The 55,085-nt window shown below is 73.1% G+C and carries 52 protein-coding genes, 1 rRNA gene and 1 riboswitch (1 of these 54 running past the window's edge); of the genes, 26 read left to right on the top strand and 27 right to left on the bottom strand.

Annotation, left to right across the window (positions count from 1 at the left end):
- The 3 genes from ACFY0X_RS31370 to ACFY0X_RS31360 form a co-directional block, all read left to right on the top strand.
- A protein-coding gene (locus tag ACFY0X_RS31370) for an LUD domain-containing protein (protein WP_387759655.1) crosses the window boundary here: on the top strand, positions 1-776 show its 3' portion. It extends 343 nt beyond the left edge of the window; only the last 776 of its 1,119 coding nucleotides appear in the window; its start codon lies beyond the left edge, outside the window; it ends in the stop codon at positions 774-776.
- A 75-nt stretch (positions 777-851) separates the two neighbouring features.
- Positions 852-968 (top strand): 5S ribosomal RNA (gene rrf, locus ACFY0X_RS31365).
- A 235-nt stretch (positions 969-1,203) separates the two neighbouring features.
- Positions 1,204-1,917, top strand: coding sequence for an IclR family transcriptional regulator (locus tag ACFY0X_RS31360; RefSeq protein WP_030246527.1), 714 nt, complete (start codon positions 1,204-1,206; stop codon positions 1,915-1,917).
- 150 nt (positions 1,918-2,067) lie between these two features.
- Here ACFY0X_RS31360 and aspS read toward each other — a convergent pair whose 3' ends face one another.
- Positions 2,068-3,375, bottom strand: coding sequence for an aspartate--tRNA(Asn) ligase (gene aspS / locus ACFY0X_RS31355; protein ID WP_387759653.1), 1,308 nt, complete (start codon positions 3,373-3,375; stop codon positions 2,068-2,070).
- 186 nt (positions 3,376-3,561) lie between these two features.
- Between aspS and ACFY0X_RS31350 the strand changes: the two genes are divergently transcribed.
- Positions 3,562-3,690, top strand: coding sequence for a hypothetical protein (locus tag ACFY0X_RS31350; RefSeq protein WP_387759652.1), 129 nt, complete (start codon positions 3,562-3,564; stop codon positions 3,688-3,690).
- Positions 3,691-3,956: 266 nt separating this feature from the next.
- Positions 3,957-6,155, top strand: a complete 2,199-nt coding sequence (locus tag ACFY0X_RS31345; RefSeq protein WP_387759650.1) for a transglycosylase domain-containing protein — start codon at positions 3,957-3,959, stop codon at positions 6,153-6,155.
- A 66-nt stretch (positions 6,156-6,221) separates the two neighbouring features.
- Here the strand turns inward: ACFY0X_RS31345 and ACFY0X_RS31340 are convergent, their stop codons facing one another.
- The gene (locus ACFY0X_RS31340) at positions 6,222-7,982 is read right to left on the bottom strand and encodes an RICIN domain-containing protein (RefSeq protein ID WP_387759648.1); all 1,761 of its coding nucleotides are present in this window, start codon (positions 7,980-7,982) and stop codon (positions 6,222-6,224) included.
- Between the two features lie 423 nt (positions 7,983-8,405).
- Entirely contained in the window at positions 8,406-8,885 is a 480-nt protein-coding gene (locus ACFY0X_RS31335) for a ricin-type beta-trefoil lectin domain protein (RefSeq protein ID WP_387759646.1), read from the bottom strand.
- Positions 8,886-9,340: 455 nt separating this feature from the next.
- On the opposite strand from ACFY0X_RS31335, the gene ACFY0X_RS31330 reads away from it, so the two are divergent.
- Entirely contained in the window at positions 9,341-9,775 is a 435-nt protein-coding gene (locus tag ACFY0X_RS31330) for a VOC family protein (protein ID WP_387759645.1), read from the top strand.
- Positions 9,776-9,926: 151 nt separating this feature from the next.
- Here ACFY0X_RS31330 and ACFY0X_RS31325 read toward each other — a convergent pair whose 3' ends face one another.
- The 5 genes from ACFY0X_RS31325 to hisC form a co-directional block, all read right to left on the bottom strand.
- A complete protein-coding gene (locus tag ACFY0X_RS31325; RefSeq protein ID WP_387759643.1) occupies positions 9,927-10,571 on the bottom strand; it encodes a hypothetical protein in 645 nt (214 codons plus the stop codon).
- 12 nt (positions 10,572-10,583) lie between these two features.
- Positions 10,584-11,795 carry an ABC transporter permease gene (locus ACFY0X_RS31320; RefSeq protein ID WP_387759642.1) on the bottom strand — a complete coding sequence of 404 codons (1,212 nt, stop codon included), beginning with the start codon at positions 11,793-11,795 and terminating at the stop codon, positions 10,584-10,586.
- Positions 11,792-12,595 carry an ABC transporter ATP-binding protein gene (locus ACFY0X_RS31315; RefSeq protein ID WP_387759640.1) on the bottom strand — a complete coding sequence of 268 codons (804 nt, stop codon included), beginning with the start codon at positions 12,593-12,595 and terminating at the stop codon, positions 11,792-11,794. Before ACFY0X_RS31315 ends, ACFY0X_RS31320 begins: the two co-directional genes overlap by 4 nt.
- Before the next feature lie 8 nt (positions 12,596-12,603).
- Positions 12,604-14,007: an efflux RND transporter periplasmic adaptor subunit gene (locus ACFY0X_RS31310; protein WP_387759638.1), complete on the bottom strand. Its 1,404-nt coding sequence runs from the start codon at positions 14,005-14,007 to the stop codon at positions 12,604-12,606.
- 302 nt (positions 14,008-14,309) lie between these two features.
- Positions 14,310-15,389, bottom strand: a complete 1,080-nt coding sequence (gene hisC, locus ACFY0X_RS31305) for a histidinol-phosphate transaminase (RefSeq protein WP_387759637.1) — start codon at positions 15,387-15,389, stop codon at positions 14,310-14,312.
- 342 nt (positions 15,390-15,731) lie between these two features.
- Here hisC and ACFY0X_RS31300 point away from each other — a divergent pair, with 342 nt between their 5' ends.
- From ACFY0X_RS31300 to ACFY0X_RS31285, 4 genes are all read left to right on the top strand, one after another.
- Complete coding sequence (locus ACFY0X_RS31300) at positions 15,732-16,889, top strand: LacI family DNA-binding transcriptional regulator (protein ID WP_387759635.1); 1,158 nt, start codon at positions 15,732-15,734, stop codon at positions 16,887-16,889.
- A 207-nt stretch (positions 16,890-17,096) separates the two neighbouring features.
- Positions 17,097-18,512 carry a metallophosphoesterase gene (locus ACFY0X_RS31295; RefSeq protein ID WP_387759633.1) on the top strand — a complete coding sequence of 472 codons (1,416 nt, stop codon included), beginning with the start codon at positions 17,097-17,099 and terminating at the stop codon, positions 18,510-18,512.
- A 260-nt stretch (positions 18,513-18,772) separates the two neighbouring features.
- The gene (locus tag ACFY0X_RS31290; RefSeq protein WP_387759631.1) at positions 18,773-19,633 is read left to right on the top strand and encodes a hypothetical protein; all 861 of its coding nucleotides are present in this window, start codon (positions 18,773-18,775) and stop codon (positions 19,631-19,633) included.
- A gap of 186 nt (positions 19,634-19,819) precedes the next feature.
- Entirely contained in the window at positions 19,820-20,431 is a 612-nt protein-coding gene (locus tag ACFY0X_RS31285) for a hypothetical protein (RefSeq protein WP_387759630.1), read from the top strand.
- A gap of 30 nt (positions 20,432-20,461) precedes the next feature.
- Here ACFY0X_RS31285 and ACFY0X_RS31280 read toward each other — a convergent pair whose 3' ends face one another.
- Positions 20,462-20,947 carry a hypothetical protein gene (locus ACFY0X_RS31280; protein ID WP_387759628.1) on the bottom strand — a complete coding sequence of 162 codons (486 nt, stop codon included), beginning with the start codon at positions 20,945-20,947 and terminating at the stop codon, positions 20,462-20,464.
- A 275-nt stretch (positions 20,948-21,222) separates the two neighbouring features.
- On the opposite strand from ACFY0X_RS31280, the gene ACFY0X_RS31275 reads away from it, so the two are divergent.
- Positions 21,223-21,786 (top strand): hypothetical protein, encoded by a 564-nt coding sequence (locus ACFY0X_RS31275; protein ID WP_387759626.1) that lies wholly within the window; start codon positions 21,223-21,225, stop codon positions 21,784-21,786.
- Between the two features lie 71 nt (positions 21,787-21,857).
- On the opposite strand, the gene ACFY0X_RS31270 is transcribed toward ACFY0X_RS31275, so the two are convergent.
- Positions 21,858-22,826, bottom strand: a complete 969-nt coding sequence (locus tag ACFY0X_RS31270; RefSeq protein WP_387759624.1) for an aldo/keto reductase — start codon at positions 22,824-22,826, stop codon at positions 21,858-21,860.
- A 62-nt stretch (positions 22,827-22,888) separates the two neighbouring features.
- Positions 22,889-23,485, bottom strand: a complete 597-nt coding sequence (locus ACFY0X_RS31265) for an NADPH-dependent FMN reductase (protein ID WP_387759623.1) — start codon at positions 23,483-23,485, stop codon at positions 22,889-22,891.
- 101 nt (positions 23,486-23,586) lie between these two features.
- On the opposite strand from ACFY0X_RS31265, the gene ACFY0X_RS31260 reads away from it, so the two are divergent.
- Positions 23,587-24,423, top strand: a complete 837-nt coding sequence (locus tag ACFY0X_RS31260) for a helix-turn-helix domain-containing protein (protein ID WP_387759622.1) — start codon at positions 23,587-23,589, stop codon at positions 24,421-24,423.
- A 143-nt stretch (positions 24,424-24,566) separates the two neighbouring features.
- Here the strand turns inward: ACFY0X_RS31260 and ACFY0X_RS31255 are convergent, their stop codons facing one another.
- The gene (locus ACFY0X_RS31255; RefSeq protein WP_387759620.1) at positions 24,567-25,496 is read right to left on the bottom strand and encodes a LysR family transcriptional regulator; all 930 of its coding nucleotides are present in this window, start codon (positions 25,494-25,496) and stop codon (positions 24,567-24,569) included.
- Positions 25,497-25,650: 154 nt separating this feature from the next.
- On the opposite strand from ACFY0X_RS31255, the gene ACFY0X_RS31250 reads away from it, so the two are divergent.
- Positions 25,651-26,196 (top strand): dihydrofolate reductase family protein, encoded by a 546-nt coding sequence (locus ACFY0X_RS31250; RefSeq protein WP_387759619.1) that lies wholly within the window; start codon positions 25,651-25,653, stop codon positions 26,194-26,196.
- Between the two features lie 63 nt (positions 26,197-26,259).
- The gene (locus ACFY0X_RS31245; protein ID WP_387759618.1) at positions 26,260-26,646 is read left to right on the top strand and encodes a VOC family protein; all 387 of its coding nucleotides are present in this window, start codon (positions 26,260-26,262) and stop codon (positions 26,644-26,646) included.
- A gap of 119 nt (positions 26,647-26,765) precedes the next feature.
- Here ACFY0X_RS31245 and ACFY0X_RS31240 read toward each other — a convergent pair whose 3' ends face one another.
- From ACFY0X_RS31240 to ACFY0X_RS31220, 5 genes are all read right to left on the bottom strand, one after another.
- Positions 26,766-26,918 (bottom strand): thiamine biosynthesis protein ThiC, encoded by a 153-nt coding sequence (locus tag ACFY0X_RS31240; RefSeq protein ID WP_387759617.1) that lies wholly within the window; start codon positions 26,916-26,918, stop codon positions 26,766-26,768.
- A 45-nt stretch (positions 26,919-26,963) separates the two neighbouring features.
- The gene (locus ACFY0X_RS31235; protein WP_387759615.1) at positions 26,964-27,371 is read right to left on the bottom strand and encodes a type II toxin-antitoxin system VapC family toxin; all 408 of its coding nucleotides are present in this window, start codon (positions 27,369-27,371) and stop codon (positions 26,964-26,966) included.
- Positions 27,368-27,598: an antitoxin gene (locus ACFY0X_RS31230; protein ID WP_387759614.1), complete on the bottom strand. Its 231-nt coding sequence runs from the start codon at positions 27,596-27,598 to the stop codon at positions 27,368-27,370. Before ACFY0X_RS31230 ends, ACFY0X_RS31235 begins: the two co-directional genes overlap by 4 nt.
- Positions 27,599-27,740: 142 nt before the next feature.
- Entirely contained in the window at positions 27,741-29,555 is a 1,815-nt protein-coding gene (gene thiC / locus ACFY0X_RS31225; RefSeq protein WP_387759612.1) for a phosphomethylpyrimidine synthase ThiC, read from the bottom strand.
- A riboswitch (TPP riboswitch) is annotated at positions 29,550-29,684 on the bottom strand. (Overlaps the previous gene by 6 nt.)
- Positions 29,685-29,866: 182 nt before the next feature.
- The gene (locus ACFY0X_RS31220) at positions 29,867-30,067 is read right to left on the bottom strand and encodes a DUF5326 family protein (protein WP_387759609.1); all 201 of its coding nucleotides are present in this window, start codon (positions 30,065-30,067) and stop codon (positions 29,867-29,869) included.
- Positions 30,068-30,345: 278 nt separating this feature from the next.
- Here ACFY0X_RS31220 and ACFY0X_RS31215 point away from each other — a divergent pair, with 278 nt between their 5' ends.
- Positions 30,346-31,632: a hypothetical protein gene (locus ACFY0X_RS31215; RefSeq protein WP_387759608.1), complete on the top strand. Its 1,287-nt coding sequence runs from the start codon at positions 30,346-30,348 to the stop codon at positions 31,630-31,632.
- Positions 31,633-31,733: 101 nt separating this feature from the next.
- Here the strand turns inward: ACFY0X_RS31215 and tenA are convergent, their stop codons facing one another.
- Both tenA and ACFY0X_RS31205 read right to left on the bottom strand, forming a co-directional pair.
- Positions 31,734-32,405 carry a thiaminase II gene (gene tenA, locus ACFY0X_RS31210; RefSeq protein WP_387759606.1) on the bottom strand — a complete coding sequence of 224 codons (672 nt, stop codon included), beginning with the start codon at positions 32,403-32,405 and terminating at the stop codon, positions 31,734-31,736.
- A gap of 49 nt (positions 32,406-32,454) precedes the next feature.
- On the bottom strand, positions 32,455-32,772 hold the full coding sequence (locus ACFY0X_RS31205) for a cupin domain-containing protein (protein ID WP_387759604.1): 318 nt from the start codon (positions 32,770-32,772) through the stop codon (positions 32,455-32,457).
- Between the two features lie 120 nt (positions 32,773-32,892).
- Here ACFY0X_RS31205 and ACFY0X_RS31200 point away from each other — a divergent pair, with 120 nt between their 5' ends.
- Positions 32,893-33,273, top strand: coding sequence for a phage holin family protein (locus tag ACFY0X_RS31200; protein ID WP_387759603.1), 381 nt, complete (start codon positions 32,893-32,895; stop codon positions 33,271-33,273).
- Between the two features lie 93 nt (positions 33,274-33,366).
- Here ACFY0X_RS31200 and ACFY0X_RS31195 read toward each other — a convergent pair whose 3' ends face one another.
- The gene (locus tag ACFY0X_RS31195) at positions 33,367-33,792 is read right to left on the bottom strand and encodes an SsgA family sporulation/cell division regulator (protein WP_387759601.1); all 426 of its coding nucleotides are present in this window, start codon (positions 33,790-33,792) and stop codon (positions 33,367-33,369) included.
- A 552-nt stretch (positions 33,793-34,344) separates the two neighbouring features.
- Here ACFY0X_RS31195 and ACFY0X_RS31190 point away from each other — a divergent pair.
- A complete protein-coding gene (locus tag ACFY0X_RS31190; RefSeq protein WP_387759600.1) occupies positions 34,345-34,887 on the top strand; it encodes an NUDIX domain-containing protein in 543 nt (180 codons plus the stop codon).
- On the opposite strand, the gene ACFY0X_RS31185 is transcribed toward ACFY0X_RS31190, so the two are convergent.
- From ACFY0X_RS31185 to pdhA, 4 genes are all read right to left on the bottom strand, one after another.
- Positions 34,888-36,396, bottom strand: coding sequence for a globin domain-containing protein (locus tag ACFY0X_RS31185; RefSeq protein WP_387759599.1), 1,509 nt, complete (start codon positions 36,394-36,396; stop codon positions 34,888-34,890).
- Between the two features lie 414 nt (positions 36,397-36,810).
- The gene (locus ACFY0X_RS31180; protein ID WP_387759716.1) at positions 36,811-38,154 is read right to left on the bottom strand and encodes a dihydrolipoamide acetyltransferase family protein; all 1,344 of its coding nucleotides are present in this window, start codon (positions 38,152-38,154) and stop codon (positions 36,811-36,813) included.
- On the bottom strand, positions 38,154-39,155 hold the full coding sequence (locus tag ACFY0X_RS31175) for an alpha-ketoacid dehydrogenase subunit beta (RefSeq protein ID WP_387759597.1): 1,002 nt from the start codon (positions 39,153-39,155) through the stop codon (positions 38,154-38,156). Before ACFY0X_RS31175 ends, ACFY0X_RS31180 begins: the two co-directional genes overlap by 1 nt.
- On the bottom strand, positions 39,155-40,294 hold the full coding sequence (gene pdhA, locus ACFY0X_RS31170; protein ID WP_387759596.1) for a pyruvate dehydrogenase (acetyl-transferring) E1 component subunit alpha: 1,140 nt from the start codon (positions 40,292-40,294) through the stop codon (positions 39,155-39,157). The genes ACFY0X_RS31175 and pdhA overlap by 1 nt, the downstream gene beginning before the upstream one ends.
- A 149-nt stretch (positions 40,295-40,443) precedes the next feature.
- Between pdhA and ACFY0X_RS31165 the strand changes: the two genes are divergently transcribed.
- Positions 40,444-40,905: an Lrp/AsnC family transcriptional regulator gene (locus ACFY0X_RS31165; protein ID WP_387759595.1), complete on the top strand. Its 462-nt coding sequence runs from the start codon at positions 40,444-40,446 to the stop codon at positions 40,903-40,905.
- A 50-nt stretch (positions 40,906-40,955) separates the two neighbouring features.
- Here ACFY0X_RS31165 and ACFY0X_RS31160 read toward each other — a convergent pair whose 3' ends face one another.
- A complete protein-coding gene (locus ACFY0X_RS31160) occupies positions 40,956-41,540 on the bottom strand; it encodes a TetR/AcrR family transcriptional regulator (protein WP_360258767.1) in 585 nt (194 codons plus the stop codon).
- 129 nt (positions 41,541-41,669) lie between these two features.
- Here ACFY0X_RS31160 and ACFY0X_RS31155 point away from each other — a divergent pair, with 129 nt between their 5' ends.
- The 3 genes from ACFY0X_RS31155 (at position 41,670) to ACFY0X_RS31145 (ending at position 46,450) form a co-directional block, all read left to right on the top strand.
- On the top strand, positions 41,670-42,938 hold the full coding sequence (locus ACFY0X_RS31155; protein WP_387759593.1) for a hypothetical protein: 1,269 nt from the start codon (positions 41,670-41,672) through the stop codon (positions 42,936-42,938).
- 162 nt (positions 42,939-43,100) lie between these two features.
- A complete protein-coding gene (gene paaN / locus ACFY0X_RS31150; protein WP_387759591.1) occupies positions 43,101-44,801 on the top strand; it encodes a phenylacetic acid degradation protein PaaN in 1,701 nt (566 codons plus the stop codon).
- A 158-nt stretch (positions 44,802-44,959) separates the two neighbouring features.
- Positions 44,960-46,450, top strand: coding sequence for an FAD-dependent oxidoreductase (locus ACFY0X_RS31145; RefSeq protein WP_387759590.1), 1,491 nt, complete (start codon positions 44,960-44,962; stop codon positions 46,448-46,450).
- Positions 46,451-46,587: 137 nt separating this feature from the next.
- Here the strand turns inward: ACFY0X_RS31145 and ACFY0X_RS31140 are convergent, their stop codons facing one another.
- Positions 46,588-47,154, bottom strand: coding sequence for a CGNR zinc finger domain-containing protein (locus tag ACFY0X_RS31140; protein ID WP_387759588.1), 567 nt, complete (start codon positions 47,152-47,154; stop codon positions 46,588-46,590).
- Between the two features lie 257 nt (positions 47,155-47,411).
- On the opposite strand from ACFY0X_RS31140, the gene ACFY0X_RS31135 reads away from it, so the two are divergent.
- From ACFY0X_RS31135 to ACFY0X_RS31115, 5 genes are all read left to right on the top strand, one after another.
- Complete coding sequence (locus tag ACFY0X_RS31135) at positions 47,412-49,568, top strand: protease pro-enzyme activation domain-containing protein (protein WP_387759586.1); 2,157 nt, start codon at positions 47,412-47,414, stop codon at positions 49,566-49,568.
- 301 nt (positions 49,569-49,869) lie between these two features.
- Positions 49,870-50,886 (top strand): XRE family transcriptional regulator, encoded by a 1,017-nt coding sequence (locus tag ACFY0X_RS31130; RefSeq protein ID WP_387759584.1) that lies wholly within the window; start codon positions 49,870-49,872, stop codon positions 50,884-50,886.
- Between the two features lie 182 nt (positions 50,887-51,068).
- Positions 51,069-51,536, top strand: a complete 468-nt coding sequence (locus ACFY0X_RS31125) for a VOC family protein (protein WP_387759582.1) — start codon at positions 51,069-51,071, stop codon at positions 51,534-51,536.
- A gap of 21 nt (positions 51,537-51,557) precedes the next feature.
- The gene (locus tag ACFY0X_RS31120; protein ID WP_387759580.1) at positions 51,558-52,469 is read left to right on the top strand and encodes a pyridoxamine 5'-phosphate oxidase family protein; all 912 of its coding nucleotides are present in this window, start codon (positions 51,558-51,560) and stop codon (positions 52,467-52,469) included.
- 197 nt (positions 52,470-52,666) lie between these two features.
- Positions 52,667-54,016, top strand: coding sequence for a peptidoglycan-binding protein (locus ACFY0X_RS31115; protein ID WP_387759578.1), 1,350 nt, complete (start codon positions 52,667-52,669; stop codon positions 54,014-54,016).
- A 40-nt stretch (positions 54,017-54,056) separates the two neighbouring features.
- Here the strand turns inward: ACFY0X_RS31115 and ACFY0X_RS31110 are convergent, their stop codons facing one another.
- Entirely contained in the window at positions 54,057-54,806 is a 750-nt protein-coding gene (locus ACFY0X_RS31110; protein ID WP_387759577.1) for a TrmH family RNA methyltransferase, read from the bottom strand.
- Positions 54,807-55,085: the final 279 nt, after the last annotated feature.

The raw sequence follows: 55,085 nt of genomic DNA, 5'->3' as shown, positions 1-55,085 counted from the left end.
ACCGGCGCACGGCGGACGGCTGGCGGTTCACCGAGCGGGTCTACGAGACCCGGTACCTGGACACCAGCCCGCTGACCGGCTCGGCTCCGCGCGCCGGCGGGGCCGGGCCGGGCGCGAGCGGCTGGGGGCAGGGCCCCGGCGGCTGGGAGCGGGGCGCGACCGGGTCGGCCCCGTACTCGGACCCGGCGCCCGCCGACCGGCTGGAACGGGCGGCCGCCGCACTGGCGGCGAACGGCTTCACCGTCGAGCTCCTGGACGACACCGCCGCCGCGCGCGCCCGGGTCGCGGAGCTGGTCCCGGCCGGCGCCACCGTCCTCACCGGGGCCAGCGAGACCCTCCGGCTCTCCGGAATCGAGGAGGACGTCAACACCGGCGACCGCTACCGGGCCGTGAAACCCCGGGCGCTGGGCATGGACCGGGTCGCCGAGGCCGACGAGCTGCGCCGGATGGTCGCCACCCCGGACGTGGTGCTCGGCAGCGTCGCCGCCGTCACCGAGACCGGTTCGCTGGTCGTCGCCTCGGCCACCGGCAGCCAGCTGCCCGGGTACGTCGGCGGCGCCGGCCGGGCGATCTGGATCGTCGGCGCCCAGAAGGTCGTACCGGACCTCCCGGCCGCCCTGCGGCGCGTCGAGACCCACGTCCTCCCGCTGGAGTCCGAGCGCGCCCGGGCCGCGTACGGGCGGCCGAGCGCCGTGAACCAGCTCCTGGTGCTCAACGCCCCGGCCCGGCTCTCCCGGGGGACCGTCCTGCTGCTGCGCGAGGCCGTCGGCTTCTGATCGGCCCGGGGGCGACTGCTATGATTCGCGACGAGGCGAAGGCAATGCTTTCGAGCAATTGCCCGGCCCGATCATTTCGGTGGTCATAGCGAGAGGGAAACGCCCGGCTCCATTCCGAACCCGGAAGCTAAGCCTTTCAGCGCCGATGGTACTGCAGGGGGGACCCTGTGGGAGAGTAGGACGCCGCCGAATTCTTCTCAACGGCCCCTGCCGTGTCCGACAGTGACACGGCAGGGGCTTTTTGCATTCCGCCCGCCGCTTCGCCCGCCATTTCACCTCCCGGCAGCCTCCGCCCCCCCTGAGCGCCCCCGGCGGATCCAGCATGTGAGACGCCGAAGCCCGGAAGAACCGCTTTGCGGGCATCTGAGAGGATGACGGACATCGAAACAGACTTGCGTCTCGCTGACTGAGACTGCAATATCATGCTATGGACAACACTAGCGGCGTCGGCGTTCTCGACAAGGCCGCTCTGGTGCTCAGCGCACTGGAGTCGGGCCCCGCCACGCTGGCGGGGCTGGTCGCCGCCACCGGTCTGGCGCGCCCCACCGCCCACAGACTCGCCGTCGCACTCGAACACCACCGCCTGGTCACCAGGGACATGCAGGGCCGCTTCATCCTCGGCCCCCGCCTGTCCGAGCTCTCCGCCGCCGCCGGTGAGGACCGACTGCTCGCCACCGCGGGCCCCGTCCTCACCCATCTGCGCGACGTCACCGGGGAGAGCGCGCAGCTCTACCGCCGCCAGGGCGAGATGCGCATCTGCGTCGCCGCGGCCGAACGGCTCTCCGGCCTGCGCGACACCGTCCCCGTGGGCAGCACCCTGCCCATGAAGGCCGGCTCCGCCGCCCAGGTGCTGCTCGCCTGGGAGGAGCCCGAGCGCCTCCACCGAGGCCTCCAGGGCGCCCGCTTCACCGCCACCGCGCTCAGCGGCGTCCGCCGCCGCGGCTGGGCCCAGTCCATCGGGGAGCGCGAGCCGGGCGTCGCGTCCGTCTCCGCCCCCGTCCGCGGGCCCTCCAACCGCGTGGTGGCCGCGGTCTCCGTCTCCGGGCCCATCGAGCGGCTGACCCGTCACCCGGGCCGCCTGCACGCCCAGGCCATCATCGAGGCCGCCAACCGGCTCACCGAGGCCCTCCGCCGCAGCTGACCGAGGACGGCCGGAAGACGCGAAAGGGCCGCGCCCGAGGAAACGACCTCCTCGGGCGCGGCCCTTCGCGTGTTCCGGCCCACCGGTTCCCCGCGGTTCCCGGCAGCCTTTCCCCCGCGGCCTTCCGTCGTTCCCCGCGATTCCCCGTTCTCACGGTTCGAGGCGGTGCGGGCCCCGGAAGAGGAAGGTCGCCTCACGGATCGACGGCAGCCCCAGGGCCAGCATGAGCAGCCGGCCGAGGCCGAGCCCCAGCCCGCCGTGCGGCGGGGTGCCGTAGCGGAAGCAGTCGAGGTACCCGGAGAGCGGCCCGGTGTCCATGCCCTTCTCCCGGGCCTGGGCGACGAGCCGGTCGTACCGGTGCTCGCGCTGGGCGCCGGTGGTGATCTCCACGCCCTTCCACAGCAGGTCGAAGGACTCGGTGACGGTCGGGTCGTCCTCCGGCCGCAGGTGGTAGAACGGCCGGACGGCGGCCGGGAACCGGGTGACGAACACGAACTCGTGCCCGGTCTCCTCGGCGACCAGCCCGCACAGCGCGCGCTCGCCCTCGGGGTCGAGGTCGTCCTTGACGCCCTCCGGGTCCCAGCCGGTGGCGCGGAGCCCGGCCAGCGCGTCGGCCATCGTGATCCGGGGGAACGGCAGCTCGGGGACCGTCACCGGGGTGCCGAAGTGCTCGGCGATCGCCGCGCCGTGCCGCTCGGCCACGGCGGCCAGGACGCGGTGCAGCAACCGCTCCTCGAAGGCCATCACGTCCTCGACCCCGTCGATCCAGGCGATCTCGACGTCGACCCCGGTGAACTCGGTGGCGTGCCGGGAGGTGAACGACGGCTCGGCACGGAACACCGGGCCGATCTCGAAGACCCGGTCGATGCCGCCCGCGATCGCCATCTGCTTGTAGAACTGCGGGGACTGGGCCAGATAGGCGGTCCGCCCGAAGTAGGCCACCTCGAACACCTCGGCGCCCGACTCGGAGGCCGTCCCCATCAGCTTCGGCGTGTGCAGCTCGGTGAAGCCCTCCTCGGCCGCCACCTCGCGCATCGCCCGCTCGACGGTCGTCTGGACCTCGAGGACCAGGCGCTGGGAGGGGCGCCGGATGTCCAGGAACCGCCAGTCCAGTCGCTGGTCGATGCCGGTCCGCTCGTCGATCGGCAGCTTCGGCTCGGCCGGCGACACGACCTCCACGACGGACGGCACGATCTCCAGGCCGCCGAGCTTGACCTGCGGGTCGGCGACCACCGTGCCGGTGATCTTCACGGCGGACTCGACCGTCACGCCCTCGAAGGCGGCCTCGACGGCGTCGCCCTCCCCGCCCCGGCGGTGGGTGACCTGCACCAGCCCGGTGTGGTCCCGGACCAGGACGAACTGGATGCGCCGCTGCAGCCGCAGCGTGTTCACCCATCCGTAGACGGTGACCGTCTCCCCGAGGCGTGCGTGCAGTTCAGAGACGAGGGTGCGCGTCATGGCGGCGGCTCCTGGGGTGCGGGCGCGTTGGTCGCGCCACGTCGACGGGCGGTAGACGACCGCCCTGGGCGCGTTCACCGTAGAGGACCAAGCCCGTCGCGGTCGCCCGGTTTCCTCCGTGTCCGGCCGGCCGGGGGCCGCGCGGGAGCCGGCCGGGGGCTGCGCGGGAGCCGTGCGGGCGACTGCGTGAGGTGGCGGCCGACGGTCCCCGAGTTCCGCTCCAGCCAGCGGGACGCGCACCTGCGCAGTGCCGACTTCTTCGACGTCGAGGTCGATGTCGAGGCGGTCCTGGAGAGCGCTTCCGACGCCGGATGAGCCGGTCACCTGACGACCGCGGGCGCAACCTTTCGCCCCGCTCACCGCATCCGAGTGATGACAGGACCGCGGGAGGGGAGGCCGCCGCACGCGCGACGGGCCATATCGAGCACTGGTCGCCGCATTCTTCCGAAACCATTCAATACGTATACGATTTGCCGTGTCGAAACCGATTTCGGACCCCCTTCCGGATCCTGTTGCACAGCCGTGACAGCCGTGCCCGAAAAACCGCTTGCCCGACCACTCCCAGGAGTTAGCATCCGGGAATGGAATCGAATCGCCCCCCGATATGGAGTTCCTCCGAGGACGCGGACCGCGGGCCGTCCCGCAAGGCGCCGCTCCGGCTGGCCGGCTTCGGTGCGACCTTCCTGGGGGTGAGCGTCGTGTCCGGTGTGCTGCTGGCGGGGCTCGCCCTGCCCGTCGCGGGCGGCATCGGACTGACGGCCAAGAGCACGGCCGAGGGCTTCGAGGACGTCCCCTCCGACTTCAAGACGCCGCCGCTCACCCAGGCGACCCAGATCTTCGACGCCAAGGGCGGGCTGATCGCCAAGGTCTACGAGCGCGACCGCACCGTGCTGACCGCCGATCAGATGTCGCCGTACATGCGCCAGGCCCAGGTGGACATCGAGGACGCGCGCTTCTACGAGCACGGCGCCGTCGACCTCAAGGGCGTCCTGCGCGCCATCAGCAAGAACGCGGAGAGCGGCACCGCCTCGCAGGGCGCCTCGACGCTGACCCAGCAGTACGTGAAGAACGTCAACGTCGAGCAGGCCGGGGAGGACCGGGACGCCGTCCTGGAGGCCCAGCGCAAGACCCTGGGCCGCAAGATCCAGGAGCTCAAGGTCGCCATCAAGCTGGAGGAGGAGCTGCCGAAGGAGCAGATCCTCACCAACTACCTCAACATCACCTTCTACGGGAACGGCGCCTACGGCGTGGAGGCCGCCTCCCAGCGCTACTTCGGCAAGAGCAACAAGGACCTGACCGTCGCCGAGGCCGCGACCCTCGCCGGGCTGGTGCAGAACCCGTCCCAGTACGACCCGAAGCTGCACCCGCAGGCCGCGCAGAACCGCCGCGACACCGTCATCGACAAGATGCTGGAGAACAAGCACCTCACCGCCGACCAGGCGAAGGAGGCGAAGGCCGCCCCGTTGGGCCTGAACTACAGGGCGCCGCAGAACGGTTGCATCAAGGCCCAGGCCGGGATGGGCTTCTTCTGCGACTACGTGCGCCACGTGGTCAAGCAGGACCCGGCCTTCGGCAAGAGCGCCGAGGAGCGCAAGAAGTTCTGGAACACCGGCGGCCTGAACATCCACACCACGCTGGACCCGGACAAGCAGGCCGCCGCCCAGAACGCGGTGAGCTCCAACGTGCGGGTCACCGACAGCGTCTCCGCCGCCGTCTCCATGGTCGAGCCGGGCACCGGCAAGATCCTCGCCATGGCCCAGACCCGCCCGTACGGGCTGCTGGAGGAGAAGAACGAGACCGTCGTCAACCTCAACGTCGACGCGGCGATGGGCGGCGGCAACGGCTTCCAGCCGGGCTCCACGTTCAAGCCGGTCATCGCGGCCGCGGCCCTGGAGGCGGGCCTTCCGGCGACCCAGGAGTACACGTCCGACAACAAGATCGAGTACCCGGCGATGAAGACCTGTACGGGCACCTGGCGGAACGACACCCGCCCCAAGACGGTGGTGCCCAACGAGTCGCCGAACGAGAAGGGCGCCTACCAGCTGAAGCAGGCGATGGCCCTCTCGGTCAACACCTACTTCGTCCTGATGGAGAAGGACATCGGCCTCTGCGCGGTCAAGCAGATGGCCAACAAGCTCGGCATCACCACCAGGGCCAGCGGCAAGCCCCTGGAGGAGGTGCCCTCGATGGCCCTGGGCGTCGCGGAGATGAGCCCGCTGACGATGGCCAACGTCTACGCGACCTTCGCCGCCCAGGGCACCCACTGCGCCCCGCTCGCCATCGACCGGATCACCACCGTGGAGGGCAAGGACGTCCCCGTCCCGGCCGGCCACTGCGAGAAGGCGTTCTCCGAGGAGACGGCGCGGGCGCTGAACACCGTGCTGAACGGCGTGACCGAGAACAACGGCACCGGCGCGGCGCTCAACCTGGAGGACAACCGCCAGATCGCGGGCAAGACCGGCACCTCGGACCGCAAGCGGGCCGCCTGGTTCAACGGCTACACCCCGCAGCTCGCCACCGCGGTCTGGCTCGGCGGCCCCAAGGGCGGCGTCGAGATGCGCAACATCACCATCAACGGGAAGTACCGCACCGAGGTGTTCGGCGCCGACGGCCCCGGCCCGATCTGGCGGGACGCCATGAACCAGGCCCTGCGCGGCACGCCCAAGCAGACCCTGCCGATGGCCGACATCCCCGACCCGGCCCCCAAGCCCGCCCCGAACGCCACCGGCACGCCGACCGGCCCGGCGGCCACCGCCCAGACGCCCGACCAGCCGCGCTGACCGCACCCGCTGCACGTACGCGCCCCGCCGAGCACCGACTCGGCGGGGCGCGTCCCGTGCGGGCGCCTACTTGAGCGCCGTACCGCCCGAGTTGCGGTACGCGGTCGTCTTGTTGACCAGGTTTCCGCCGTCGGTCTCGGGCGTGGTCTGTTCCGACCAGCCGGCGCCGAACAGGAGGGCGCCGACGTGTGCGTTCGCCACCTGGTCCATGTGCGAGAAGAACCAGTCGACCTTGTCGTCCTTGTAGTGGCCGGGGGTGTTGTTCCCCGCCATGTTGCCCAGGGGGATCTGCCACAGGACCACCGGCTTGCCCACCGACTCGGACATCGTCCTGTAGAACGCGAGGGCGGCGAAGCCCTTCTGGTCGTTCCAGAAGGTGTCCTTGCTGCCGTGGGCGGGCAGCGCGTACCAGCCCGCGTCGCGGTCCGTCACGTCGGTGACGAGGAAGTCGGCGTTCTTCGCCCCGAGGTCCGCGTAGTCCTTGACGCACTGCGGGGTGTTCTGCTGCCAGTCGAAGCAGGACAGGTGCAGGCCCACGCCGGTGTTGGGCGCGTACTTGTGGCTCATCGCGATCATGCACTGGGCCAGGCCGGAGGCGCTGTTCTCCTGCGATCCGCAGTCCGCCGGGTTCGCGGCCTTGACCTGGGCGGAGACCTGGTGCGGGTTGCCGAGCGAGCGCACGTAGCCCCAGAAGTCGGGCTCGATGTCGATCATGTCCTGCGCGTTGCCGATCTTCTGGAGGAAGAAGCGGTAGTCGTTCAGGTACTTGGTGAGCAGGTCGGCTCGGTTGATGGCCTGGACCTCGCCGGGACCGTCGCCCTGGCCCGCCATGTCTCCGAGGTCGCGCAGCGAGTACCACGTGAAGAGGTACTTCTGCGGGCGCGGCTTGCCCTGGTACGTCGCCTTGGACGCGCGGTCGTTGTTCAGGGTTATCTGGGTGCCGGGCGCCGTGGTGTCGCCGGTCCAGCAGCCCCACCAGCCCGACCACTCGGCCTTGCAGCGCGAGGCCGTGTAGGCCTCGGACGAGGGCGCGGGCTGGCTGTGGATGTAGGCGTACCGCACGTCGAACGGCGCGGCGTTCGACGTGGCGTCCTCCATCATGCCGCCGAGGAGCACCGTGCTGCTGCCCATGAAGGTCTTCGCCGGGGCGCCGCCACCGCCACTGCCGCCGCCGGGTGCCGGAGATGTCGCCGGCGGGGCCGAGGCCGACGGCGGGCGGGTACCGCTCGGGGCCTGGCCCGTCGGAACGCTGCCGCCCGGCTTGGAGGGCGTGGCGGTGTTGCCGGTGCTCCCGGTGCTGCCCGTGCTCCCGGTGCTCCCGCTGCTGCCGGAGCTCCCCGCGCTCCCGGCGCCGCCGCCGCTCCCGACCGGGACGAGTTGCCACTGCTGGTTGGCGCCACCCCAGTCGTGGTACTGGGCGACGCGGCCCCCGTCGGCCTTGGAGCCGCTCTGGACCTCGACGGCCAGGCCGCTGAAGCGATTGATCAGACGCACGTAGCCGTCCGACGACTTCTCCAGGTGGAACTGCTGGTTGACGCCGTTCAGGTCGCGCCACTGCACCAGCTCGGAGCCGGCGGTCCTCGACCAGTTGTAGTCGTCCAGCACCTTGCCGGAGTTCCGGTTCTGCAGCCGGTAGTTCCCGTCACCCGAGTCGATGAACCGCCACTGCTGGTTGGTCCCGTCGTGACGGGCCCACTGCGCCACCGCCGCACCGTCGTGCGTGGCGTAGCCGAGGCCGTCCAGCACCTCGCCGCTGTTGCGGTTGACCAGCGTGTACCAGGCCTTGGTGTCCACGACGCCCGCCGAGGCCGTGTTAACCACGGCCACGGACCCGCCCACGACCGCCAGCGCGACGGCCGCCCAGAGACTCCGACGCTGGTACAGCCGACGGCTGCGGTGCTTCTGCCGTCGCCCCGGAACGGCTGAACCGAACGAGGGGCGGCCACGGCGGGCGCCGCCGCTGGGAGGAGACGCCTCCGACGACGTGGATGGGCGAGGGAACATGTCGATGCTCTCTTTCAGCCGTTGCCTCTTGACCGGACCGCCTGGCCGGACACCACCCAGTTGCCACCGCCCCCGAGAAGGTTGCCGCGGCCGCGAGAGGTCTTCTGGACTCCTGCCGACCGGGACGGCTCATCGTCGCCACGCCCCCTCTGAAGGGATGGACAGCGGCCCGACGTACGCCCTACATGGACCGGCGGCCCCTCGCACGGAGCGAGGGGCCGCCGGAACGGACACGACAGTGCGGTATCAGGTGAGCGCGAGGCTGATCTGCTCGTTGAAGACGACCCAGTGCTGGCCGCGGTCCGAGGTGTCGCACGGCTTCGTGGAGACGCTCGCGGTGCCCCAGGCGTTGGCGAGGCAGTACGCCGGAGCGAAGGTCAGCGAGATCTGCTGGCCCGAGACGGTCCAGTACTGGCCCTGGTCCCTGGGGTCGCAAGGCTTCACGGAGACGTCCGAGGCGTTCCAGGTGTTGGCGAAGCAGTAGGCCCGCGCCTTGGTGAGGGAGATCTGCTGACCCGAGAGGGTCCAGTGCTGCCCGGAGTCGTTGGCGTCGCACGGCTTCGTCGACACGTTCGGGGTGCTCCAGGCGTTGGCCAGGCAGTACAGCCCGGGGGTGCGCGGAGCGCGGTGGGCGCTGTCGGCGGCCCCGGCCCCGCCGGCCGGCAGGAAGGAGGCCGTCAGGGCCAGCGTGGCGACGGCGAGCGTCCTGCGGAGTGCGATTGCCATGAGGCGGGATTCCGTTCTCGCTGGAGGCCGTGCGATTCACGCACGGCCGTGACGTCCATTCCCCGCTCGGGCCCGAGCGCAAGGCAAGTGATAGCAGCGATCGCCGACGAACCAACGGCGTTGCCCAGCACATTCATCCGAACGGGTAACCCCACGCGTGGGCGGTCAAAACCGTGCGCGAGCGGTTGGCCGGCGGCTCCTTGTGAGGGCAAGGAGCCGCCGGGAGGAATTCCTCCAGCGCAGGAAGTCGGAACGGCCGACTTCCTGCGTGGAGTTGGGGCCGGGGTTGATCAACCGGGCTTGGGGAAGGCGGCCTTCAGGGCGAGGGCGGAGAGGCCCTGGAAAGCGGCGTACCAGGGCGGGCAGCGGCCGGGGACGAGATCGACCGCGATGACGGCGACCGGCACCACGGAAATTGAGCGGTGTGGCCCTCTGGTCATGGCTATGGTGGCCCGATGACATCGGTCAAGCAGGTCCAGATCACCTTCGACTGCGCTTCGCCCGAGCGCGTCGGCCGCTTCTGGTGCGAGGCCCTGGGGTACCTCCCGCCGCGCATCCCCGAGGGGTTCGACACCTGGGACGAGTACCAGCGCTCGCTGCCGCCCGAGGAGCAGGACGCCTGGTTCGCCGCCAGCGATCCCACGGGCGCGGGCCCGCGCATGTACTTCCAGCGCGTCCCCGAGGGCAAGGTCGTCAAGAACCGGGTCCACCTCGACGTGCGGGTCGGCACCGGACTGGTGGGAGCGGAACGCCTGGCGGCGCTGGAGGCCGAGTGCGCCCGACTGCTCCCGCTGGGCGCGACTCGCGGACAACTGCTGCTCGCCGACGACAAGAACGAGTCGTGCCTCAACATGCAGGACGTCGAGGGCAACGAGTTCTGCCTCGACTGATTACCCCATGATCGGCGGCCCCTTTGCGGAGGAGCAAGGGCCGCCGAGACGGTTCGCCAGGCGGTGGCGGCGGTCAGGTGGTCGAAGTCGCACGCGAAGGCCCCCGCCCGCAGAAGGGGCGAGGGCCTCGCGGTCGTCCGACGGCTGCGGGTCAGCCGCCGGACGGGTTCCTGGGCATCCCCGCACCGGAACCTCCGCCGAAGCCGCCGACCGCACCGGCTCCCTCGACCAGCTGGCCGGCCGTGTAGCCGCCGTCGGCGTCGGGGGTGCCGACGACGGTCACGCTCTGGCCGGGCAGCAGGTCGGCGACCTTGCCCTCCTTGTTGAGCTGGACCTTCGTCGCGTCGCCGGTGGTGACCTTGATGGTGTTGCCGTTGGTGTCGGTCAGGTAGACGGTGGTGCCGTCGACGGCCTTGACCGTGCCCCGCGCGAAACCGGGCTGCCCGCCCTGGCCCTGCCCCTGCCCGCCCTGGCCCCCACGACGGGAGTTGTTCTGCCCGTACCCGCCACCAGCCGCCGCAGCGGCGGCCGCGGGCCGGGCCGAGGCCTTCCCACCGGTGGACCCGTGGTTCTGCTGGAACCAGACCCCGCCCGCGAACGCCCCCGTGGCGATCACGCCGCCCGCCAGCACCAGGCTGAGCCAGGGCAGCTTCCGCCGTGGCGGCGCGGCCAGTTCGGCGCTCACGTCCCGGGCGTCCGGCGGGGTGGCGAGCAGGGCGAGCTGCTCGGCCGGGCCGGCCGGGGTGCCGGCCTCGACCGGCGCACCGGTGGCGACCGTGGCGATCTCTTTGCTCATGACAGTGGAGTCCTACTCGTGCCGGAGGGCGTCGATCGGCCGCAGCGAGGCGGCCCGGTTGGCGGGGTAGCTGCCGAAGAACAGCCCGATGGCGACGGCGATCGCGAACGCGCCGAGCACCGATTCGGGGATCACCACCGGCTTGATGCCGACGATGCTGAAGTGCGAACCGGCGATCCCGGCCGCCACTCCCAATCCCGCGCCGATCACCGACAGCAGTGTCGACTCGGTGAGGAACTGCCCGAGGATCACCGCGCGCGGGGCGCCGAGCGCCTTGCGGATGCCGATCTCCCTGGTCCGCTCGGTGACCGTCACCAGCATGATGTTGGTGATCCCGATCCCGCCGACCAGCAGCGAGATCGCCGCCACCGCGCCGAGCAGCACGGTGAAGGTCTTCGTGGTGCTCTCCCGCGCGGTGAGCAGCGAGGCCTGGCTGGTGATCCGGAAGTCCGCCTTGGCCGGGTCGGCGATCGCGTGGGTGCCGAGCAGGACGCGGCTGATCTCGGACTGGGCCGCCGCCGTGCTGTCCGCGGACGCGGCCTGGACCAGGATCTGGTTGACCGGGCCGAAGCCGGTGAACGCGTTCTGCACCGTCGGGAGCGGGGCGACGACCACGTCGTCCGGGTCGGTGAAGCCGCTGCCGCCCTTGGCCTGGAGCACGCCGACCACGGTGAACGGCGTGCCGCCGAGGACGACCGCCCGGCCGACCGGGTCCTCGGTGTCGAACAGCTGCCTGGCCGTCGTCGCGCCGAGCACCGCGACCTTGCGCGAGGCGAGCACGTCGTCGTCGGTGAAGTACTCGCCGTGGGCGACCTTCTGGTTGGCGGTCTCGAAGTACGACGGGTAGGTGCCGACGACCGAGCCCGGGTTGTACGAGATGTTCCCGTAGAGCGCCGTCGCGCTGGTGGTGACCACCGGGGCGACGGACCTGATGGCGTCGGCCGAGGAGTCGCTCGCCAGCGCCTTGGCGTCGGCGACCGTGAGCCTCTTCACCGAGGAGGTGGCGCGGGAGCCGCCGCTCGCCGAACCGGCGCTGACCGTCAGCGCGTTGGTGCCGAGCGAGGTGATCGACTCCTTCACCGCCACCGACGAGCCGTTGCCGACCGCCAGCAGCAGGATCACCGAGGCCACGCCGATCAGCACCCCGAGCATGGTGAGCGCCGAGCGCACCTTGTTGGCGGCCAGGCCCCCGGCCGCGAAGCGGAGCGTCTGCCAGAGGATCACGCCGGCACCTCCGCCTCGTGGAGGGCGGGCGGCGGGCCCTCCACCGGGGCCTGCCGGAGGTCGCTCACGATCTGCCCGTCCACCAGCCGCAGCACCCGCTTGGCGTGCCGGGCGACCTCGTCCTCGTGGGTGATCAGCACGACCGTGCGGCCGGTGGCGTTGAGCCCGTCGATCAGGGCCAGCACCTCCTCCGTCGAGCGGCTGTCGAGGTTGCCGGTCGGCTCGTCGGCGAGCAGCATCGCGGGCGCCGTCACCAGCGCCCGCGCCACCGCGACGCGCTGCTGCTGGCCGCCGGAGAGCTCGTTGGGCTTGTGGCCGGCCCGGTCGGCGAGCCCGACGAGCGACAGTGCGGCCATCGCCCGGCGGCGCCGTTCGGCGGTGCGCACGCCCGCGTAGGCGAGCGGCAGCTCGACCTGGGCGAGGGCGGTGGTGCGGGGCACCAGGTTGAAGGACTGGAAGACGAAGCCGATCCTGCGGTTGCGCACCAGGGTGAGCTGCCGCTCGTCCAGGTGGCCGACGTCGGTGCCGTCCAGCAGGTAGCGGCCGGCGGTCGGGACGTCCAGGCAGCCGAGGATGTTCATCAGGGTGGACTTGCCGGAGCCCGAGCTGCCCATCACGGCGACGTAGTCGCCCTGTTCGACGTCCAGGTCGACGCCCAGCGGCTCGCCGCTCGCGGGGTCGGACGGGCCGCGCAGCGCGTGCACGGTGGCGTCGCCGTGCCCGTACGCCTTGGTGAGCCGGCGGATCCGGATCACCGGGACGGGACGCGCCGGGACGCGCTTGTCGATGACGTGACGCATGACCGGCCTCAGCCCCTGCCGCCGCGGCCGGCCCCGCCACCACCGGCCGCACCGCCGCCACCGCCACCGCTGCCACCGCCCGGGAGGACGGCGCCGCCACCGGTGCCCCGGTTGCCGCCGAGACCCGGGAAGGAGGCGTTCGGGAAGCCGTTCCCGCCGCTGGTGGTGGGGAGTTCGACCTTGTCGCCCTCCTTCAGCCCGGAGACCACCTGCACGGTGCTGTCGCCCTCGACCCCGACGCCGACGGTGACCCGCTCGGAGGCGCCGTCCGGGCGCACCAGGGTCGCGGTGCGCGAGGCGCCGGTGCCGGACAGGGCGGAGGCGGGCAGCGAGAGCGCGTTGTCGGCCTCGCCGGTGATCACCTGGACGGTGGCGCTCAGGCCGGTGCGCAGGGTGCCGGTGTCGCCGGTGATCTGGAGCGTGGCCGCGTACTGGACGGCGGCGGAGCCCGCGTTGCCGCCGCTGCCGCCACTGCCGCTGGGCAGCGGACTGACCGACAGGACGGTGGCGTTGAGCTTGGTGTCGGACTGGGCGTTCAGGGTGACGGTGGCCGCCTCGCCCTTCTTCAGCTTGAGCGAGTCGAGCTCGGAGAAGTTCGCGGTGACCTGCATCCCGGTCGGGTTGGTGAGCACGATGAAGCCGCTCGGGGCGGACGTCGGACTCGCGCCGTTCCCGGACGTCTTGGCGGAGGACGAGGAACCGCTCGCGGTGGCCCCGACGGTGTCGCCGACCTTGCCGGCGACCGAGGCGACGGTGCCGTCCACCGAGGCGGTCAGGGTGGTCCCCGCCAGCGCCGCCCGGGCGTTGGCGAGGTTGGTCTGCGCGGTGGCGACCTGCTGCTGGGCCTGGGCCACGGCCGCGTCGTCGACCTTGGTGGTGGTGATCGTGGTGGTCTGCGGGGCGGGCGTACTGCTCCCGCCCGCCCCGCGACCGCCACCGGCGCTGCCGGCTCCGGTCCCGGACGCGGAGGCCCCGGGCCCGGAGGTGGTGCCCGGCAGCGGCTCGGTGGTCGTGGTGGTGACCCCGGCCCGGGCCTTGGTGAGGTTGGCCTCGGCGGTGGTGAGCGCCGCCTCGGCCGCGTCCACCTGCTGCCGGGCCGCCGTGGTGTCGACGGTGGCGAGCACCTGGCCCTTCTTCACGGCGTCCCCCACCGCGACCTTGACCTCGGTGAGCCGGCCGCCGGTGGTGAAGTCCTGGGCCGCGTCGGTCGGTGAGACCAGGGTGCCGGTTCCGGACACGGTGGCCAGGACGGTGCCCTTGGACACCGTCGCGGTACGGGTCGCGGGCCTGGCGGCGGCCGGGCCGGAGCTGCCGCTGACCGTGGCGTACACCAGGGCGGCCCCGCCCAGCAGGGCCACGCCGAGCGCGGAGTTGACGAGGACGGCGCCTCGCCGCCGTGGGAGCACCTTCATGCCGGACAGCTTCCCGGTGGGCTCTTGCGGAGCCCTGGGCACCGGCTGGGAGAAGACTGACCGGCCGGATCCGGGCATTCCGGACGGATGCCCCGTCCTCCGTCGGCGCCTTGGCCGCTCCGTGGCCGGCTGTTGGCCGAACTCCCAGCGGGCTCCCAGTGATCCACAGCCTTCTGGAAGGACGTGCGAGGAGCCCCGCGGAAAGACGCAGCGGCGCACCCGCACCGAACGCCGCAGGGGCGCGCCGGAGATCCGACGCGCCCCTGCGGGCCTCTGCGGGCCCCGAACGACAGCCAGAGAAGTCAGAGCGACTTGCGGAAGGCCTCCGCCACCGACAGGAAGATCGTGTTGCCCTCGGCCTCGCCGATCGACACCCGCACGCCCTCCGGGAACGGCCGCACGACCACGCCGGCCTCGGCGCACGCGGCGGCGAACTCCTGCGAGCGCTCGCCCAGCCAGAGCCAGACGAAGTTGGCCTGCGAGTCCGGGATCTCCCAGCCCTGGGCGCGCAGCCCGGCCACCACCCGGGTGCGCTCCTCGACCAGCGCCTCCACCCGCACCAGCAGCGCCTCCTCGGCGCGCAGCGAGGCGACGGCGGCGGCCTGGGCGAGTTGGCTCACGCCGAACGGGGTGGCGACCTTGCGCAGCGCGGTGGCCACCGGCTCGTGCGCGATCGCGAAGCCGACCCGCAGGCCCGCCAGGCCGTAGGCCTTGGAGAAGGTGCGCAGCACGCAGACGTTCGGGCGGTCCCGGTAGAGGTCGATGCCGTTGGGCACCTCGGGGTCGCGGATGAACTCGATGTAGGCCTCGTCGACCACGACCAGGACGTCGCCCGGGACGGCGTCCAGGAAGCGCTCCAGCTCGGCGCGGTGGATCACGTTGCCGGTGGGGTTGTTGGGGTTGCAGACGAAGATCAGCCGGGTGTTCGGGGTGATCGCGGCGAGCATCGCGTCCAGGTCGTGGTCGCCGTTCGCCTTGAGCGGCACCGGGACGGGCGTGGCCCCGGCGACCGTGGCGACGATCGGGTACGCCTCGAAGGAGCGCCAGGCGAAGATCACCTCGTCGCCCGGGCCGGCCGTGACGAGCACCAGCGACTGGGCGATGCCGACCGAGCCGGTGCCGGTGGCGATGTGCTCGGCGGGCACCCCGAAGCGCTCGGCGAGCACCGAGGTCAGCTCGGTGACGCCCATGTCGGGGTAGCGGTTGAACGAACCGGCCGCGGCGACCGCCGTCTCCAGCACGCCGGGCAGCGGCGGGTAGGGGTTCTCGTTCGAGGACAGCTTGTAGGCGTCGGCGCCGGCCGGCTTGCCGGGCTTGTACGTGGGGATGCCGTCGAGGGTCGGCCGCAGCCGCGGGCCCTGCGCTGACGTACCACTGCTCACGGTCGTACTCCGTTTCCAGTTGCGGAACTCTCCGGTGCGCTCGCCCGCCACGGACGGGTTCGCCTCCGTGCCCGGGACCTCGTGTCGCACCCGGACCACCCCGGTCGGGTGCCTTGCACGATACCGACCGCCCTCACCCGTAGGAGTGAGATGCCCGGTCGGGTTACAGGCGCAGATCAGCCATTCTGCCCGGTTCCTTTGGCACATGTCAGAGGTAAGAGTGCTGGTTTCAGGCGGGTATCGAAGGGGCGCACCCCGGCTCACTCTTGGAGAAACGTATCTCCGCGGGCTCCCGATGCGCCGGTCACAGACCCTTGTCAGGAGCCATACGATCGGTCCGCCATGACAGCAGCAGCCAACCAGAGCGGTCGGCGTCCCACCACCTCAAGGCGTCTGGAACGGGCCGGCATCCGGGATGTGGCAGCAGCCGCCGGAGTGTCGATCACCACTGTCTCCGACGCGCTGAACGGAAAGGGCCGCCTGCCCGACGAGACCCGCAGCCGGGTGCGCGAGGTCGCCGAGCGCCTCGGCTACCGCCCCTCCGCGGCCGCCCGCACCCTGCGCACCGGACGGTCCGGCCTGATCGGGCTGACCGTCACGACCTACGGTGAAGAGCCGTTCACCTTCACCGAGTTCGCGTACTTCGCCGAGATGGCCCGGGCCGCCACCAGCGCCGCCCTGGGCCGCGGCTACGCGCTGGTGGTGCTGCCCGCCTCCTCCCGCCACGACGTCTGGGGCAACATCGCCCTGGACGGCACCGTGGTGATCGACCCGCCCGACCAGGACCCCCTGGTCAGCGAGCTGTACCGGTCCGGCGTCCCGGTGGTCAGCGACGGCAAGCCCGGCAACTGCCCGGTCACCGCCTGGGTCGACAACGACCACGAGGCCGCCGTGCTCGGCATCCTCGACCACCTCTCCGAGGCCGGCGCCCGCCGGATCGGCCTGCTCACCGGCACCAGCACCGACACCTACACCCGGCTCTCCACCGAGGCGTACCTCGGCTGGTGCGCCAAGGTCGGGCAGGAGCCGGTGTACGAGACCTACCCGGCGCACGACCCGGCCGCCGGCGCCGTCGCCGCCGACCGGCTGCTCGCCCGCCCCGACCGGCCGGACGCCGTCTACGGACTGTTCGACCCCAACGGCACCGACCTGCTGGCCGCCGCCCGCCGGTACGGCCTGCGGGTGCCGGACGACCTGCTGCTGGTCTGCTGCAGCGAGAGCGACGTCTACGCGGCCACCGAACCGCCGATCACCACGCTCTCGCTCAAGCCGCGCAAGATCGGCACCACCGTGGTCAACCTGCTCATCGACGCGATCGAGGGCGTGGACTCGGGGACGGGCGTCGACATCGCCCGGCTCTTCCCGCCGCGCTTCCGCACCGCCGGCACCGGGCCGCCGCCGGGCACCCTGATGCCGACCGAGCTGATCGTCCGCGCGTCCTCCCAGCGCCGGAGTCCGCGCACCACCGTCAGCCCGCCCCGGGCCCCGGGCGAGGTGTAGACCACTGCGCCCTCCTGGATCGGGACCGGCCCGGGACGGGCCCGCGGGGAGTGGGCCGAGGGCCGTGCCGAGCAGACGACCAGAGCTGATGAGACCGTACCGAGCCGGGACAAAACGGACCTTGCGGGACCGCCCGGCTGACGCTCCGGAGGATTGGATACCCACCAGGTGACGACGCCGGGAGAGTGGTCTTCCTATGATGGGCGAATGACACCCGAGGACCGCTTCCCCGGGCCCGAGCACCCCCACTCGGGCCCCCGCCACCAGCCGGACCTCGACGTGCTGCCGTACGGCACCTATTACGAACCCGATCCCGCGACCGGCTACCCCGCCCCGTCCTACGAGGGGGAGACGTACGACGGGGAGACCTACAGCGGCTACGGCGGAGCCCGCTACCTGGAGCAGCACTGGCCCGCCGACGGCCAGGGCCACACGGTGCACGCCCAGGGGGTCGGCCTGGACCACGGCCCGGCCTTCTCGCAGCAGGGACAGGGCGGCTACGAGGACGGCCCGGGCTACCGGGACCGCGCCGGGTACGAGGACCGCCCGAACTACGAGTCGCCGGAGCGGAACGGCTACGACGGTCCGGAGCAGGGCGGTTACGACGGCCGGGAACAGGGCGGCTACGACGGCCCGGACCAGGGCGGCTACGACGGCCAGGGGCAGAAGGGCTACGAGCCCACCCTGCCCGACCAGCCGTCCCCGGCGCTCCAGCTCGACGGCCGCGACGACCCGCCGACCATCGAGCTCGGCCCGCCGCTGCCCGACCCCGCCGTGCCCACCTACCCGTACCCGGCCCCCGGCCCCGGCGAGCCCCCCGGCCCGGTCTACGTCGTCGGCGACGTGCACGGCTACCTGGACGAGCTGCGCGCCGCCCTGCACGGCCAGGGCCTGATCGACGCCGACGGCCACTGGTCGGCCGGCCGCGCCCGGATCTGGTTCCTCGGCGACTTCACCGACCGCGGCCCCGACGGCATCGGCGTCATCGACCTGGTCATGCAGCTGGCCGCCGAGGCCGCCGCGGCCGGCGGCTACTGCCGCGCCCTGATGGGCAACCACGAACTGCTCTTCCTCGGCGCCGCCAGGTACGGGGACGAGCCCGTCCAGTCCACCGCCGGCACCGCCTCCTTCCTCGCCGCCTGGCGGCTCAACGGCGGCCAGCAGAACGACCTGGACCGGTTGGAGGCGCACCACATCAGCTGGCTCTCCCGGCTGCCCGCCATCGCGCTGGAGGACGGCCACCTGCTGCTGCACTCCGACACCACCGCGTACCTGGAGTACGGCGAGTCCATCCCCGACGTCAACGACGCGGTGCACGGACTGCTCGCCGACGGCAGCGTGGACGAGTGGTGGGACTGCTTCCGCCGCTTCACCAAGCGGTTCGCCTTCCGCGGCGACGCCGGCCCGCTGGCCGTCCACGAGCTGCTCGACACCTACGGCGGCAGCCGGATCGTGCACGGGCACAGCCCCATCCCGTACCTCACCGGCGCGGTGCACAACGACGACGGCCAGCCGCCGCACATCCCCGGGCCGTACGTGTACGCGGACGACCTCGCGGTGGCGATGGACGGCGGCGTCACCATGGAGGGGCGGCTGCTGGTCGCCCGGCTGCCGATCGACTGAGGCGCCCTCGGGCCGCCGACAGATCGTCAACCGACCATCGTCGTAGAACAGTTGTTCCCGGCGCTCGGTTCGTCGCATGCGCGCGTCCCGGGGCGCGAAATTCCGGAAACCGACTGTCAGCCCGGGCGCGCCCGCCCCTACCATGAGGCACACCACACCCGGCCGCCCGTCCGGCGGCCCGCCTCCGCGCCCGTTCCGGCGCCCTGAGGGCCGCGCGCCCCCGGGGCGGAGCGAACGGGGTCCGCACGAACGGGGTCCCCATGTCCAACCCCCCGCCACTGCTCGCCGAGGACCGCCCGGAGTACGAGCGCCTCCTCACGGAAGCCCTGCGCGACCGCACCGTCCTCACCGCCCTGCGCGCCCCCGGCGCGCTCACCGCCGACCAGTTGCGCATCCGCGCGCTGCGCGACGCCGACCGCGTCAACGCCGCGGCCGCCACCGAGTACACCCACTACGTCCGGCTGCGCGAGAGCCTGCACAGCACGCCCCCGCCGCCGCCCGGCAGCGAACCCGTCGCACCCGGGCTGCTCACCCAGCTGCGCTCCGGCAGCGGCGGGGCCGGGCTGTTCCCCGTCCTCACCGTGCTCACCCCGATCCTGGCCTGGGCCGCCGCCCTGTTCCTGCTGCTGATCGGCTACCTGCTGCGCGCCGCCGACCCCGACCCGGCGCTGGCCGACTCCCTGGTCACGGCCGGCTGGGTGGCGCTCGCCGCCGGGGTCGCCGCGATGGCCATCGGCATCATCGGACTGCTGCTCACCGCCCTGCGCGACGGCCCCGCCAGCGCCCCGGCCGGCACCGACCCGGAGCTCGCCGCCGAACTCGGCGACGCCCACGGTGAGTGGCGCACCGCCCTGCGCGAGCGCGGCCTCGTCCCGTACCTGCTCGACTCGCTGCCGCCGGTGCCCGGCGCGGCGGCCCGACCCGACGCCACCGGCCAGGACGCCCCCGGCCCCGACTTCAGCAGCCCCGGCTACACCTCGCCCGCGTTCACCAGCCCCGGGCCCGACGGGCTCACCGACCCCGAGGGCCGTACCCCGCGCCCGGCCGCCTTCACCCCGCCGGACTTCACCGGTCCCGGGTACACGCCGCCCGACTTCACCGGGCCCGACGAGGTGCGCTGAGCCCGACGCCCTCCGGGGGGCGGCGTTCCCCGGAGCCGGCGTTTCCCGGGGCCGGCGTTCCGCCTGCTCAGCGGAGTTTCCGGGGGACATCCCCACCCCCGGTCCGGGTGCCGCCACCATCGCCCCGGACTCCGCCGTCCGCCAGGCTGGACCCCACAAGAGGAGCGCGACCGGGGGAGACCAGCGATGAGCACCGGACCCGTCCGACCGTCCCGCACCGGACCGGCGCTGCCGCTGGTCACCGTCTTGCTGGCGGTCCTGCCGGCGGCCCTGTTGGCGGCCCTGCCGGCAGCCCTGCCGGGGCTGCTTCCCACCGCCGGACCGTCCGGCGCCGCGCCGCTGGACGTCGCCGGCCGCGCACTCGACCCGCTCCGCTGGTACGAGTCCCCCTGGTTCGAGGCCGTCGCCACCCTGCTCTGCCTGACCGGCTTCGCGGGCTTCGCACTGACCGGCGCGTTCCGCCGCCGGCTTCGCCCGGGCGCCCCGCCCCGGGCCGCCCGCTGGGCCGCCCTCGCCGGGACGGTCGCCGCCCTGGGCGCCCTCGGCTACCTGCTCTTCCTGGTGCTCACCGCCGCGATGTCCCCCGGCCCGGTCCTGTTCGGCCGCCCGGTGGTCTGGCTGGCCGTCCAGCTGCTCGGGCTGTTCGCCCTCGGGGCGGCCGCCGTCGCCGCGGCCGGCGCCCGGCGGGAGCGGGCCGACCCGGCCGCCACCACCGCCGACCGGGTCCGGCTGGGCGCCCTGCTGCTGGCCGGGCTGGTGTTCCTGCCCTGGGTCCTGTCCTGGGGGCTGCTGCCCTGACCCCGGCAGCTTCGAACCACCGCCGCCGTCTCAGGCCGCCGCCATGGCCGGACGCCCAGCCGTGGACGAAGGCCGACCGCCCGTCAGCCGCAGCGCCAGCGCCCGCTGGCCACGGGCGATCCACCGCAGCGGCCAACGCAGCAGCAGGTACAGGCACAGGCCCCAGCCCGCCGCGTGCACCGTCCAGACACCGGCCATGGTCGGGCCGCCCCAGGCCTGGTGGTAGTCCGTGCCGAGGTACCAGAGCGGATAACCGAAGTTCCGCACCGAGTTGAACAGCGCGTACCCGACCAGCAGCAGTGCCAGGGCGTCCAGCGGCAGTCCCAGGACTGCCCGGGCCAGCACCCGGCCGCCGGTCCACCCGTGGCCGCCCGACACCCGCGTCTGCCACCGGGCGGCCGCGGCGGGCCGCCCGGTCAGCACCAGGGCGGCCCCCACCGCGCCGGCCGGCAGTGCCAGGCCGGTGCGGAGGGCGGCCGGGACGGCCCTGCTGGACTGACGGTGGTTCGCGGGCATCGTGTCGGCTCCTCCGGCCTCGTTCGGTCGATGTCCCCACCCTCCCGTGCCGGGATACGGCCGGTCGTCACACCGGGGAGCCGGATCCGGCGTCATACCCGGGTACGACGCCGACCGCCGCCGGTGCCGACCGCCGGCGCACCCCCGCTCCCCCGCCCGGGGGAACGGGTCCGGCCCGGATTCGATCGGGGTGAGGACGCCCCCGCCGGCGTTCTCCGGGAGGGTCGGTACCGGTGGCGGACGGACGGCGTCCGCCCTGGCTGGAGGCGGAAACCATGGGCGCACGGACGATCGCGGCACGACTGCACGGCACCCCCGCACCGGGCGTGCCCCGCTGGGCGGTCCGGACCGGGTACGCGATCACCCTGGCCGTCCTGCCCTCCTGCCTCTGGCGGATCGGCGGCTTCATCCTCGACCTGCCGCTGCTCGAACACGGCCCGACGCCCCCGGACCGGGCCGCCGGCTCGTTCGACGGCGGCTGGGCGTACATCCTCGCGCTGAGCGTGGTCAGCGAGGGGCTGGCCCTGCTCTGCTTCGGCCTGGTCGCCCGCTGGGGCGAGGTCTGGCCGCGCTGGGTCCCCGTCCTCGGCGGCCGCCCCGTCCCGGTGCTCGCCGCCGTGGTTCCCGCCGGACTGGGCTCGGCGGCGCTGATGGTCTTCCCGTACTCGATGGTGATGTTCTCGTTCGGCCTGACCATCCGGGGCGACCGGGACCTGGGGCTGATCACCCACGGCTGGCAGACCGCCGTGTTCTGGGCCAGCTACCTGCCGCTGGCCGCCTGGGGCCCGCTGCTCGCCGCGCTCACCGTGCACTACTACCGCCGGCGCACGGCGGGCTGAGCACGTCGGGTCGTCGCGGTTCGGAAAGCCGGTGGGCAGCCGCGGTTCAGGAACCGTCGAGCCGCCCCGGTTCAGAAGCCGGTGGGCAGCCGGGGCGTGTACGGGGCCTCCAGGGCCGCCGCCTCGGCGCCGGTGAGGCCGAGGCCGAGGGCGGCCGCCGCGTCGTCCAGGTGGCCCGGCCGGGTCGCACCGACGACCGGGGCGGCCACCACCGGGTTGCGCAGCACCCAGGCGAGCGCCACCTGCGCCATCGGGACGCCGCGGGCCTCCGCGACGCGCTGGACGGCGTCCACGATCGGGCGGTCGACGTCCGCGAAGAACCGCCCGGCCACCGGGTCCCCGGCCGAGCGGGCGGTGCCCTGCCCGTACGGCCGGGCCAGCCGGCCCGAGGCCAGCGGGCACCAGACCAGGCTGGCGATGCCCTGATCGGCGAGGAAGGGGAACATCTCCCGCTCCTCCTCCCGCTGCACCAGGCTGTACTGGTGCTGCATCGACACGAACCGCGGGCCGCCCGCCACGGCCGCCGCGTGCCGCAGCTCCGCGAACCGCCAGGCCCACATCGAGGAGACCCCGACGTACCGGACCTTCCCGGCCTCGACCACCTCGCGCAGGGCCGCCACCGTCTCCTCGACCGGCGTCGCCGGGTCGAAGCGGTGCAGTTGGAAGAGGTCGATGTGGTCCGTGCCGAGCCGGGCCAGCGAGCCGTCCACCTGCTCCAGGACCGCCCGCCGGGACAGCCCGGAGCCGCCCGGGCCGTCGTGCATCGGCAGGCCCGCCTTGGTCGCCAGGACGACGTCCTCACGCCGGGTGAAGCGCCGCACCGCCCGGCCGACCAGTTCCTCCGAGGCGCCGCCGCCGTACACGTTGGCGGTGTCCCAGAGGGTGATGCCGAGCTCGACCGCCCGCCGGAACACCGGCGCCGCGGCCTCCTCGTCCAGCGCCCACGGGTTGTGCCCGGTGCCAGTGCCGCCGAAGCCCATGCAGCCGAGCGCGATCCGGCTGACCTCCAGGTCGGTGCCGGCCAGCTTCAGGTAGTCCATCGTCCTCCTCCTTCTCCGGGCGCTCCGGCTTCTCCAGGTGATTCGGTGCTCTGCCCCCGCGCCTACGCCGGGTACGGCGCGGCGGCCCGTGCGGCCTTCAACGCGCCTGCCCACCAGGACAGTTGGTCGAGCAGGACCTTGGCGTAGCCGGGCGCCTGCGGGTCGTCCGGGCGGCCGTCCGACCAGGCGGTGAAGTAGTTCGGGAAGGCCAGGCCGTCCCGGATGGTCACCGCGTGCAGCTCGGTCAGCACGTTCTCCAGGTGCAGTACGGCGTGCCGGCCGCCGGCCGCGCCGCCGTAGCTGACGAAGGCGACCGGCTTGGCCGTCCACTGGGTGAAGTGCCAGTCGATCGCGGCCTTCAGCGAGGCCGGGTAGCTGTGGTTGTACTCCGGGGTGACGACGACGAAGGCGTCGGCGCCCTCCAGGGCCTCGGTCAGCTCGGCCATCCCGGCCGGACGCGGGTAGTCGTCGCCGACGAACTTCGGTGAGGCGGAGGGCAGTTCGAGCGGCAGCTCGACCTCGGCGAGGTCCACCACCTCGACCTCGAAGCCCCCGTGCGCGGCGGCCTGCTCGGCCACCCACGAGGACACCACCGGGCCGAACCGGCCCTCCCGGACGCTGCCGAGGATGATCACCAGCTTGTGCTTGTTCGTCTCCATGGCCACCACTCTCAGCCCGCCATCCACCCGCAACCAGGCCGTGCCCAGGCTGGCCCCCGCAGGGCCACCCTGCGCGCGGCGATCAGCACTACGCTCGCCATATGGGCACACCACTGGGGGACTTCATCCGCGCGAAGCGGGACAGCATCCAGCCCGAGACGCTGGGCCTGCCCGACCACGGCCGCCGCCGCTCACCCGGCCTGCGCCGCGCCGACCTAGCCGTCCGCGCCGGCATCAGCGTCGAGTACCTGACCAGGCTGGAACAGGGCCGCGACCGCAACCCCTCCACCGCCGTGGTCAACGCCCTCGCGGACGCCCTCAGCCTCGACCCCGCCGAGCGCAACCACCTGCGCTACCTCACCAAGATCGCCGGCGGCGCGTGCGCCGGCCATACCCGGCCCGCCCCCGCCCCGCGCGAACTGCGCCCCACCGTCCGCGAGACGCTGCGCCTGCTCGAACCGGGCATCGCCGCCGTCACCAACCGCCTCGGCGACGTCCTCGCCCACACCAGCGGCTACGCGACCGTCCTCGGCGCCGCCGGACTGCTCGACAGCCCGGCGCCCAACCTCACCCGCTACGTCTTCACCGACCCGCGCGCCCGGACCCTGTTCGCCGACTGGGACGACGTCGCCGACGAACAGGCCTTCGACATCTGGCTCGGCCCCTCGGTCGAATCCGCCGAGTGGCTCAGCACCGAACTCGCCCCGCTCACCGGCCCCGAGTTCACCCGCCGGCTCGGCAACCACCTCGTCCCCCGGCGCGGCCCGCTCCGCCTCCGGCACCCGTCCGGCCCCGAACTCCGGCTGCTGCGCGAGACCCTGGACCTCACCGACGACTCCCAGCAGCTCGTCGTCCTGCTCCCCGCCGACGATGAGACGGCCGCTCACCTCGACCATCTGCTCACGCCGGGGCCGGTCCGGCTGCGCGCGATCTCCTGACCACCGCCTCCGCGACGGGCCGCACCGGCCACCCGGTCGGCACCGGCCCCGTCGGCACCGGTCATCCCGTCGGCACCGGTTCTATCGGGTGGCCCCGTCGGCACCGGTCATCCCGTCGGCACCGGTTCTATCGGGTGGCGCCGTCACCCCGCCGACGCCACGCACGACGGCGCCGCCCCACCGGCCCCCCGCGCCCCGGCGGCGTCCGTCGCCGCCTGGACGAAGGCGAGGACCCGCGCGGTGGTGTTGCTCTCCAGCCAGACCGGGCCGCGCTCGATCGGCAGCGCGTCGTGGATCGGCACGTACGCGACGTCCGGACGCGGGTAGTAGCGGCGGGAGTGCTCCCCGACCGGAAGCACGCCGCGGCCCATCGCGACCAGGCTGAGCATCTCGGAGAAGGTGCTGCCGGACGGCCCCTTGGGCACCGGGCGGCCCGACGGCGTGCGGTCGGGGGTGCGGTCGCGCTTGAAGCCCACCGAAGTGACGGCCGGGTACTGCACCACCGGGTGGTCGGCGAGCACCTCGACCGACACCGACGGTTCCGCGGCCAGCGGATGCCCGGCGGCCACCGCCAGGACCCGCTGCTCGGTCATCAGCACCGGCCCGCGGGCCATGCCGTCGAACGGGTAGGAGGCGATCAGGACGTCGATCGAGCCGTCCACCAGGCTCGCCCGGGAGTTGGAGAGCTGCACCTCCCGCACGTCCACCCGGCACTCCGGGTGCCGCTCGCCGAACAGCGCGGCCGCCCTGAGCAGCACCGGCGCCGTCCACTCCCCGAGGAACGCCACCCGCAGCTCCCCGCTGACACCCCGGCTGGCGTCCTCCGCCCGGCGCAGCGCCTCCGCCATCGCCGCCACCACCGGGACCAGGTCGTCGGCCAACCGCCTCCCCACGGCGGTGAGTCCGACCGACCGGCTGGTGCGGTCGAAGAGCGGCCCGCCGATCCGGCGCTCCAGCTTCTTCACCACCTGGCTGACCCGCCCGGTGGTCAGGTGTAGCCGCTCGGCGGTCCGGCCGAAGTGCAGCTCCTCGGCGAGCGCGAGGAAGACCTCGACCTCCAACCGTTCCAGCATCCCGCCCCGCCCCTCGATCGTTGAATCCGGCTCAACGATCGTACGGCGATCGCGCATTGATCAGATATCCGGACCAGGGGATCGTTGAACACGTCACCGGCCGAGCGGGAAGCCCGCCCCGCGCCGACCACCCCGCCACTTCCGGAGAACCCCCATGACCAGCACCGACCGCCGGATCACCGCCGGACTCTTCGTCTCGCTGGACGGCGTCGTCGAGGCCCCCGAGACCTGGCACTTCCCGTACCTGAACGAGGAGATGGGCGCCGTCGTCGGCGGGATGGCCGCCGCGGCCGACACCCTGCTGCTCGGCCGGCGGACGTACGAGTCCTTCGCCGCCGTCTGGCCGCACCAGACCGGCGAGATGGCGGACGGCCTCAACGCGATCCGCAAGCTGGTCGTCTCCACCACGCTCGACAAGGCGGAGTGGAACAACTCCACCGTCCTCTCCGGGGACGTCGTCGCCGAACTCACCGCGCTCAAGCGCCGCCCGGGCCGCAACATCAACGTCACCGGCAGCATCATGCTCACCCGCACCCTGCTGCGCGCCGGGCTGATCGACGACCTCCACCTGCTCGTCCACCCGATCGTGCTCGGGCAGGGCATCCGCCTGTTCACCGAGCAGGACCGCACGCCGCTGCGGCTCGCCCACTCCGCCACCTTCAGCACCGGCGTCGTCCACCTGCACTACCAGCAGGCCTGACCGCTCCCCGCGCTCCCCCGCCCGTCCCCCGCTCTCCCCCGTCGTACCCCAAAGGACCCCACCATGCGCGTCGTAGCCTTCGACCACCTCGTCCTCAACGTCGCCGACGTCGAGCGCTCGCTGGCCTTCTACACCGGCCTCCTCGGCCTGGCCCCCGTCCGGGTCGACGAGTGGCGGGCCGGCCGGGTGTCGTTCCCCTCCGTCCGCGTCGGCCCCGAGACCATCATCGACCTGGCCGAGGGCCCTCGGCACGAGTCCAACGTCGACCACATCTGCCTCACCGTCGAGCCCCTCGACTGGCAGGAGGTCATCGACGCGGGCACCTTCACCGTCCTCGAAGGCCCCGTCCCCCGCTACGGCGCCCGCGGCACCGCCACCTCCGTCTACGTCCAGGACCCGGACGGCAACACCGTCGAACTCCGCTGGTACCCCCAGGACGCCACCGCCTGACCGGACCCCCGCCCCAGCCCCACGGGGGTGGGCAGGGGCGGGCCCACCAACCCCCGCGCACAGCGCCGCCCCGGAAGGCCATACCTCCCGGGGCGGCGCTCGGGTGCCGGGCTCCGGCGTCAGTCGGCGAGCGGGAGGTAGACCCGGTTGCCCTGGGCCGCGAACTCCTCGGACTTGGCCTGCATGCCGGCCCGCGCCTCGGCGTCGAACTCGGTGTCGACGGCGCTGGAACCGTCGCCGTGCTCGTCGCGGATCTTCTGGCTGATCTTCATCGAGCAGAACTTCGGTGAAGGCACCACGGGGACGCGCTGCGCCGGTCAAGGGCGGATCGAGGCGAAGACCTCGATCTCGCACTTGGCCGCACCGCTGCGCTCGATCCTTGCGTCGCTGGTGATCAGCGGTACGCCCAGGGCCTCCGCCAAGGCGACGTACTGGGAGTCGTAGGTGCTGAGGTTCGCGTGCAGGTTCTTGACCCGATCCCAGAAGGGCAACGTTTCCCGCTTGGCAATGGGAAGCATCCGGTACGCGGTGATCGCCCTCTCCACTTCCCTCTCAGTCAGTTTGCCGCCACGTTTCATGCCGAGGAGGGCTGACTGGATCTCGTAGTCCAGGAGGGTGGGCGCGTAGACGTCCCCAGCCTCGGCCACGCGGCCGCGGACGAGCTGCCCGTCGGGACCGTGGGCAGTGAGAACCAGGACCAGCGCGGAGCAGTCAATGACGATCAACGCCCGGCTCGCCCCTCATCAATCGCCGCGAGGACATCGGCGGTACTGACGGTGGCAGTGGTCTCCCGGTTCAGCCTGTCCATCATCTCCGCCATGGTGGGCCTGGATGCCTCCTTGGCAATCAGGTCCTGCATGAACGCCTGGAGCGACTTGCCGGCCTGCGCTGCGCGAACCTTCAAGGTCTGGATCTGATCGTCCGGGACGTCCCGGATTGTGAGGACTGTCATGCCTGCATTCTAGCGCTGATATCTGCAAAATGCAGATATCAGCTGCATCGATCCTCGGGCCTCAGCAGACGAGCAGCGGAACCACGAACGGCGGCCCCGAGAGGCGAAATACTCTCGGAGCCGCTCTCGCACGTGGGTGCGGTCAGTCGGCGAGCGGGAGGTAGACCCGGTTGCCCTGGGCCGCGAACTCCTCGGACTTGGCCTGCATGCCGGCCAGCGCCTCGGCGTCGAACTCGGTGTCGACGGCGCTGGAACCGTCGCCGTGCTCGTCGCGGATCTTCTGGCTGATCTTCATCGAGCAGAACTTCGGACCACACATCGAGCAGAAGTGGGCGGTCTTGGCGGGCTCGGCGGGGAGGGTCTCGTCGTGGAACTCGCGGGCGGTCTCCGGGTCGAGGGCCAGGTTGAACTGGTCCTCCCAGCGGAACTCGAAGCGGGCGTCGGAGAGGGCGTCGTCCCAGGCCTGGGCGCCGGGGTGGCCCTTGGCCAGGTCGGCGGCGTGGGCGGCGATCTTGTAGGTGATCACGCCGGTCTTGACGTCGTCCCGGTTGGGCAGGCCCAGGTGCTCCTTGGGGGTCACGTAGCAGAGCATCGCGGTGCCCCACCAGGCGATCATCGCGGCGCCGATGCCCGAGGTGATGTGGTCGTAGCCGGGGGCGACGTCCGTGGTCAGCGGGCCGAGGGTGTAGAACGGCGCCTCGTCGCAGATCTCCTTCTGGAGATCCATGTTCTCCTTGATCTTGTGCATCGGGACGTGGCCCGGGCCCTCGATCATCACCTGGACGTCCCGCTCGCGGGCGATCCGGCCGAGCTCCCCGAGGGTCTTCAGCTCGGCGAACTGCGCCTCGTCGTTGGCGTCCGCGATCGAGCCCGGGCGCAGCCCGTCCCCGAGCGAGAAGGTGACGTCGTAGGCGGCGAGGATGTCGCAGAGCTCCTCGAAGTTGGTGTAGAGGAAGTTCTCCCGGTGGTGCGCCAGGCACCAGGCCGCCATGATCGAGCCGCCGCGCGAGACGATGCCGGTCTTGCGGCGCGCGGTGAGCGGGACGTAGCGCAGCAGCACGCCGGCGTGGACGGTCATGTAGTCGACGCCCTGCTCGCACTGCTCGATGACGGTGTCCCGGTAGACCTCCCAGCTCAGCTCCTCGGCCTTGCCGTCCACCTTCTCCAGGGCCTGGTAGAGCGGCACGGTGCCGATCGGCACCGAGGAGTTGCGCAGGATCCACTCACGGGTGGTGTGGATGTTGCGGCCGGTGGAGAGGTCCATGACGGTGTCGGCGCCCCAGCGGGTGGCCCAGGTCATCTTCTCCACCTCCTCCTCGATCGAGGAGGTGACGGCCGAGTTGCCGATGTTGGCGTTGATCTTCACCAGGAAGTTGGTGCCGATGATGGCCGGCTCCACCTCCGGGTGGTTCACGTTGACCGGGATGACGGCCCGGCCGCGCGCCACCTCGGCGCGCACGAACTCCGGCGCGAGGCCCTCCCGCAGCGCCACGAACTCCATCTCCGGCGTCACCACGCCCCGCTTGGCGTAAGCGAGTTGGGTGACGGCGACGCCGTCGCGGCCGCGCAGCGGGCGACGCGGGCGGCCGGGGAAGACGGCGTCCAGGTTGCGCAGGTTCCCGCCGCGCGGCGAGGTGTGCTTGATCCCGTCGTCCTCGGGGCGCGGCTCGCGGCCGTCGTACTCCTCGACGTCGCCGCGCTGGCGGATCCAGGGGTCCCGCAGCGCGGGCAGGCCGCGCCGCACGTCGGGCTCGTAGGACGGGTCGGTGTACGGGCCGGAGGTGTCGTACAGCGGGACGGTCCTGCCGTTGGTGAGCCGCACCTCGCGGTACGGGACGCGCAGGTCGGGGCGCGATCCCTCCCGGTGGGCCTTGCGCCAGGCCGGGGTCGGGTAGCCGGTGCGCTCGCTGCTGGGGGCGCCCTGGGCAGACTGCGGCTGTGCTTCGAACGTGGTCATCTGACCTCTACTCCCTACGCCGGCATTACCCGGTCAGGTTCCTGCGGTCGACGCAGCCGTCGGTCCGTCCGTCGACGTCCCGGTCAGCGCCCTCTCAGCCCGGTGCTCCGAGCTCCCGCGTCGCAGGCGGTGTTGCCTGCACACGACGCCCAACACCGTAGCGAGCGGATCGCCGCAGGTCCAGAGCGCCTCCCGGCCCGCCCGCGCGGCCGCCCCCGGCTCGGTCGCGTTGGGCCGCCGGAGAACGGCCGAGGCCCGGCGCCCCTCGTGGGAGGGGGCCGGGCCTCAGGGCGGCGTTGCGGGGTGGCGGGTCAGCTCCTGGCGGCCTTCTTCACCAGGACCACCACGGCGGCCGCGATGCCGACCACCACCAACAGCTTGATCACGATCGAGAGCAGTGCGCCGACGACGCCGAACACGAACGCGACGACGTTCCAGGCCAGTACCAGGACCAGCACCGGGATGACGATGTTGCGCACCCAGGAGGGCAGCGACTTCCAGAGCTCAGCCATGTCGGTTCCTCTTCTCCCCTCGGGTCGGCCGCCGTCCGGTGCCGCATCCCGCTTGCTTTCGGTACTTCGATCGTACGGTGGCGCGAGTGCCGGAACGAGGCCCGGCGGCCCGGAGAGAACCCCGAGATCACCCCTACCCCGGCCCCCCGGGTGACCCCGGAGAATTCGTCCGGCGGAGTACAACCTCCGGCGTTCCGGAGCGTCCAACTGGTGCCGGGCGCAAGGCCGTCCGGCGCCATCGACCAGGGGGGAACCTGATCATGCTAGCCAGAACAGCCGTGTCCACAGCCGCTCTCGCGGCGCTCAGCCTGGCCGCCGCGGCGCTCGCCGCCGTCCCGGCGACCGCCGCACCCACCGCGGCACCGGCAACCGCGGCGACCGCTGCCGCCGACGTCACCGCACCGGCCGGGTTCGTCGGGATGACTCCGACCCGGGTCCTGGACACCCGCGACTACAACCAGGTCCCGGCGACCCGTACCGCGCGGCCGCTCCACGAGGGCGAGTACTACTCGACCCCGCTCGCCACGTTCTGCCGCAGCCACCCCCCGCAGGACTGCACCAGCGTCGTGCCGTCCGACGTCACGGCCGTGGTGGTCAACGTGACCGTGACCAACCCGACCGCCGACAGCTTCCTCTCGATCAGCCCCACCGCCGGGGCGCCGGGCACCAAGCCCGCCACCTCCAGCCTCAACTTCACGGCCGGCCGGACCGTCTCGAACCTGGTCACGGTCGCGGTCGGCCCGGTCAGCCGCACCTCCCCCTGGCTCGCCCTCTACAACAACGCGGGCGACGTCGACGTCGTGCTCGACGTGGTCGGCTACTACCGGACCGCGGCGACCGACGGGTTCGGTCCGCTGACCCCGACCCGGATCGCCGACAGCCGCAGCGACGGCACCGGCCGGCTCGGTGGCGACGCGGTGCGCACCTACCAGGTCGCCCGCCCCGAGCTGGGGACCGCGGACGCCACCTCGGTGGTCCTCAACGTCACCACCACGGACGGCTCCTGGGACAGCTTCCTGACCGCGTACCCGACCGGGAAGCCGCGGCCCGCCAAGGGCTCCAACGTCAACTTCCCGGTGGGATCGACCGTCGCGAACCAGGTCGTGGTGCCGGTCGGAGCGGACGGGAGCATCGACGTCTACAACCGGGCCGGCTGGGTGCACGTGATCGTCGACGTCGTCGGCTACTACGGGCCGTCCGGGAAGGGCCTGTTCAGCGCGCTCAGGACGCCGGTACGGAACCTCGACACCCGGGTCACCGGCGGCATGCTCCAGCGGGGGGCGACCGCGGCCGTCCAGGCGGTGCCGACGGACGGCTCCGTCCCGAACGTCGTGGGCGTGGAGGCCAACGTCACGGTCACCGACGTCACCGACTTCGGCCACCTCACCGTCTTCCCGGGCGGGGGCCAGCCGCCGAACACCTCCACCGTCAACGTCGAGCCCGGCCGGACCGTCGCCAACTCGGTGTCCACCGCCGTGACGGCCTCGGGCACGTACTCGGTCTACAACCACGGCGCCGCGGCCGACGTCGTCGCCGACCTGACCGGCTACTTCGTCACCGGCTGACCCTGCACCGCGCGCGCCCGCCGTCCGGTGCACGGCCCGGACGGCGGGCGCGCACCCGAATCGGACCGGCCGGCGCACGGCTTGACCGACCGGCGCACGGCTCAGACCGGCCAGCGCTCGCCGCGCCAGGCGGCGTCCCAGAACATCCACTCGTAGCGCGAGGTGGTCACGAAGTGCTCGACCACCCTGCGGCGTTCGGCCGCGGAGAGCTCCTCGCCCAGCCGGTCGGTGAGCGCCAGCACCCGGCGGACGACCGACTGGAAGGCCTCGTCGCCGTAGGTGGAGATCCACTTGGCGTAGAGCGGGTCGGGCGAGCCCTGGGCGAGCAGCGCCTCGCCGACCCGGGCGTAGATCCAGTAGCAGGGCAGCACCGCGCCGACCGCCTCGGCGAAGGAGCCCCCGTAGACGGTGGCCAGCAGGTAGCTGGTGTACGCCCGGGTGGTGGGCAGCACCGGCTCGGCGGCGGCCTGCTCGGCACTGCCGCCGAAGGCGGTCAGGAACTCGGCGTGCATGCCCTGCTCGGCGGCCAGCGCGCCGACCGCGTCGTCGGCGAAGGCCCGGACGTCCTCCTCGCCGGGCGCCTTGGCGGCGCAGACGGCGAGCGCGCGGGCGTAGTCGCGCAGGTAGTGCGAGTCCTGGACGACGAAGTGGCGGAAGGCCTCGCGCGGCAGGGTGCCGTCGGTGAGCCCGGCCAGGAAGGGGTGGGCGAGGATCTCGGCGTACACCGGCTCGATGGCCGCCCAGAGTTCTTCGGTCAGCGTCTTGGTGCTCATGACGCGACCCTAACCGGCGGGCCGCACGCGTCCTCCGACGCCCGGGCGTTCAGTCCTCCGGCGGGGAGAACACCACCAGTACCCGCAGTTCCTCGGTGACGTGGTGGAACCGGTGCGGAGTGCCGGCCGGCACGTACACCACCGTGCCGCGCCCGACCGTCGCGGTCTCGGAGCCGACGGTGAGTTCGGCCCGGCCGCTGATCACCTGGTAGATCTCGTCCTGGTCGTGCGGGGTCTGGGTGTCGGTGTCGCCGGGGGCCAGCGCGTACAGCCCGGCGGACATCCGCGGTTCGCGCAGGAACCGCAGGTACGCGCCGTCGTTGGCCGCCCGTTCGGCGTCCAGTTCGTCCAGCCGGAAGAGCTTCACCGCCGCCGTCCTCCCTCGTTCGCGGACCGGTCCGTCCACCTCCCGGACCAGGGGCATTCAACACCAACCCGCCGTGTGGTGGTTCCGCCGGGACGGGGGTTCCTGCCAGGCTTGGGCGGCATGAAGGGTTTCGTCATCAAGACACTGATCAACGCGGCGGCCATCTGGGTCGCCGCCTGGATCGTCAGCGGCATCCAACTCGCCCAGGGGAACGCGGACTGGCAGCACAAGGCGCTCACGGTGCTCGGCGTCGCCGTCGTCTTCGGCGTCGTGAACTGGCTGATCAAGCCGGTGGTCAAGCTGTTCTCGTTCCCGCTGTTCATCCTCACGCTGGGCCTGATCACCTTCGTGATCAACGCCCTGATGCTCCTGCTCACCTCCTGGGCCTCCGGGAAGCTGAGCCTGGACTTCCACGTGACCAACTTCGTCTCCGCGCTGGTCGGTTCACTGATCATCAGCCTGGTCTCGTGGGGCCTGCACCTGGCCCTGGACGACGACTGAGCGGTGTCGTGCGGGCGGCCGGAAGGGGCCCGCACCCGGGTTGTTCACCGGGTGCGGGCCCCTTCGTCGTGCCTGCGTCGCCTGCCGGACCGCTCACCCCGCGTTCTCACGCCCCTTGAGCAGGTCGGCGAGCTGGGCGTCGATGTCCTGCCCGGTGGACTCCTGGCCCACCGGCACCAGCCGGTCGGTGCGCGCCAGGAAGGCGATCAGCGGCGCGGAGGAGGCGCACAGCAGGGCGTCGCCGTCGGGGGAGCGCAGCACGATGCGGACCTCCGAGAGCTCCTCGCCGACCGGGCGGATGTGCACGTCGCCCTCGCCCGCGGGCCCGCTGAGCCCGTCGAGCAGCAGCTCCCGCGCGAAGTACCAGGTGACCGGGGCGTCGCCGGGCAGGTGGAAGGTGAGCCGGACGGCGTACGGGTCGTCCGCGTCGTACCCCAGGTCCACCAGGAGGCGGAAGGAGAGCTCGTGCGAGACCACGAGGTTCATCACCAGGTGACCCTGGACTGTGCTGTGCTGCATGGCGCCAGTACCTCTCGTTCAGCCCGCGCCGTCGGTTCGCTTGGTCCGATGGCGGCCGGACATGGTTTCGACGGTTTTTGTGACGGTTTAGGCAACCAATCCACGTTCGATCACCATCGTCCATGTTTGCGGATGTCATGGACAAGGTGTGCTTTTTCAAATGGTGAACGAATCGGGAGCGGTCTAGACCAAGTGCGGCCAGAGAATGAACGACGGGCTCACCGCCCCGGCCCTCCTGCGGCCATGGGCGTGCGGCACGCCGGCGCCGTCCCGGGAGGCCGTCGTTCTTCGAAAAGCCGTGCGAATCGATCCGTACCACCCGACCCTCAGCCCGAGTCCCTCGTGCAGGTCCCTGCCCGGCCCGGGCATGCGGAGCGAAGCCTCCCATGTGCCCGGTGGCTGCTCATTGCAGCACAGCGGGGCCCCGAACGGACGCACCCGACCAGGTCGGCGTTTCGACCCGTTCCCGGTGCGTTTCGACCCGTTCCCCGGGTTTCGCCCCCTCCCCGGCGCGGGAGACTCCCGCACAACGCGCCAGTCCCGGAGGTTGCCATGGGCCCCGAGAACCGCACTCCGCCACCGCGCCCGGTCGTCAAGCGCACCGCGCGGGCGATCCTGCTGGACTTGGATCCGGACGATCCGGACGGCCCGGCCTCGATCGTGCTGATCCGGCGGGTCCGGCCCGGTTCGCCGCACCCGTACTGGATCACCCCCGGTGGCGGCGTCGAACGCGAGGACCGGACGGTGGTCGAGGCGCTGCACCGCGAGGTGGACGAGGAGCTCGGCGGCAAGGTCGTGGACGTGGTGCCCGCCTTCGTCGACACCATCAGCCACACCCACCACGACGACGGCACCCCGCTGCACCCCCACGGGGTCAAGGTGCAGCACTTCTTCGTCTGCCGGCTCGCCTCGATGGACCTCAGCCGGCGGCACGGGCCCGAGGTGACCGACCCCAACGGCGAGTACGAGGTGGTCCGGCTGCCGTTCACCCGCGAGGGCGTCACCTCGGTCAACGTGGTCCCGCCCCGGCTGCGGGCGTACCTGGCGGCCAACATCGAGGGCATCCGCGCGCTCCTCGCACCCGATCTCGGCTGATCACCCGCCGGCCAGGTCGCCGGCCAGGTCGTGCCGGATCCGCTCGGCCGGCACCCCGGCGCGCACCAGCACCCCCACGCCCCGGTGCACCATCGCGGGCGGCCCGCTGAGCACCGCCTCGTGGCCGGCCCACGAGCCGAACCGGCCGACCACCTCGGGCAGTTCGCCGGTCAGCACGCCCCCGGCCGGGCCGCCGCCCGACAGCACCGGACGGACCGTCAGCCACCGGTGCAGGGCGGCCAGTTCGCGCAGTGCGGCCAGCTCGTACAGCTCCTCGGCCCGGCGGGCCCCGTAGAACACCTCGACCCGGCGGCCGGACGCCCCGTGCGCGGCGGCCTCCTCGACCAGGGCCCGGATCGGCGCGATGCCGGTGCCGCCGCCGAGGCAGAGCAGGTCCGGCCCGGCCGCGTGGTCGACGGTCATCGAGCCGGTGGCCGGGCCGAGCCGCAGCACGTCCCCGGGTGCGGCCCGGTGGACCAGCGCGTTGCTCACCCAGCCCGCCTGGACGGCCTTGACGTGGAAGGTCAGCAGCCCGTCCGGGCGGGGCGCGGCGGCGAAGGAGTAGTGCCGCCAGACCCGCGGCCACCAGGGCGTCTCCAGGGCGGCGTACTGCCCGGCCCGGAACGGGTACGCCTGGTCCGGCCGGACGGTGATCGCCGCGACGGCCCGGGTGCGGCGCTCGTGCCGGACGATCTCGCCCTGCCACCAGGGCGGCGAGGTGCGGGCGTCCTCCTCGGCGGCCTCGATCATGGTCGAGGCGACCATCCGGTAGGCGCGGCGCCAGGCCGACTCCGCCTCGGCGTCCCAGCGCTCGCCGGCGTACCGGGCCAGCGTCCGCACCAGGCACTCCTCCACCGCGACGTAGTGGCCGGCCAGCGTGCCGTACCGGCGGTGGCTGCGGCCGAGCCCGGCCAGCATGGCGCGCAGGGCCACCGGCCGGTCGATCTCGCGCACGACGGCCAGCAGGGTGCGGAACAGCCGGTCGCGGTGGACGTCCATGGCGGCGGGGAAGAACGAGCGGAGCTCGGGGTGGCGCAGGAACAGCAGCGCGTAGAAGTGCGCGGTGGCGCGGTCCGCGACCGGCTCGACGGCGGCCAGGCCGGCCCGGACCAGCTCGACGTCGCGGGCGGTGAGCGGCAGATCGGCGGGCCCGACCTGCCCGGCAGCGGGGAGCGCGGCGGCGACGGGCGCGGCCGGGAGCTGCCCGACGGGGGTCGGCACGCCCCAGGCGTCGCTCCACCGGTCGCCCGGCCCGGCCCAGTTGTGGCCGGGCGCGTCGACGAACAGCGGGCGGAAGGCGGCGGGGGCGGCGGGGGCATGAACGGGCGCGGGCGCGAAAGCGGACGCGGGCACGGGAGCGGGCACGGCCGGCGGCTGCACCGGCCGGGCCGGGATCACCGGCCGGACGGGCTCCAGCAGCGGAACCGGCGGCAGTGGAACCGGCGGCAGCACCGCCGTCGGCGCGTCGGCCGCCACCACCGGCGGCCGGTCCGGCGGGTCCAGCGGCATCGGTGGCCGGACGGCCGTCCGCCGCGACGGGGCCCGCTCGGACACGGACTCCCACGGGGACGCGCAGTCCGACGGGGACGCGGGCTCCGACAGGGACACGGACTGGGACAGGCCCGGGACGGAGGCGACCCCCGCCGAGCCGTGCCCGGTGCGGACCAGGACTGTTCCGCGGGACTTCACCGCTACGTTTCGAGTACCCAAGAGAATCGTTTCGCCTCCGGCCGACCTGCGCCACCTGGCTTGTCTCTGCTGACGCCAAGGCAGCGTGGCACGGCCGGACGGCCCGCCCGACGAATCACGCGAAGCCCGGACATCCGGGCCCGGAACGCGCTACTCTCCTCGGTCCGCGGTCGCCCTGGGTGCCCCTCCGCACACCCAGGGCGACCGTGCCGCCCTGCCCGGGAACGACCCTGCTCAGAGCTGCCGCAGCAGCATCCCCGGCTGCTCCACGCAGTCCGCGACGAACCGCAGGAAGCCGCCGGCCGTCCCGCCGTCGCAGACCCGGTGGTCGAAGGTGAACGACAGCTGGGTCACCTCGCGCACCGCCAACTCCCCCTGGTGGACCCAGGGTTTGGCGACGATCCGGCCGACGCCGAGCATCGCCGCCTCCGGGTGGTTGAGGATCGGGGTGGAGCCGTCCACGCCGAACACCCCGTAGTTGTTCAACGTGAAGGTTCCGCCGGTCAGTTCGGCCGGGGTGAGCGCGCCACTGCGCGCAGCCTCGGTCAACCTGCCGAGTTCCTCGCCGAGTTGCTCGGTGCTCCGGCCCTGCGCGTCCCGCACCACCGGGACGACCAGCCCGCGCTCGCCCTGCGCGGCGAAGCCCAGGTGCACCGCCGAGTGCCGGACGATGCCCGAACCGTCCTCGGTCACCGAGGAGTTGAGCTCCGGGAAGCGCGCCAGCGCGACCGTGCAGATCCGCGCCAGCAGCGCCAGCACGCTCACCTTCGGCCCCGGCGTGGCGTTCAACTGCCGTCGCAGTGCCATCAGTTCGGTGGCGTCCGCGTCCACCCAGCAAGTCGCCGCCGGGATCTCCCGGTGGCTGCGGCTGAGCTTCTCGGCCACCGCCTTGCGCAGCCCGCGCAGCGGGACCACACCGTCCCGCACGGCCGGCCCGGCGGGCACCGGCCCGGCAGGCACCTGCGCGGCAGGCACCGGCGCGGCCACCCTGGCCGCGACCGCCCGCTCGACGTCCGCGCGCATGATCAGCCCGTCCGGCCCGCTCCCGGCGAGCGCGGCCAGGTCGACCCCCTGCTCCCGGGCCAGCCGCCGCACCAGCGGCGAGATCACCGGCACCACCGCCGGCCCGGCCGGAGCCACCGGAACCGCCGGAGTCACCGGCCCGACCGGAGCAACCGGCGCAACCGCGCCACCGGCGGCGGCACCCGCCCCGACCCGGCGCCGCCGCCCGCTCCGACCCGGCTCGGCGACCCCGAACCCGACCAGCGGCCGCTCGACCTCCGCCGCCACGGCGGCGGGCCCGTCCGGAGCCTCGGCGACGCCCCCCTCCGACGGCCCCACCGCGACCGTCACCAGCGGCGCGCCCACGGCGATCTCCTCGCCCTCCGCGCCGTACCGCGCGGTGACCACCCCGCCGTACGGGCAGGGCACCTCCACCACGGCCTTGGCGGTCTCCACCTCCACCACCGGCTGGTCGACCGCGATCACCTCGCCGACCTCGACCATCCAGCGCACCACCTCCGCCCCGGTGAGCCCCTCACCGAGGTCGGGCAGCCGGAACTCCCGTACGACGGGCATCATCCTCGGTCCTCCCACTGGAGCCGGGCGACCGCATCCAGGATCCGGTCCACCCCGGGCAGGTGGTGGTGCTCCAGCATCGGCGGCGGGTACGGCACGTCGAAGCCGGTGACCCGCAGCACGGGCGCGGCCAGGTGGTGGAAGCAGCGCTCGGTGACCCGGGCGGCGATCTCCGCGCCGGTGCCGCCGAAGCCGCTGGCCTCGTGCACCACCACGGCCCGGCCGAGCGAGCGCACCACCCGGCAGACCGTCTCGTCGTCGAACGGGACCAGGGTGCGCAGGTCCAGCACCGCGAGGTCCCAGCCCTCGGCCCGCGCCGCCTCCGCCGCCTCCAGGCAGACCGGCAGCGAGGGGCCGTAGGTGATCAGCACGGCGGAGGTGCCGGTGCGCCGCAGCACCGCCCGGCCGATCGGCTCGACCGGCGCCGCCGGGTCGAACCCGGCCTTGCCCCAGTAGAGCCGCTTGGGCTCCAGGAAGACCACCGGGTCGTCGGAGGCGATCGAGGCGCGCAGCAGCCCGTACGCGTCGGCCACCGTCCCCGGCGTGACCACGTGCAGGCCGGGGGTGCTGGTGTAGTACGCCTCGGAGGCGTCGCTGTGGTGCTCGACGCCGCCGATGCCGCCGCCGTACGGGATGCGGACGGTGATCGGCAGCGGGAGCCTGCCCGCCGTGCGGTTGCGCATCTTGGCGACGTGCGAGAACAGCTGCTCCAGCGCCGGGTAGGCGAAGGCGTCGAACTGCATCTCGACTACCGGGCGCAGCCCGTACATCGCCATGCCGATCGCGGTGCCGAGGATGCCGGCCTCGGCCAGCGGGGTGTCCAGGCAGCGCTCCGGGCCGAACTCGGCGGTGAGCCCGTCGGTGATCCGGAAGACGCCGCCGAGCGCGCCGACGTCCTCGCCGAGCACGTGCACCGCCGGGTCCTCGCGCATGGCGTCCCGCAGCGCGGAGTTGAGCGCCTGCGCCATGGACGCGGTGCGCACGGGTGTCGCGGTCGCCATCAGTCCGCCACCTCCGCCTCGGCGGCCAGCTCGGCGGCCAACTGCGCTGCCTGTTCGCGAAGTTGGGGGGTCGGTTCGGCGTAGACGTGGGTGAAGAGCGACATCGGGTCCAGGTCCGGGTCGGCGTGGAACTCGGCCCGCATCCGGGCCGCCAGCGCCTCCGCCTCGTCGGCCGCCTCCCGGACCAGCCGGTCGTCCAGCACGCCGAGGCCGCGCAGCGCGCGCTCCATCAGCAGGATCGGGTCGTGCTCCCGCCAGGCGGCCACCTCGGGCTCGGTGCGGTAGCGGGTGGCGTCGTCGGCGTTGGTGTGGGCCTCGATCCGGTAGGTCAGCGCCTCGACCAGGGTCGGGCCGCCGCCGGCCCGGGCCCGCTCGACCGCCTCGGTCAGCACCGAGTGCACGGCGGGCGCGTCGTTGCCGTCCACCAGCCGGCCCGGCATGCCGTAGCCGACGGCCTTGTGGGCCAGGCTCGGCGCGGCGGACTGGGCGCTGAGCGGGACGGAGATCGCGTAGCCGTTGTTCTGCACCAGGAAGACCACCGGGGCACCCAGCACGGCCGCGAAGTTCAGCGCCTCGTGGAAGTCGCCCTCGCTGGTGCCGCCGTCGCCGAGCATCGCCAGCGCGACCACCGGCTCGCCGCGCAGCCGGGCGGCGTGCGCCAGCCCGACGGCGTGCGGGGCCTGGGTAGCGAGCGGGGTGCAGAGCGGGGCGGTGCGGCTGGCCCGCGGGTCGTAGCCGGTGTGGGCGCTGCCGCGCAGCAGGGTCAGCGCCTCCAGCGGGTCGACGCCCCGGGAGACCACGGCGAGGGTGTCGCGGTAGCTGGGGAAGAGCCAGTCGCGCTCGCCGAGCACCAGCGCGGCGGCGACCTGGCAGGCCTCCTGGCCGGTGGACGCGGGGTAGACGGCGAGCCTGCCCTGCTTGGTCAGGGTGGTGGCCTGCTGGTTGTAGCGGCGGCCGACGACCAGACGGCGGTAGAGCTCGCGCAGCAGGGCCGGGTCGTACTTCTCCAGCGCGGGGGTGCCGAGCGCCCGGACGGGGGAGAGGTCCGGGAGAAGGGGCGCCGGGTCGGTGCGCGGAGCGGTGGCGCCGGGCAGCCAACCGGGCACGCCGGTGTGGTGTCTGTGGTCGAGAACGGTCATCTCGGGGCACCTCCAGGGGTGGCGGGGGCTCCCTACCGATTGTTCGGTCGTCTGTTCATCTTGACCAGAAGCGTGACAAGGTGGTGGACATTCGGCCTGTTCGGCGGTCGACTGGTGGCAGTACGTCCAAACGGTGGGGGTGGGGGGTCATGTCGGCTGAACAGACGTCCAGACTCGATCGGGTCGACCGGTCGATCCTGCGGCTGCTGCAGCAGGACGGTCGCGCTTCCATCCGCTCGGTGGCCGAGCGGGTGCACGTGTCCCGGGCCAACGCGTACGCCCGGATCTCCAGGATGGTCGAGGACGGCATCATCCGCGGCTTCACCGCCAGGGTGGACCACGAACGGGCCGGCCAGGGCGCGTCGGCGTACGTCACCCTGAAGATCGTCCAGAACTCCTGGCGGACGGTGCGCGAGCAGCTGCTGGAGCTGCCCGGGGTGGCCCACATCGCGCTGGTCGGCGGGGACTTCGACGTCCTGCTGCTGGTGCACACCGCCGACAACAAGGCCCTGCGGGAGCTGGTGCTGGGCAGCATCCAGTCCATCCCCCAGGTGCTCGGCACCCGCACCATGCTGGTCTTCGAGGAGACCGACCAGGTGCCGCCGCTCTGAGCGGCTGCACCGACCAGGTACCGCCGCTCTGAGCGGCCGGCTCCGGAGGGTCAGCGCGCCCGCAGCCCGTCGAAGGCCAGGTGCACCACCGCGTCCGCGACCCCGTCGGCGGCCTTGAGCCCGGGCCGGTACCACTCCACGATCGAGTTGATCATCCCGAACAGCAGCCGGGTGGCCAGCCGCGGCTCCACGTCCGCGCGCAGCGAGCCGTCCGCGACCGCCGCCCGCAGCAGCTCGGCGACCTGGTGGTCGAAGTCCCGCCGGCGCTCCAGCGCCCACTGCTCGGTGGCCGTGTTGCCGCGCACCCGCAGCAGCAGCGTCACGTACGGGAGCTCCGCCAGCAGCACCTCGGCGGTGCGCCGCACCACGTGCTCCAGCCGCTCCACCGCCGGCCCCCCGACCGCGGCCGGCTCGGCCAGGATCGCGAACAGCCCGTCCAGCGCCCGCCCGACCGCCAGCCGCAGCAGTTCCTCCTTGCCGCGCACGTGGTGGTAGATGGAGGACTTGGAGATCCCGGCCGCCCGGGACAGGTCCTCCATCGAGGTGCCGTCGTAGCCGCGCTCGTTGAAGACGTCGACGGTCACCGCGAGCAGTGACTCCACGGTGTAGGCGGTGCGCGTGGTGTGATCGGCCATCCTCCGAGTATCCCCGGCCGCCCGCGGCGGTACGCGATCGGGTCCCGCTGGTCCACACCAACCGGAAGGCGCAGGCCCTAGACTCTCCGGACGATCCGTTCACGTCCAGAGCACTGGGGTCCACGGCTGATGAACGCAATACCGGCAGTCGCCTCCGACGCGCCAGAGCCGCGCAGCGGGGAACCGGACGGCGCCGCGCGCAGCTGGCAGGAGCGCGGCCGCGCCCTGGTGGTCCGGTTCGGACCGGCCGTGTGGTGCTACGCGGTGCTGAAGCTGGTCGGCTTCACCGTCTTCATGAAGCTGCTCTCCTTCGCCGGTGACTACGCGAAGAAGCCGGCCCGGTTCGGCGGCGGCGCCAACCCCTGGGACGTGGTGGCCAGCTGGGACGGCTGGTGGTACCAGCAGGTGGCCCAGTTCGGCTACCACCCGGCGCTCGTCCCGATCCCCAACGGCCCGCTCGGCTACACCATCGAGCAGAACTCGGCCGCGTTCTTCCCGCTCTACCCGGGCCTGATGCGGCTGGTCTCGGAGGGCACCGGCCTGGGCCTGTACGGCGCCGGGATGCTGGTCTCGGTGGTGGCCTCGCTGTTCGCCGCGGCCGGCATCCACGCCGTGGTGGAGAAGATGACCGGCGACGTCCGGTCGGGCGTGATCGCGGCCGGGCTGTGGGCGATCGTCCCGGGTTCGGGTGCGCAGTGGGCGGTCTACTCGGACTCCCTCTTCGTCGCGCTGGCCGCCTGGGCCTGCTACGCCGTGATGACCAGGCAATGGCTCACGGCCGGGGCGATCACGCTGGTCGCCGGGCTCAACCGGCCGACCTCGGCGGCCCTGATAGGCGCCGTCGGCCTGGCCGCGATCGTCGACCTGTACCGCCGGGAGAGCGGCGTGGCGCGCCCGCTGGCCGCGATGCTGACGGCCCCGCTCGGCCTGCTCGGCTACGTCGGCTGGGTGGGCTGGCGGACCGGCGAGTGGGGCGGCTACTTCCGGATCCAGCAGGACGCCTGGATGCACTACTTCGACTGGGGCCAGGGCACCTGGCACGCGATCCGCGGGGTGCTGCTGGGCCGCGCCGACTACCCCTACGGCTTCCCGGCGCCGGACCTCCTCGCCACCCTGATCGTGTTCAGCCTGCCGGTGCTGATCGTGCTGCTGTTCCGGCTGCGCCCGCCGCTGGTGCTGACCGCCTACACCCTGGCCACGATCGTCTCGGTGCTCGGCAGCCTGGGCATCTTCGGCAACGTCTCGCGCTACCTGATGCCCGTGTTCCCGCTGTTCATCGCGCTGGCGGTGGGGATGCGCAAGCTCAGCCTGCCGGTGCTGGCCACCGTGCTGGGCACCGGGGCGGTCGCCTCCGGCTGGTACGCCGGGTACCTCATCTTCGAACTGGGCGTGCCGTAGACCCGGATCGTCTGAGCCCACGGGGGCGCGTCCGCGACGGACGCGCCCCTTCGCGCGTTCCCGGGGGATCCGCTCCGCCGCCCCCTCTTGAGCCGACCGATCGTTCGGTTACTCTGTGACGTGTCCCGTCCTGCTTTTCGAGGCCCTCCGAGGAGCGCACAGATGTCCGCAGCGGTCACCCACCCCCTCGTCAGCGAGCTGGTCGAGCGCCACCAGGCCACCCTGGACGCCGCGCTCGCCGCCGCCGCCGAGCGCGACTACTGGTCGCCCTACCCCGAGTTCCCGAAGGCGTACGGCGAGAGCGGCCCGGCGGACGGCAAGGCCGCCTTCGACGCCCTGCTCGGCAAGCCCTTCGCCCTCGACGGCCACCCCACCGACGGCGACCAGGTCGGCGGCGAGGCCTCCCCGTACGGCGTCGAGCTGGGCATCACCTACCCGCACGCCGGCCCGGACGCGCTGATCGCCGCGCTCACCGCCGCCCGCCCCGGCTGGGCCGCCGCCACCCCGCTGGAGCGCGCCGCCGTCTGCCTGGAGATCCTGCACCGGATCAACGCCCGCTCCCACGAGTTCGCCCAGGCCGTCATGCACACCACCGGCCAGGCCTACGGCATGGCCTTCCAGGCCGGCGGCCCGCACGCCCAGGACCGCGGCCTGGAGGCCGTCGCCTACGCCTACGCCGAGCAGACCCGGCTGCCGCGGCAGGCCGGCTGGACCAAGCCCCAGGGCAAGCGCGACCCGCTGGTGATGACCAAGGAGTTCACCGTCGTCCCGCGCGGCCTCGCGCTGCTGATCGGCTGCAACACCTTCCCCACCTGGAACGGCTACCCGGGCCTTTTCGCCTCGCTGGCCACCGGCAACCCGGTGCTGGTCAAGCCGCACCCGCGGGCCGTGCTGCCGCTCGCGCTGACCGTCCGGACCGCCCGCGAGGTGCTCGCCGAGGCCGGCTTCGACGCCAACCTGGTCTGCCTGGCCGCCGAGCACGAGGGCGGCACCGTCGCCGCGACCCTCGCGGTCCGCCCGGAGATCAGGATCATCGACTACACCGGCTCCACCGCCTTCGGCGACTGGCTGGAGGAGCACGCCAGGCAGGCCCAGGTGTACACCGAGAAGGCCGGCGTCAACGCGGTCGTGATCGACTCCACCGACGACTACAAGGGCATGCTGGGCAACCTGGCCTTCGCGCTCTCGCTCTACAGCGGCCAGATGTGCACCACTCCGCAGAACGTGCTGATCCCGCGCGGCGGCATCGCCACCGACCAGGGCGACAAGACCTACGACCAGGTGGTCACCGACCTGGCCGGCGCCATCGAGGGCCTGCTCTCGGACGACGCCCGCGCCGCCGCGATCCTCGGCGCCGTGGTCAACCCCGGGGTGCTGCAGCGCTCGGCGGCCGCGGCCGGCGGCGAGTACGGCGAACTCGCGCTCGCCCCGCGCGCGGTGGTCTCGCCGGACTTCCCCGGCGCGACCGTCCGCACTCCGGCGCTGGTCAAGCTGGACGCCGACAAGCCGGACGACCGCGCGGTCTTCCGCAGCGAGTGCTTCGGCCCGGTCTCCTTCGCCGTCGCCGTCGAATCCACCGCCGCCGCCGTCGAGTTGCTGCGCACCACGGTCCGCGAGAAGGGCGCCATGACCGCCTCCGGCTACACCACCTCGCCCGAGGTGGAGGCGCTGCTGGTCGAGGCGGCGCTGGACGCCGGCGTCTCGCTCTCGCTCAACCTGACCGGCGGGGTCTACCCCAACCAGACCGCGGCCTTCTCCGACCTGCACGGCACCGGCGCCAACCCGGCCGCCAACTCGGCCTACTGCGACGGCGCGTTCGTCGCCAACCGGTTCCGCACGGTGGAGGTCCGCCGCCACGCCTGAGCCCGGAAGGAACCGGGCCGATGGTGCCCCCGGGCCCCGGCGGTCACCGACCGCCGGGGCCCGGCGGTTCACAGCTCCGACCGCGCCCGCGATGATGGAGGCTGGGAGGACGCCGGGAACGGCGTCCGACCGCCCTCCGAACAACGGGAGCTGAGTACATGGCCGTGAAGCCGACGACCGAAACCGATGTCCTGATCGTCGGTGCCGGACCGACCGGACTGCTGCTGGCCGGCGACCTCGCCGCCTCCGGAGTCGGCGTCACCGTACTGGAGAAGCGGGCCGCCGGATCCAACCTCACCCGGGCCTTCGCCGTGCACGCCCGCAGCCTGGAGCTGCTGGACGCCCGGGGCCTGGCCGAGGAGCTGATCGCCACCGGCCGGCCGCTCGCCGAGCTGCGGATGTTCGACCGCTTCGGCATCGACCTCGGCTCGCTGCCCACCCGCTTCCCGTTCGTCCTGATCACCCCGCAGTACAACGTCGAACGGCTGCTGCTGGAGCGCGCGCAGGAGGCCGGCGCCACCGTGCTGCGCGGCGCCGAGGTCACCGGACTGCACCAGGATGCCGAGGGCGTGACCGTGGAGACCCGGGACGGGCGGAGCCACCGCGCCGCGTACGCGGTCGCCACCGACGGCGTCCACTCCACCGTCCGCGACCTGCTGGGCATCCCGTTCCCCGGGGAGTCGGTGGTCGACTCGGTGGTGCTGGCCGACGTCCGGCTGGAGCGCGAGCCCACCCAGGCGATCACCGTCGGCGCCAACCAGGCCGGCTTCGCCTTCGTCGCCCCGTTCGGCGACGGCTGGTTCCGGGTCATCGCCTGGGACCGCGAGGAGCGCCACCCTGACGGCACCGCCCCCACGGCCGAGCAGCTCACCGCCCTCCTCGGGGCCATCCTCGGCGAGGACTACGGCCTGCGGGAGGTGCGCTGGAGCTCCACCTTCCACAGCGACGAGCGGCAGGCCCCCAACTACCGCTCCGGCCGGGTCTTCCTGGCCGGCGACGCCGCGCACTGCCACTCGCCGGCCGGCGGCCAGGGCATGAACACCGGCCTCCAGGACGCCGCCAACCTGTCCTGGAAGCTCGCCGCCGCGGTCCGGGGGCACGCCACCGACGCCCTGCTGGACACCTACCAGACCGAGCGGCACCCGGTCGGCCGGACGGTGCTGCGCACCTCCGGCGCGCTGATCCGGCTGGCGCTCGCCGAGTCCGCCCCCACCCGCGCCCTGCGCGGGGCGCTCACCGCGCTGGGCGGCCACCTCGACCCGGTCACCGAGCGCGGCGCCAAGCTGGTCTCCGGCATCGGCATCTCCTACCCGGCCCCCAAGGACGCCCACCCGCAGGTCGGCAAGCGCGTCCCGGACCTGCGGCTGACCGCCCTGAGCAAGCCCGTCGACGGCGCCCCGGCCGCCCCCGAACGGCTCTACGAGGCGCTGCGCGCCGGGAAGTTCGTCCTGGTCAGCAATGACGAGCTGGCCGCCGCCGAGCCCTGGGCCGACCGCATGGTCTCCGCCGCCCCCGCCGACCCGCACGGCAAGCTGCGCGACACCGTGCTGCTGATCCGCCCGGACGGCTACGTCGCCTGGGCCTCCGTCGACCCGGGCCAGGGCGAGCTGCGCGCCGCCCTCACCGACTGGCTCGGCACCCCGGCCTGACCGCCCCTCGGGCGGGTGCGCGGCCCCCCGCGCGCCCGCCCGTCGCCCGGCCCCGCGCACCGTCGCCCTGCGTCCGTCCCCGCGCCCGACCCGCCGCCGCGCCCCGCCGGCCGAGCGCCCCGCCGACCGGTCGTCGGTCAACCCCGCGCCTTCACGTAGTGCCGCGCCGCCTTCGCCCGGTTCCCGCAGACCGCCATCCGGCACCACCGCCGGCGGCCGTTCTGCGAGGCGTCGAAGAAGTGCAGGATGCACGCCTCGTGGGCGCACTGCTTGATCCGGTGCGCCCCCTGGCCGAGCAGTCCGAGGAAGCCGTCCGCCGCCAGCCAGGGCGCCAGCCACTCCGGCCGGTCGACCTCGATCCGGTCCTCGGCCCCGCCCGGAGCCGCCGTCCGCCGGATCCGTCCGTGCGCCAGTACGGCGTCCAGTCCGTCCCGTGCCGGTGATCCCAACTCGCCCAGCTCGCGGGCGTCCTGGGCGGCCGACCGGATCGCGTCACGGGCCCGGCGGATCGCCGCCAGGCCCGCCTCGTCGGCCGCGCAGCGTCCGCTCAGCCCGGCGGAGGAGAGCCAGACCGCGTACCCCTCGACGCCGGTGAGCAGGTCGTTGACGGGGGTGCCGGCCCAGCGCGTGTTGACCAGGTCGAGCGCGAGCGGCTCGCCGATCAGCGGCCGCGGGTCCCTCGGGTCCGGCTGCACGTCAGTCATCGTCCTCCCTCGGCTCGGTCCGATTCTACGTCCGGCCCGATCGGCTCCGACTGGTCTGGACCGTGACCGGATTCCCGGCCATTCACTGAATGGAACCACCGAGTTCCGGGGCCTCCACAGTTGACTGTTTTTTAGCAACGAATTGCCTGGTCATGATCCAATTCGCACACGGGTTCTGTCATGTTCGAGCCAGCGTTCTGGACCCCCTGAACGCCTGGCCCCTTGCCGGCCCCCACAGCCGGCCGGAGGAGGATCCGTTGCGCCCCCGCTCCCTTGCCCTCGCCGCGGCGATAGCCGTGCTGCCGCTGACCGCCGTCTCGCTCGGTGTCTCCACCGCGCAGGCCGCCACCCCCAACGCCTCCCCGCGCGTCGCCCTGCCGAACACCGTGAACCCGGCGGTGGCCCACTCGGAGAAGAAGGGTGACGTTCCGGCGGCGCAGCAGATCTCGGTGTCCGTCAGCCTGAAGCTGCGCGACACCGACGCCCTGGACCGCTTCCTCACCGCGGTCACCACCCCGGGCACCCCGGAGTACGGCCACTACCTGACGCCGGAGCAGTTCACCGCGCGGTTCGGACCGACCCAGGCCGCCGTCGACCAGGTCCGGACGTACCTGGCCCAGCAGGGCCTGACCGTCACCGACGTGAGCGCCAACCGCCAGGTGGTCAACGCCCACGGCACCACCGCCCAGGTCTCCCAGGCCTTCGGCACGCACGAGAGCGCGTACCTCGACCCGCAGCTCCAGCGCGCCTTCTTCGCCAACGACGCCGCCGCCTCGATCCCGTCCGACCTGGCCGCCGTGGTCCAGGGCGTCAGCGGCCTGGACAACCACGCGGTCCGCAAGAACCGCCTGGCCACGCCGAACGCGGTCACCCCGAACGCGGCCACCGCCACTCCGAGCGGCATGTCCCCGGCCCAGTACACCGGCGCTTACAACCTCACCAGGACCGGCGCGGACGGCACCGGCGTGACGGTCGCGCTCTGGGAGTTCGACGGCTACAAGTCGACGAACCTGACCACCTACGACTCGCAGTTCGGCCTGAGCGGCCCGGCCGTCACCACGGTCGCGGTCGACGGCGCCAACTACGACTCCAAGCCGGGCGAGGGCCAGGGCGAGGTCGAGCTGGACAGCGAGATCGTCCGCGGCGTGGCCCCCAAGGCCACCCAGCTGGTCTACGAGGCGCCCAACAGCGACCAGGGCGAGATCGACATGGCCAACAAGATCGTGACCGACAACCGGGTCTCGGTCATCTCGATCTCCTGGGGCTCCTGCGAGCCCGACACCACCGCCTCCTCGATGACGGCCGTCGACAACGCCTTCAAGCAGGCCGCCGCCCAGGGCATCTCGATCTTCTCCGCCTCCGGCGACGACGGCTCCCGCGACTGCACCCGCTCCACCAGCGGCTCGTCCGTCAAGGCCGTCGACTTCCCGGCCTCCAGCCCGCACCAGACCGGCGTCGGCGGCACCAACCTCAAGGTGTCCAGCGGCAATACCTACTCCTCGGAGAGCGCCTGGAGCACCGCCGGCGGCGGCGTCTCCACCGTGTTCGCCAAGCCGAGCTGGCAGACCGGCACCGGCGTCAGCGGCACCATGCGCACCGTCCCGGACGTCTCCTCCAACGCCGACCCGGCCAGCGGCTTCTCGATCTACACGGTCGGCGGCTGGCAGGTGTACGGCGGCACCAGCGCCGCCGCACCGCTCTGGTCCGGCTACGCGGCCCAGTTCAACCAGAAGGCCAAGGCCGCCGGCCAGCCGGTCCTCGGCGAGGCGAGCCCGCGGCTGTACTCGGTGGCCAACAGCGGCAGCTACGGCAGCACCTTCCACGACGTGACCGCCGGCGCCAACCAGGACTTCTCCACCAAGGCCGGCTACGACCAGGTCACCGGCTGGGGCACCCCGGTCGCCGACGCGCTGACCACCGCCCTGCTCGGCGGCACCACCACCCCGCCGTCCGGCGGCTGCACCGCCGCCCAGCTGGTCGGCAACGGCGGCTTCGAGAGCGGCACCGCCGCCCCGTGGGCCACCTCCACCGGCGTGGTCGACAACAGCTCCTCCCAGGCGGCCCACTCGGGCAGCTGGAAGGCCTGGATGAACGGCTACGGCTCGGCCCACACCGACACCCTGTCGCAGACCGTCTCGATCCCGGCCGGCTGCGCCTCCGCCAAGCTGACCTTCTGGCTGCACGTCGACACCGTGGAGACCGGCACCACCGCGTACGACAAGCTGACCGTCCAGGCCAACGGCACCACCCTGGCGACCTACTCCAACGCGAACGCCGCCGCCGGCTACGTCCAGCGCACCGTGGACCTGACCTCCTTCGCCGGCCAGACCGTGACCGTCAAGTTCACCGGCACCGAGGACGCGTCGCTGCAGACCAGCTTCGTGATCGACGACGTCGCGCTGAACGTCGGCTGACCACCGCCCGACCGCACCACCCGATCCCCGCCGGGGCGGAGCCGTCAGGGCCCGCCCCGGCGGAGGCCGTCCCCGGCCCCGCCGCGGCGGTGCGCGGGGCCCGGTCGACGGCCCGTGTTTCCGGACTGTTTCAAGATCGCTAACCCTTCGGTCCACCTGCCGTGACCACTGTCATACGCACGACTGATGACGTAGCCTCTCGACCGTGCATAGGGTTCCCCAAAGCTCGGTGAAGCCGTCGGCGGCGCGCCCCGGCGCCGGCCCGGTCCCACCGAACTCACCTGGTGGGGAGGGTCACCGTATGGCCGCACAGCAACCTCAGGACGCCGCGCGGCTGCGGCTGGTCGGATCGCACACGGAGCACCCCGGCCCGCCCGGACCGGTTTCCGCCGCCGTCCCCGCACCGTCCCCCGGCCGGCTCGCCCCGGTCGGCGGTTTCGCGGACACCCTGCACCTGGCCATCGAGGCCAGCGGCCTCAGCCTGGACCGCATCCGCGCCGCCCTGGCCGGCCGCGGCGTCCGGGTCAGCGTCACCACCCTGAGCTACTGGCGGCGCGGCCGCAGCCAGCCCGAGCGGGCCAGCTCGCTGCGCGCCGTCCACCTGCTGGAGGAGCTGCTCGGCCTGCCGCACAGCGCGCTCTCCTCACTGCTCGGCCCGCCGCGCCCGCGCGGCCGCTGGGCCGCCGCCGCCAACACCTGCCACCTCGGGCTGGAGGACGTCTGGCCGGGCGAGCAGGAGATCGCCAACATCTTCGCCGAGCTGAATGCCCCGCCGGCCGGCGAGCTGGAGCGGCTGAGCATCCACGACTCCTACTACGTGGACGCCGAGCGGCGCGGCAACCTGCTGCGGATGCGCCAGGTGGTGCGCGCCACGGTCGGCGGCGTCGGCCGCTGCCTGGTGGTGCACATGGCCGACGAGGAGGCGGCCGGCTGCCCGGAGATCACCTCGGTGCGGCACGGCCGGCTGGGCCGGGTGCGCCGCCGCCCGGAGGCCGGGCTGATCGTCGCCGAGCTGATGCTGGACCGCCCGCTCGGCCTGGGCGACAGCACGGTCTTCGAGTACGAGGTGGAGATCCCGCCCGGCGGCCCGACCATGGAGTACAGCCGCCGCTTCGCCACCCCGGTCCGCGAGTACGTGCTCCAGGTGCACTTCGACCCGGCGGCCGTCCCGGCCCACTGCGAGCGCTACGACCGCGAGCCCGGCGCCGACGTCGACCACCGCCGCGAGCAGCTCTGGATCGGCGCCTCGGCGAGCGCCCACGTCCTGGCCCCGGACCAGCAGCCGGGCCACATCGGCATCCGCTGGGAGTGGGCCTGACCTTCCCTCCCCCACGCCCCGTCGGCCACCGCAGGCCGACGGGGCTTTCGCATGCCCGCCCGCAAACCTAACCATTCACATCTCCAATACTGGTTGACGATGCATCACCTAACTCCTACTCTCATGAGTACCGGTTAGGCAGGAGCCTCGCCGGACACCGAAGCCCCCGGGAGTGACCAGGCATGTCCACCACCCAGCTCCGCACCCTGCAGACCGGCCACGTGGGTCTGAACGTCACCGACCTGGCCCGCTCGATCGCCTTCTACCGCGCCGTGTTCGGCCTCGACGTCACCGCCGAGGGCACCGACCCCGAGCGCCGCTACGCCCTGCTCGGCCGCGACGGCCGCCTGGTGGTGACGCTCTGGCAGCAGAGCACCGGCGCCTTCGCCCCCGCCGCCCCCGGCCTGCACCACCTCTCCTTCGAGGTCGAGAGCCTCGACGAGGTCCGCACCGCCGAGAAGCTGCTGCGCGAACTGGGCGCCGACTTCGCCTACGACGGCGTCGTCCCGCACAGGGAGGGCTCGGCCTCCGGCGGCATCTTCTTCACCGACCCGGACGGCATCCGGCTGGAGATCTACACCCGTACCGGGGTGGACGGCACCGAGGCCGCCGCCCCCACCACGGACGCCCCGACCTGCGGGTTCTTCTAAGCCGACCGTCAGGAGCCGACCATGACCGCCACCGGCACGCCGTACCACCCCGGCGAGCGGGCCGCCCAGGCCCGGGCCGGCCGGACCGAACGGGCCGACCACGCCGGCCGGGCGATCCGCAGCACCGTCCCGGCGGTCGCCGCCCGCTTCCTGGCCGAGCGCCGGATGCTGGTCGTCGGCGCCGCCGACCGGGACGGCCGGGTCTGGGCCACCCAGCTGGCCGGCCCGGCCGGCTTCCTCTCGGCCCCGGACGAACGCACCATGGCCGTGGCCGCCCTCCCGCCCCCGGCCGACCCGCTGGCCGAGGCGCTGGACCGCCCCGCCCGGGTGGGCACCATCGCACTGGACCCGGCCGGCCGGCGCCGGATGCGGCTCAACGGCCGCTCCGCCCCGGACGGCCGGGGCGGGCTGCTGGTGCACGCCGACGAGGTGGTCGCCAACTGCCCGAAGTACATCCAGCGCCGCTCCCCGGCGGACCGCCCGGCCGCCGGCCCGCCCCGCACGGTCGCCACCGGTGCGGCCCTGACCACCGCGCAGCGCCTGGCGGTGGCCACCGCGGACACCTTCTTCATCGCCAGCACCGGCCCGGACGGCAGCGTGGACGCCTCCCACCGCGGCGGCTTCCCGGGCTTCCTGGAGCCGGTGGCGCCTGACCGGCTGCGCTGGCCGGAGTACCCCGGCAACAGCATGTTCCTGACGCTCGGGAACCTGGAGCTGGACCCCCGGGCCGGGTTGCTGCTGCCCGACTGGGAGACCGGCGGTTCGCTGCTGGTCACCGGCGAGGCCCGCACCGACTGGTCCGAGGAGGCCCGGCGCGGCGTGCCGGGCGCCGAGCGGATGGTCGAACTGACCGTCACCGGCGTGGTGGAGCTGGCCGACGCCACACCGCTGACCTGGACCGAACCGGAGTACTCGCCCGCGATCCCGCACTGACCGCGCGTCCGCCCTCCCAATGGCCCCGGCCGCGCCCGGGAGATGAACGGATCTCACCTGTTCGGCCCAACCCACCGTGACGCATCCCGCCCGCTTTGGGACTTTGGTCCGGATGACACGCGGAATAGGCCCGGGAAGGCCACTCCTGTCCCGCCGTCAGGCGGCGATCCGGAGAGACCGCAGGAAAGAGGCGGAGCATGACCCTGACCGACCCCCTGTCCCCGCTCATGGTGTTCGACGACGTCGAACCGGCGGAGGACTGCATATGCGGGGGCTGCAACGCCCGCCGACGCGCCCGGCTGCACGCCGCACCGGTCCACGAGGGCGGACACGCCGCCGCCCGCAGCGTCCGCCGCCGGGCCGCCGTACTGGTGGCCGCCGTGGGCACCGCGATCGGCGGCGGAGCGGCCGCCGTCGGCTCCGCCACCGCGGCCCCGGCCCCGGCCCCCGGCCCCACGCCCGGCGGCAACAGCGCCAACCGGTCACAGACCCCCCAGGGCGAGGTCAGCGGCCTCTACGGCCAGGCCCCCGGTGCCCGTACCTTCGCCGCCCCGCGCACCGCCGCGGCGCCGGTCACCCGGGCACAGATCATCCAGCGCGCCCAGACCTGGGTCGACCAGGGCGTGCCGTACAGCATGAGCCGCTACTGGTCGGACGGCTACCGCCAGGACTGCTCCGGGTTCGTCTCGATGGCCTGGGGCCTGGGCAGCAGCCAGACCACCTGGACCCTCCCCGACTACGCCGAACGGATCGGCAGGAACGACCTCCAGCCCGGCGACATCCTGATCTACAACAACCCCGCCAGCCCGCAAGCCGGTTCGCACGTGACGATCTTCGGCGGCTGGGCCGACTCCTCGCGCACCAAGTACATCGCCTACGAGCAGACCGGCCCCTCCGCCAAGAAGCGCTCCACCCCGTACGCCTACTGGAACAACTCCGGCAGCTACGTCCCGTACCGCTACACCGGCCTCTCCTCCGGCAGCAACGACGGCGGCGGCACCTCCACCACCGCCTTCCCCGGCGCCGACAGGTTCGGCCCCGGTGCCGACAACGCGTACGTCACCAAGCTGGGCCGGATGCTGGTGCAGCGCGGCGGCGGCCCGTTCTACTCCACCGGTCCCGGCCCGCGCTGGAGCGAGGCCGACCGCAGGGCCACCCAGGCCTTCCAACAGGCCCAGGGCTGGCGCGGCGGCGAGGCCGACGGCATCCCCGGCAAGGCCACCTGGGACTACCTGGTCATGGGCAAGGGCCACGACATCGGCACCGGAGGAGGCACCCCGCCGCCGCCCCCGCCGCCCACCACCGGGAGCCCCGCCTTCCCCGGTGCGCAGTACTTCGGCCCCGGCCGGAGCAACGACCACATCCGCCGGCTGGGCGAACAGCTGGTCCGCAAGGGCTTCGGCTCCTCGTACGGCGTCGGCCCCGGCCCGCGCTGGACGGAGAGCGACCGCCGCGCCGTCCAGGCCTTCCAGCAGGCCCAGGGCTGGCGCGGCGGCGAGGCCGACGGCTACCCCGGCCCCGACACCTGGCGCCGGCTCTTCTCCTGACCCCCTCGCCGAGGCGCGGTGCCCACCCGGGCGCCGCGCCTCAGCGCTTCCCCGACATCCAGTGGAAGAGCCCCATCGCCACACTGGTCGCCAGGTTGAAGCTGGACACCCCCGGCTGCATCGGCACCGCCACCAACCGGTCGGCGCGCGCCTTGAGCTCCGCCGACACCCCGTGCCGCTCGGTGCCGAACACCAGCAGCGCGTCGTCCGGGAACGGCACGTCCCGGATGTCCGCCCCCTCCGGATCCAGCACGAACAACGGCCCGTCCGGCAGCTCCGACAGACCCGACCGCTCCACCGCGGTGGCGAAGTGCAGCCCCGCGCTCCCCCGCAACACGTTCGGGTGCCAGGGATCCAGGTCCCCGGTGGTCACCACCCCGGTGGCACCGAACCCCGCCGCCAACCGGATCACCGCCCCGACGTTCCCCAGGTTGCGCGGATTCTCCAGCACCACCACCGGCGCCCGCCGCGGCCGCCTCCCCAGCACCGCCCGGTTCGCCTCCACCGACGGCCGCACCGCCAACGCCACCACCCCGGTCGGATGCAACCGCGGCACCAGCCCCCGCACCACCGCCTCCGGCGCCTCCACCGCGAGCCCCTCCAACGCCGGAACCACATCCGGCGCCAACTCCCCCGCCAACCCCAGCAAGCCCCCCCGGTCCACGGTCAACACCCACCGCACCTCCCCCCCGAACCGCAGCGCGTGCTTCAACGCGTGAAACCCGTCCAGCAGCACCACCCCCGCCCCCCGCTCAGCCGCCCGCCACGCCCGCACCGCCTCGTCATCCATGCCACTCACTCTGTCACCCCCAACCACGCACGCACCCCTCCCATCCCCCCGGCAGGCATCCCCCCAGCAGGCACCCCAGCAGCAGGCACCCCCACCCCCAGCAGGCGTCCCACCAGCAGGGCATCCCCCACCTCCCCCGCCCACCCACCCCCTCCCTCCCCCAGCGAGAGGGACGCGCTGCGGAAAGGGGGCGGCGCAGGGGGTGGGTGCGGAGAGGGGCGTGACGGGTGATTTTCAGACTGCCAACGCCGCCCAGCCCCCCACCCCCAGGACCGGCAG

Origin of the sequence: Kitasatospora sp. NPDC001547, from assembly GCF_042894165.1 — a bacterium.
In the GTDB taxonomy this organism is placed as follows: domain Bacteria; phylum Actinomycetota; class Actinomycetes; order Streptomycetales; family Streptomycetaceae; genus Kitasatospora.
Note: the sequence above shows the minus strand (reverse complement) of the source record. Positions and strands in the feature narration are given on the sequence as shown.

Coding starts and splice junctions, on each gene's coding strand:
- paaN (WP_387759591.1), top strand. CDS start 43,101: ATGTCCGCAGCGGTCACCCACCCCCTCGTCAGCGAGCTGGTCGAGCGC.
- ACFY0X_RS31180 (WP_387759716.1), bottom strand. CDS start 38,154: ATGCCCGTCGTACGGGAGTTCCGGCTGCCCGACCTCGGTGAGGGGCTC.
- ACFY0X_RS31190 (WP_387759600.1), top strand. CDS start 34,345: ATGGGCCCCGAGAACCGCACTCCGCCACCGCGCCCGGTCGTCAAGCGC.
- ACFY0X_RS31125 (WP_387759582.1), top strand. CDS start 51,069: ATGTCCACCACCCAGCTCCGCACCCTGCAGACCGGCCACGTGGGTCTG.
- ACFY0X_RS31285 (WP_387759630.1), top strand. CDS start 19,820: ATGAGCACCGGACCCGTCCGACCGTCCCGCACCGGACCGGCGCTGCCG.
- ACFY0X_RS31155 (WP_387759593.1), top strand. CDS start 41,670: ATGAACGCAATACCGGCAGTCGCCTCCGACGCGCCAGAGCCGCGCAGC.
- ACFY0X_RS31115 (WP_387759578.1), top strand. CDS start 52,667: ATGACCCTGACCGACCCCCTGTCCCCGCTCATGGTGTTCGACGACGTC.
- ACFY0X_RS31200 (WP_387759603.1), top strand. CDS start 32,893: ATGAAGGGTTTCGTCATCAAGACACTGATCAACGCGGCGGCCATCTGG.
- ACFY0X_RS31160 (WP_360258767.1), bottom strand. CDS start 41,540: ATGGCCGATCACACCACGCGCACCGCCTACACCGTGGAGTCACTGCTC.
- ACFY0X_RS31300 (WP_387759635.1), top strand. CDS start 15,732: ATGACAGCAGCAGCCAACCAGAGCGGTCGGCGTCCCACCACCTCAAGG.
- ACFY0X_RS31330 (WP_387759645.1), top strand. CDS start 9,341: ATGACATCGGTCAAGCAGGTCCAGATCACCTTCGACTGCGCTTCGCCC.
- pdhA (WP_387759596.1), bottom strand. CDS start 40,294: ATGACCGTTCTCGACCACAGACACCACACCGGCGTGCCCGGTTGGCTG.
- ACFY0X_RS31255 (WP_387759620.1), bottom strand. CDS start 25,496: ATGCTGGAACGGTTGGAGGTCGAGGTCTTCCTCGCGCTCGCCGAGGAG.
- ACFY0X_RS31315 (WP_387759640.1), bottom strand. CDS start 12,595: ATGCGTCACGTCATCGACAAGCGCGTCCCGGCGCGTCCCGTCCCGGTG.
- tenA (WP_387759606.1), bottom strand. CDS start 32,405: ATGAGCACCAAGACGCTGACCGAAGAACTCTGGGCGGCCATCGAGCCG.
- thiC (WP_387759612.1), bottom strand. CDS start 29,555: ATGACCACGTTCGAAGCACAGCCGCAGTCTGCCCAGGGCGCCCCCAGC.
- ACFY0X_RS31335 (WP_387759646.1), bottom strand. CDS start 8,885: ATGGCAATCGCACTCCGCAGGACGCTCGCCGTCGCCACGCTGGCCCTG.
- ACFY0X_RS31260 (WP_387759622.1), top strand. CDS start 23,587: ATGGGCACACCACTGGGGGACTTCATCCGCGCGAAGCGGGACAGCATC.
- ACFY0X_RS31130 (WP_387759584.1), top strand. CDS start 49,870: ATGGCCGCACAGCAACCTCAGGACGCCGCGCGGCTGCGGCTGGTCGGA.
- ACFY0X_RS31165 (WP_387759595.1), top strand. CDS start 40,444: ATGTCGGCTGAACAGACGTCCAGACTCGATCGGGTCGACCGGTCGATC.
- ACFY0X_RS31175 (WP_387759597.1), bottom strand. CDS start 39,155: ATGGCGACCGCGACACCCGTGCGCACCGCGTCCATGGCGCAGGCGCTC.
- ACFY0X_RS31290 (WP_387759631.1), top strand. CDS start 18,773: ATGTCCAACCCCCCGCCACTGCTCGCCGAGGACCGCCCGGAGTACGAG.
- ACFY0X_RS31240 (WP_387759617.1), bottom strand. CDS start 26,918: ATGAAGATCAGCCAGAAGATCCGCGACGAGCACGGCGACGGTTCCAGC.
- ACFY0X_RS31230 (WP_387759614.1), bottom strand. CDS start 27,598: ATGACAGTCCTCACAATCCGGGACGTCCCGGACGATCAGATCCAGACC.
- ACFY0X_RS31220 (WP_387759609.1), bottom strand. CDS start 30,067: ATGGCTGAGCTCTGGAAGTCGCTGCCCTCCTGGGTGCGCAACATCGTC.
- ACFY0X_RS31265 (WP_387759623.1), bottom strand. CDS start 23,485: ATGGAGACGAACAAGCACAAGCTGGTGATCATCCTCGGCAGCGTCCGG.
- ACFY0X_RS31120 (WP_387759580.1), top strand. CDS start 51,558: ATGACCGCCACCGGCACGCCGTACCACCCCGGCGAGCGGGCCGCCCAG.
- ACFY0X_RS31345 (WP_387759650.1), top strand. CDS start 3,957: ATGGAATCGAATCGCCCCCCGATATGGAGTTCCTCCGAGGACGCGGAC.
- ACFY0X_RS31140 (WP_387759588.1), bottom strand. CDS start 47,154: ATGACTGACGTGCAGCCGGACCCGAGGGACCCGCGGCCGCTGATCGGC.
- ACFY0X_RS31325 (WP_387759643.1), bottom strand. CDS start 10,571: ATGAGCAAAGAGATCGCCACGGTCGCCACCGGTGCGCCGGTCGAGGCC.
- aspS (WP_387759653.1), bottom strand. CDS start 3,375: ATGACGCGCACCCTCGTCTCTGAACTGCACGCACGCCTCGGGGAGACG.
- ACFY0X_RS31275 (WP_387759626.1), top strand. CDS start 21,223: ATGGGCGCACGGACGATCGCGGCACGACTGCACGGCACCCCCGCACCG.
- ACFY0X_RS31195 (WP_387759601.1), bottom strand. CDS start 33,792: ATGCAGCACAGCACAGTCCAGGGTCACCTGGTGATGAACCTCGTGGTC.
- ACFY0X_RS31360 (WP_030246527.1), top strand. CDS start 1,204: ATGGACAACACTAGCGGCGTCGGCGTTCTCGACAAGGCCGCTCTGGTG.
- ACFY0X_RS31185 (WP_387759599.1), bottom strand. CDS start 36,396: ATGCCGCTGGACCCGCCGGACCGGCCGCCGGTGGTGGCGGCCGACGCG.
- ACFY0X_RS31250 (WP_387759619.1), top strand. CDS start 25,651: ATGACCAGCACCGACCGCCGGATCACCGCCGGACTCTTCGTCTCGCTG.
- ACFY0X_RS31145 (WP_387759590.1), top strand. CDS start 44,960: ATGGCCGTGAAGCCGACGACCGAAACCGATGTCCTGATCGTCGGTGCC.
- ACFY0X_RS31280 (WP_387759628.1), bottom strand. CDS start 20,947: ATGCCCGCGAACCACCGTCAGTCCAGCAGGGCCGTCCCGGCCGCCCTC.
- ACFY0X_RS31110 (WP_387759577.1), bottom strand. CDS start 54,806: ATGGATGACGAGGCGGTGCGGGCGTGGCGGGCGGCTGAGCGGGGGGCG.
- ACFY0X_RS31295 (WP_387759633.1), top strand. CDS start 17,097: ATGACACCCGAGGACCGCTTCCCCGGGCCCGAGCACCCCCACTCGGGC.
- ACFY0X_RS31310 (WP_387759638.1), bottom strand. CDS start 14,007: ATGAAGGTGCTCCCACGGCGGCGAGGCGCCGTCCTCGTCAACTCCGCG.
- ACFY0X_RS31245 (WP_387759618.1), top strand. CDS start 26,260: ATGCGCGTCGTAGCCTTCGACCACCTCGTCCTCAACGTCGCCGACGTC.
- ACFY0X_RS31270 (WP_387759624.1), bottom strand. CDS start 22,826: ATGGACTACCTGAAGCTGGCCGGCACCGACCTGGAGGTCAGCCGGATC.